The following is a 57,671-nucleotide window of genomic DNA, read 5'->3' as shown; positions in this document are numbered from 1 at the left end:
GAGCAGATCAGAGACCTCTATACTACAGTGCCATTAGAATCGCAAATGTATGTATCTACACAGTGCTAAACATATTCTTTTTATACTATCTACCAAAACTAAGTACTAGTTACCCTGATAGCATATTCCATACCATCTATAGACAAGACAATCAAGTAGTTTACATCTTTGTAGCGAATCTAGCTGCTAGCTTATTCACATTCTTAGCCTTCTATAAAGACTACTTCAGTATCAAATTTAAGTTTAATAAGGAGCTGAATAAACAGATGCTTACCTACAGTTTTCCTATTATGGTAGGAGGACTAGCATTTGCTATTAATGAAGGTTTTGACAAAATACTTCTTGAGCGACTACTACCAGCCGATATCGCACTATCAGAAGTAGGAAAATATGCAGCTTGTTATAAATTAGGTTTGTTTATGGTCCTATTTAGGCAAGCTTATACATTAGGTATAGAACCATTCTTTTTCAACTATGCTAAGAATCATGACGCACCTACTAAATATGCTACTATTACCAAGTACTTTACTATTTTTGGGAGTATTATTATGTTAGGCGTTATCGTATTTGCAGATGTATTGAAAGTCTTGTTTATTAGAAACGAGTCTTATTGGGATGCGATGATAGTCGTACCACTTATCATCTTAGCCAACTTATGTATGGGAATCTATACCAACCTATCTGTATGGTATAAGCTAAGAGATAAGACAGCCATAGGAGCCTATATTTCTATTATGGGAGCTGTATTCACACTGATCTTTAACTTTATCCTTATCCCTATTTGGGGATATATGGGATCAGCGATAGCTACTCTGATAGCCTATGCATCCATGATGTTAGTCTCTTATGTAATGGGACAGAAACAGTATCCAATCCCTTATGACAAAAAGGCTATAGGAGGATATCTAGGAATATCTATACTCCTAAGCTTTACATACTTCTACTGTTTTAGAGAAAACTACTTCGTAGGAATAGCCTTTATACTCGTATTCTTAGGTGTTATATACAAATTTGAAAATACTGTTATCAAAAAGATAATTAAACGATAAATCAGAATTCATTACTAATTAAGTGATGGATTTTTTTTCACATGTATTTAATTGTCTTATATTTAATACTCTATAAAACACGTTATGGCTAACTACACCTACTTAAGTATTAAGAAAGATGAGGAGAATACATTTTTATTTGAAGGAAAGAACACTCTCCCTTTCTTCTGGATTTGCCTACTAGACATAACAATACTAAAAGAAAAACATCCAATCTGGGAACAACTTATTATTAGCGAAGAGGAGGACGATAACGATGAATACGAAGAATCTGAATATACTATATCTCCTTCTGACATCATCTTAACTAAAGAAACGTTTAACACTAATGCTAAGAATAGACGTATATTTATCGTTAATCAGATTCCTGAAGCTCTAACTCTGTACGACGATTTTATCTCATGTATAGATAATCAACTATACAATAACGCTGTAGTCTGTATAGAGTTACTCGAATACATCTGCTTCTATGATGATGTTCAGTACTTTATTACTTCTATTACAAAAGAATTACAAGCTTTAGACACACTCGATATAAAAGCTATCTCTTATTTAGATACCCATGATTTAATTAACAATGGAACAGGATTTACTTCTATTGACAATGGTGATTTCTCTGAGTTAGCAAGCTATAAACAAGCGGAGATTATAAGAAACACCCCTAAACCTGATAACACGCCATACAAAAAAGGTGACATCATGAGTTCAATATACCCCTTACTAATCTGCATCGCTTTTTCAGGGATTACTTATTGGATGTACATAGAAGACAGCCCTTTATTTGCCGTTATCTTTATTGGTTCATTAAACTTATTTTTCTATTACGTATCATTCAGGATCTTACTAGAAAATATAAAGAAAAGAAATGCTAAAACAACTCAGCTGTAATGAGTACAAGACCCCATAATAAGATAACCATACAGATGAGAGTACTAGCACTATGCCAAATAGCCCTAGTAGGCTTATTTATCTATCACATTAGTCTAAGGAATACGTATAGCATCCTTATATTCGTAGATGCACTTATATTTATCTTACTAAGTGCTTATATAAAGTATTTACTCACTGTTAAGCATCCCAATCAAAAGAAAAAGAGGAAAAAAAAGAAAAGATAAAGGTAACCTTATGTTAATGTCTTCTTTTAACAACTCTCAAATTCCATACAGGGTTAACTCCTCTGTCGGCTAGTACTTAATTCTCAGTACCTAATCCATACTACTATTTACTCATGTAGCACTACAGTTAGTATAGCTCTAATCAAACATTACCCCATCCATCTATTTACTACAATAGCATAGAACCTCTGTCCATCCACTCTCCATCCTTCCTTCTTGGACAGTAGGTAATCAATCTCTGAAGCATTCTTCGACTAATATTTCTCTAGCCCACTATTTACGGCGTATTCTCCACCCATTGTCGAGCAACTTCACATCATCATAGACAGATACTAAGATTGAGAAGGGTATAGCAACTACATAAAAAGAACACAAATAACACAATCAACTAAACAACAGCAATTTACAACAAGTACTTGTTTAAAAAAATATATCCTTTTTTTGAATTATTGATTTAACATCCGTATATTAGTATCTTAAAATCAGTAGTATGGAAATTTTTAAGGGTCAAAACATTCTTAACTTAGTAAAAGAACTACCAGATGACGAATCTTGTAAAGCTTATCTAAGTAAAATAAAGTGGTCAAACGGTTTTACTTGTGTAAAATGTGGACACAAAAAAGGTTGCTTAAAATCTAATCATTCATACTATTGCTATAACTGTGAGCATGTTGAAAGCTCAACAGCTAATACCTTATTTCACAAAGTCAAATTTGGTTTACATAAAGCATTTATGATTGTGTTTGAAATGACAACTTCTACCAAAAGCATATCTAGTATTCAAATGGGTAAACGCTATGGTATAAGCCAGCCAACAGCGTGGGGCTTTATGCATAAAGTTCGTTTAGCTATGCAAAGTAGCGAGCAATCTCCTATGACTGAGACAGTCCATGTTGATGAGTTTGTTGTAGGGGGATACGAACAAGGAAAACCAGGAAGAAGTTATGATACCAAAAAAGCTAAAGCAGTGATAGCTGTAGAGTTAAATACTGAAAGAAAAGTAAAAAGAGCCTATGTTAAGTGTATTGACGATTACTCTGCTAAGTCATTAACTACTATATTCGAACAACACATTTCAGAAGATGCTAATGTAGTTACAGATAAATGGAGGGGATACAATCCCTTGAAAAAAAAGTATAACATCACTCAAAAAGAAAGTGATAAAGGTGCTAATTTTAAAGAATTACACGTGATAATTCACCAACTTAAATCCTGGATTAGAACTGTACCTTCACATATCAATAAGAAATACATCCAAGCTTACTTTAATGAGTTCGTATATAGATTAAATAGATCCTTATTTAAGGAAACTATTTTTCATAACACAATTGTAAAGATGGTTAAAGCGAAACCAACTACTTTAAATATGATTAGCGGAAACTAAACAGATAACTCAATCCTTTTTTTTAGAATAGAGCTTCATTAGTACCCATAACCAACGTTTTTCTAAAAAAAGAGAGAGAATAACTCTAAAATACACCTGATTAATATACCTAAAACAGCATTTTTTTAAAAAAGAGAAGTGTGTTTTTTAAAAAAATACGAAAAGACTATTATAAGTATTCTAACAGAATATGATTAGACACTTATACATAGAAACAAAAAAGAGCCACTTCTGTATAGAAGTAGCTCTTCATATTGATATTTAGACGACTATTTCTTAGCGTCTTTTTTAATTTTATCTTCGATGCGTTTAGCGCGTTTCTCACTATCTGGGTGAGTAGAAGACATCTTACTTACTAATGATTTATCAGCTCCATACTCTTTCTCCATATCAGCAAATTTTTTAAATCCATCTGCTAGTGCCTGAGGATTCTTGCTATTAGCAACTAAGAATTTATACGAATAATCATCAGAATCTGATTCTTGATCTCTAGAGAATGCTGCTCCGATAAACTTCTCTGCCATACCTCCAACATCACCTTTCATTAAGTCACCTACAGTACCTGGTGTAGTACCTGCATACTGTACTGCAGCTTCTGCCATTAGTACTTTTCTATACCCGTTTAAAGAGTGCTTTAACTTAACGTGTCCGATTTCATGTCCGATAATACCTAATAACTCATCATCACTCATAATATCCATCAATGAAGAGAATACACGTACACTTCCATCAGGACAAGCAAAAGCATTTACATCAGTTACATAATAGACTTTGTAGTTTAGATTAAGACCATCATAGTTTTTGTATGGACCGAATACACGCTCTAGACGTTCAGCATACGCTTTTTTCTTAGGGTCTTTATCCTTCACTGTACATACAGGATTATTCTCATCCATCCACTTAACAGATGCTGCTGCAGACTGAGCTACTTCTTCATCACTTACTGTAAATGCTTTAGCTGCTTTTAGACCAGCTTCAATTTTCTTTGGATTTAATTTACCAAACTGTGCATTAGCTGTTCCTATTGCGAAACATACTAAACATGCAGATAATAAAACTTTTTTCATATTAAATATTTTTTTACACTAACAAATGTAATGCTTTATTTTAAATTCTCGTAATGAACACAAACAACTCGAAATCAATCAAAAAACCAAAAAAAAATATCGCTAAATGAGCCAAAAAAGAACTTCCTTAAGCAAAAAAATCCTCCCATAAACCTTTACTTACACAACTAAAAATGGTACAATAAAAAAGAGAGCCTATCTTGGCTCTCCCTCTCAATATGAAATACAACAACAACTTTTATATTAAAATACTCTTCTTTGTTTGCATAGTGTAACTAGAAGAATAAATCGTATCGACAAACCTCCACTCTGCCTTAGCTCCTACAGAAGTATAATCCACATATAGATAACCTCTATCAGATAGATTAACATACTCTAATTCATCTATTAGCATAGGCATTACTTGCTCTAATTGTCTTGCTTGAGACATATCATTAGACAACCCTAAATAAGTTTCCATACCAGGAGAACTGATAGAGCTAGTTGCTAACTCATATCCTACTACCTCACCACTTTGCGTTTTCATTTGGCTATACCACGCATTATGAGTATCGCCCGCAAGTGTCATAACTTTTTTACCTTTACACAAACTATATAACTTCTCTCGTTCTACTGCATACCCATCCCATGCATCTAGATTATATGGCAATACTGTTGTGATTCTAGCCTTCTCTACCGCTGTCAACGTAGGATCCCCTTTAAGCATACGGGTCTTTAAGACTACTAACTCACCAAGTGTTTTTTGTAAAGCATCTAATGATGATGCAGATGCACTACCTGCCTTCTCTATCTCCGCCATAATCTGATTAACAAGCATCAGAAACTCCGTAGGTACAAGCATCTTAGCCATCAATACTTGTTGTCCTAATACTTGCCAAGTAGCTTTACTATTACTCATTTGCCCCACTAACCATCCTAATTGCTCTTGTCCCATTAGTTGGCGACTAGGATTCATATACGCCTGCATAAATTTGTTTTGATCAAAACCTTCACTTGAGAAATAGTCATCATAATTTAACTGTTTATCTCTCGCTATCACTCGGGTATCTAACATGTGAAGTGATAAGATATTACCAAATTCGAATGATCTATATATACGCGTGTCCTTACCTGTCTTTAATGGAATAAATTCACTATACGCTTGTAAAGCAGCACGTTTTCTTACCTCAAAACTCCCCTCAGTATCTGGTTGATGATTCTCCGCCCCATCTTTATAAGTATCATTTGCTATCTCATGATCATCCCACACACAAATAAAAGGTTTCTTCTGATGAGCCAACTGCAAGTTCACATCACTTCTATATTGTTTATATCTTTCTCTATAATCTTCTAGAGAAACAATTTCTTTATTTGGTTTGTGCGCTCTATTTAGTGAAGCTGTATTCACATTAGTTCCGTATTGTCCAGGTGCATACTCATAGATATAATCTCCTAAGTGAATAATCACATCAACGTCAGACTTAGCCATATCAGCATATATATTAAATAATCCTGCTGGATAATTAGAACATGAAGCCACAGCGAGCTTAACATTAGATACATTATCTGTATAAGCAGGTAATGTGATTGTCTCTCCTATAACCGATGTGTCTTTAGTAGATTTATTATAGAATCTGTAATAGAACTTACTATTAGAAGGCAGCCCTTGTACTTCTATAGCAAGTGTATGATCAGTTGAAGATGAGATTAAAGCAACGCCCTGGCGTACCACATCCTTAAACGAAATATCGCGTGCCATCTGCCAGTTAACTTCTAAATCCGCCTTAGCATAACGTGTCCAAATAATAACACTTGTACTGGTAGGGTCAAAACTAGCCACTCCGTAATCAAAGTTTCTAATGGTTAAATCTCCTTCCTGTTCTTCAGTAGAGGTATTATTATCATCGTTAGAACAGCTAACAATAATCGGTGCTAAGAATATACTGCCTGAGGCTAATAAAGAAGAACGTAAGAAATTCCTTCTATTTAATTGTGGTTGTTTCATAATTCAAAAACTTTTTACAAAACAATACTTATAGTATTACTAAATAATTAATCTCAAGTTAACTATCAGTAATATTAACCGTTATCATGTTAATAAATAGCTTTTAAGTTATTTATCTCTTCTTTTGTGAAATGTCTCTCTATAATGCCCATTATTATCTTTAGCGATAATACTTATACTTCCATTAATCTCTAAAGTGGCTAATTTAACTTGTTTAAAGTACTCTACACCATGTTCATGCATAGCCTCTGTTAGTTCATCAGAAGTAATACCTAACTGAGTAGCTTTTGCAAAGTCTACTACACCGTGTTGAATAATGACTTCAGGTTTTTGTTGTAATAATCGGTTCACAAAAGCATTGCGTGCGATAAGTCTTTTCATTCCATAGTTAACTGAAAAGAGAATAAACGCAGCTACTATTCCTCCTTCTAAACTAGTATTAGGTCCTACCATAGCATTCTGTACCGAATTGCTAATTAGTAGCATCAACACCACGTCAAAAGTATTTAATTGAGACAATTGTTTCTTTCCGAATACACGCATTGCTATAATCATAAACAGATACACTGCAATACTCCTCACGACAATATCTAAATACTCCATATATTCTACCTTTTACATCAAATTTAAGTAAAAAGGCGAAGTACAATGTACTTCGCCTTCTTTAATATCTATCTAAAAGAATTTATTTACTTATATCTTTAGCTTAAAGATTAAGTGTTTGATTCTTATCTGATCTCACTTGATAACCAAAACGAAGTGTTTTACTCTCATTTGCTTTAAGTTTAAGATCCCATTTCACTAACCCTTTCTCTGTATTCACAGTTCCTGATGAAGTATCAGTTAACTCTATCTCAATATCTTTATTAGAACTAATAGGATACTGATCCTCTACCTGTATCGTTACTTGCTCTGCCTTATTATTGCGAAGAGCGATGTCATACACAAAGTTTTGAGACTTCTTAGAAGACAGTATTTTAGTACCAGACTTGTCTTTCATTAAAACACGAGAAACAGACACTTTAGGGTCTTTACCCATATTCAATCTCATTTCATCTTCCGTATTTGCAGGGTTAAGACTTGTCTTACCTACATATACACCATCAAAGATTACATTAGCTTCACCTGCTAATAGATTATAGTTACCATAATCTTTAATCGTTGCTACTAGATAAGCATTCTGATCTAACTTCGGTGCCACATAGTATTTATATTCTGCGGGAATAGAGAAGTCATTTAACGTCACACTGTGAGATTTGTTGTTAGACATCACTGTATATGGGATACTAATATCAAATGACACATTTAATTGAGACTCATTGACTTGGGTAAAGCTACTCATCGTACTTTCTTCATATACTATAGATTTTTCAGCTTTAGCATCAGCTAAATAAGATGTTGACACACTCTTTAACTCATCAGAAGAAACTCTTTTATTAGCACTATTTACCCCATACACTCTGACACTTAGCGCATTAGAAACAGAATTATTATAATCAAGGAACCAAGTTCTCCAAGTAGGAATAACATTACTCTGATTAGCTACTCCACTAGTCAAACTCAGGTTCACACCTCTCCAGTCAATACCAGAAGACTGCTTTACATCCGCTTTATAAACCACTTTCACAGGAGAGTTAATCTTATCCACTCTCAAGTCATAAAACGGTTTCCAAGCGGCAGCTTGAGTTAAGTATTTAATCTGAAAAGGTACTTCACCCTCTTTATCATTCATCACCTGTATGATGAGTTTTCCCTTACTTGATTTCTCACTTTTACCTTCATTAAACGCAAGTTTATCCTTTAGATTAACAAGTCTAACATTCAAGTTGTCTTTCTTCTCATTTAGCTTATCTAGCTCAGTACTCAGCTGCAATCTTTTGGTTTTATAATAATCTACCATTTTCATTACTTCAGCTGTGGTTGTGCCATTATCACCACCTACTTTCTGATTCATATCTAACAGAGACATTGTTCTACTCTCTGCGTCGATAGCGTTATTTACCTTTTTTAGCTCTGTCTCCACAAGCTTGATACTATCTCTAACAGGTTTAAGCAATGGCGAATCCACAGCGCTATCATATTCCTCTACATACCGATTACTGTACTGTATTGCCATTACTGTTACATCTGATATAGAACCGACCTGTATAGTCGCTTCATTTAGATAATCCGCCACATTAGTAAACACCACTTCTGATGTTCCTTTAGGCAGTTTTACTTTTGCCTTATGTGTTAGTTCCGCACTATTAAAATACACACGGGCACTCTCTAGTTTAGCAGGTGTAAACACAGGCTTCTGCGCCCAAGTCACAATACTGCATAAAGCCAGTACAACAATAGTTAAACTCTTTTTCATAGTATTACAATTTAATTTATCCGAAGAGGTATTCTACTACATCTTCGATCTTAGTTACGAGTACAACTTTAATACCTCTACTCGAGTGACTAATCTTGTTATATTTTGAGACAAAAATAGTTGAGAACCCTAATTTCTCAGCTTCTTGTATACGTTGATCTACTCTATTTACAGGTCTTATCTCTCCAGATAAACCAACTTCACCCGCGAAGGTAAAGTCTTTGCCTATTGACAGGTCTTGATCTGAAGACAAGATAGCAGCTACAACTCCTAAGTCGATCGCTGGGTCATCTACAGTGATCCCTCCTGTGATATTAAGGAAGACGTCTTTCTGTCCTAATCTAAATCCTGCTCTCTTTTCTAATACAGCCAAAATCATATTTAAACGCTTCAGATTATATCCTGTCGCACTACGCTGTGGCGTACCATAAACAGCAGAACTAACTAACGCCTGCACCTCTACCATCAGAGGGCGCATACCTTCTAATGTAGCTGCGATAGCAGTTCCTGATAATTCTTCTTCCTTATGTGATATAAGTATTTCAGAAGGATTAGATACCTCTCTCAAGCCACTACCTTGCATCTCGTAAATACCAAGCTCAGCTGTAGAACCAAAACGGTTCTTATTCGCTCTAAGTATGCGATAAACGTGATTTCTATCTCCTTCAAATTGTAGCACTGTATCTACCATATGTTCAAGCATTTTAGGCCCTGCAATACTTCCATCTTTCGTAATATGTCCAATGATCAGTACTGGTGTCCCAGTTTCTTTAGCAAACTTGGTAAGTTCAGCTGTGCACTCTTTAATCTGAGAAACAGTTCCTGCAGAAGATTCAATATATTCTGTATGTAGAGTTTGGATAGAATCGATAATAAGCACATCAGGTTGTATCTCTTCTATCTGACGAAAGATGTTCTGTGTATTTGTCTCTGTTAGGATATAACAGTTATCATTCACTGGATTAATGCGCTCAGCACGCATCTTAATTTGCTTTTGACTTTCCTCTCCAGATACATACAATGTCTTAAAAGGCAGTCTCAGTGAAATCTGTAATAATAAAGTACTCTTACCAATACCAGGTTCTCCACCCAATAGCACCATAGACCCAGGAACTAGTCCTCCACCTAATACTCTATTAAGTTCACCATCCATCGTATTCATACGAAGTTCTTCTGTACTATCAATATCTCGAACCTTAAGAGGTTTCGCTACTTTTTTTACACTATTAGGAGAGCTACTAACAGCTTTCCACGCTGTCTTTTCTTCTTTTTGAACTACCTCTTCTACAAGTGTATTCCACTCTTTACATGCATTACATTGTCCTTGCCATTTAGCGTATTGTGTACCACAACTTTGACAGAAAAAAGCCGTCTTAACCTTTGCCATTACTCTTATAGTTTATTATCAAATGTTTCAAATTTACAATATATACCTTTATTTCATACGTTATATTAAAATTATCGAATTGCACATTAACGTATACCTTACTTGTTATATTATAAAAAAAATATTAATTTTAACAAAAAAATATGAAAAAACTATTCACTATTGGATTAACCCTATTGCTAACAGGGTTTACATTTGCCCAAGATATTAGAACCAAAAAAAATAAAATCTTATTTGACAAAAAAGAAATAGCTCAAATAACCAGTAAAAAAGGCATCTATACGCTTAGTGACCTTGAAGGTAAAACAGTCCTTGTCATAGAGCCTGTCAAAATAGAGATCACAGCTAGAAAGGTAATGACTTACTATTTAATAGAGTTACCTGATGGTTCAAAAAAGACAAGAATAAATAACCCTGGTAGTCAAAATGCCTTCTTCCCAGAAAAAAAATTGTTAACTGACTATACCTTCGGACCATTTAAACTATTGACTGCTGATGGACTTGACTTAAGTGTTATAGACCAAATGTTTGAAAGCGATCAAACTGAATTAGAAAAAATGCTGGAATATAGATTAGAAAGTAGAAAAAACGCTACTGAGCATAAAAAAATATTTTCAGACTCAAGAATATCTTTTAATTCAGAAAACCCTACTTCTTATGGTTATATCGTAAACTTTAATGACTATATCGTACTTGGGTATATCACACGAAGTACAGAAGAGCTTCAAAAGAGATATACTGTAAAGGATAAAAACAACAATGTCCTAGCAATATGGAATGCACGTGAAGATAATATGTTACGAATCACAGGAGTTGATGAAACATACTATATACATCACAGTAATGCTACTAAAGACACGACCCCTTTAATGTTTGATGATTTAGCACAAATTATGCTAGGCCATTTAGTAGAAAAAGGCCTTATAGTGGTTCCTACAAACAAGTAATCCCATGAGAAATATCTGCTTATATCTACTATTATTACTAGGATGGACTAAAGTAGCATTCGCTCAAGAGTTCATTGCTAAGTATAATAAAAAAGCAACTGTAACTGCTTATGGAAGTCAATACTTAATAGTGTATAACAACAAAAAAAACATTGAGATACTAGATGCTTCGGGCAAATCTATTCTAAAAAAAGGCATTGTCAACGACAAAGTGATTATAGATCGAACTAATGGTACGCTCCTTTATGGAGGAGCACCACTAACCTTTAGGAATGGATGGATCAATGATATCTTTACAACTGAGAAAGTACTTTATGATATAGCGACTACTACTGAGAAAAGCACGACTTACACTATAGGAACATTTAATTCTAAGGAAAACACTACTAGTACTACTGTACTAGATCTAACGACTAAGAAAGTTGGTATCATCTCTGCAAATGCTCAAATAATAATACCTCCTATCTATGATGGTATTTGGTTATATGACAAATCATCTAACTACTATCTAGTTATGGAGGAGAATAAATACTATCTAATAGACGAGAATAACCACAATATATTAGGTCAAAAATTTGTTCAACCTTCTTCAATTTATAAAGATAAAAAAACTCCTAAAGCGTATCACATACCTAATCTAAATACAACCATATTAGCTTCATTAGATGGAGTTAAAGTTGGATTATATGATTATATAGCCAAAACATATAAAGTACCTTTAAAACATAACTCTATAGCTTTAGTAGGAGAAGACTTACTATTAGCTCAAACTGATAAGTATCTCGAGTTCTATAATACAGATGGCAAACTGTTATATGATAGTACTTTTAAGATAGACGCGATACTAAAACATCACTATTGGGGAGCTAATAGACTTATCGTAGTTAAACAAGAAGGCAATCCTGAGAAAGTTAATTTAATACATAAAGACTTGCTTTGGTTCGAGTCAGACTATACCCCTGAGAATATCTCATTTTTACCTACTCAAACTAGTAATCCTCTTCTAGGTGGTACTTATGATTCTAAGTATCAATACATCTATGACCTAGATAAAAACATGGAAGTAGCTAGATTTAATCATACTGGTTTAACAATAGAATCCGCTAATTACCTAGAAGATAATACTCAATATTTAGCAATTAAGTTTAAACACACGAATAGTGATTCAGAAATAGGTTACTATAATACCAAAACGGCTTGTTTATTAATGACCCCCAAAGATGCAACGGTAGAAATAGTATCAGTGGATATCACTAGACAAAGAGCCTTTTATGTTATAACTTATAAAGAAGGTATAGACATAGTCACTAAAGTACTGATCGATTGTAATAAGGTAATATTACCTCCTCAAAAAGCAAGTACAGTGAACTTTGATGTAGATAATAGAACTTTTTTAATACACCTCAAGACATCAACACCTCAAATGATGAATGGGGTTAAATATGCCGACAATGTAATCACTGTAGAAACTAAAGCGTACGACTCTAAAGGACAATTAATATCAAAATAAAATTATAATGAAAAAAATATTACTACTTACTCTTGGGTTAATGAGTACAGTTGGATTTGCTCAGAAACTAGTTGCCAAAAAAGATGGTATCTATATCGACAAAGAGAAAACACCTATCGTAGCTTATGAACTCAATAAAAAGGAACTTACATTCATAGATAAAGATAAAAAACCAGTCTTTATGATTACGAATGCTCAACATACTACTAAGAATGATGATGTCTATCGCTGGGTGACCTTAAAAAACTTAAGTACAAATGAATCGAACGACATTCCCTTAGAAAGTAAAGATTTCTTTGGTAACATTGAAAAACAAGCACTTAACTACACTACAGAACGTGAACCTATCATTATCTCTAAAGACGGTATAAATATCGACAATCTAAAACTTCATATCGCTTCTACTAAAAGAGACATGAGAGATTTAATGAAAAAGAAAGATGATTCAATCGCTCAGATTACTATTCGTGGTTATGAAATCTTGAAAGAAAGAAACATCAGAATAGAAAAAGACAATACCATTACTGAAGATGGTAAAGACATCGGGATCTTCGTCATTGAACATGCAATGCTAAGAACTGAGAATACTTATGCCTATTACTTATATACTGGTACAGGGGATAACAAGGCTTTATATGCAGCATGGATAGGGGGTACCGCATTTCCTAGTAAGAACTTTACTCCTTATACATCTATAGGAACAACATACTTCAGCTTAAGAGCTTTTGATGGTACTAGCTACAATGTTGGTGATGTCTACTCAAACAAACAGAATACTCAAGATCTAACTAAAAACCCACTTGCCCGTGAGATCTTAGCTACATTATATGGCTACAACAAGAACTTAGCAAATGGAAAAGTAGAAATAGCTGATTTTATAGTTTTAAAAGAAAAACAAAAACAAGAAGCTATTGAGAGAGAAAAGGAAGCAAGAAAAGGAAGTGAAGGTTACATTACAACTCCTACTGGTGAGAGAATAAATGGTTTAATAACTGTCGGGGATACTAGAAACGTTTCTTTAGTTAATCCAGAGGAAATAGGAAATCTAGCAAGAGTAACTTATAATGACGATGCTGGCCAAGAACAACAACTAACAATAAATGCAAATGAGCCAGGTTATACATTTACAACCACGTTGAATGGTGCGATGAAGACTTTTAAAGGTTTAGATGTATCCTTCGGTAATACTCTCTCTTTTGCATCTGTAACAAGTAGTATAACTCTAAGTGGAAAAACATTCTATGAGCTTTTATATGAAAATGAGACCGGAGAAATCTATTCTTACCTACAAAACAAAAAACAATTTGTAGTTAAACTACATAATCAAGAAAAAGGCTTGTACCTAAAAGATGCCAAAAACAAGAAAAAATCACACAAAACTATCCGCACTTACTTAAACTGTCAAAATATAAATCTTGATGGTCTAGAAGAAGGTACATTAGATGGATTAAAAGAACTCTTAAAGAGATATGAAGAAACTTGTAAGTAACTTCAAAATCATAAGTTAGCCAACACTAATTAATAAAAAGAAACTACTAAAGGGTTTATAGAATCGAGATGTTCTATAAACCCTTTTTTATAAATCAAATTTACAACATATCTCATCAATTCAGACTTTCTATAAATATTAGTAAATAAAAATATTTTGAAAAAGATAAAAAACAAATTACTTTTAACATAAAAATGAAAAAAAATAATCATTTTAACTCTAGTAATTTTACTTAATGGATTATCTTTTGGACAAAAGATAAAAAGAAAAAATATTGTTTAACAATAACAAAATTGCTCAAATTACAAGCAAAAAAAGAATCTATACTATAAGCGATCTAGAAGGAATTCCTCTCCTCAATGTACAAGCTATAAACATCGAACTAACAGCGACAACTACAACCTTATACTACAACATATCTCTACCTGATGGTTCCAAATCTAAAAACATAAGGAACATATACGATAAAAATGCATTTACACCAGAAAAAAAACTTCTGCTAGACTTTGCTTATGGGTCCTACAAATTATTAACTCCCACAGGGTTAAACCAAAGTGCAATTACTTCAATGTTTGAAAGTGACCAATCAGAACTAGATGAGTTACTAGAATATAGATTACAATACAGGAAAAACGTTGAAACACATATCAAAATATTCCAAGATTCTAAGTTAATTTTTGATGACTCCACAACAAATACATTTGGATATAAAAAGGGATTTGATGAGTATATAATTCTAGGCTATATACAACGCAAGATAGATAATGCTCAAAAGAAATATACAATAAAGGACAAAAAGAGCAATGTCATAGCTACTTGGAATGCCAAAGAAGATAATATGTTGAGAATAGAAGGATCAAGTGATCTTGAATATATACATCATTCTAATACCACTACTGACGACAAAGAACTAGATGATGACAACCTTGTAAAAGCTATGTTAGGTTATCTTATAGAAAAAAGTAAAGTAAGAATTCCTAAACATATATAACAAAAAAAGACCTACTCGCTGAGTAGGTCTTTCTATATCTATTATTAGCTATTAGTTAGCTAATATAATAATCTTATTATCGCTTAATTCGATAGTTCCAAGATTGATTGCTAAGTGATAAGTATCTTTAGCTACATTCTCAAATTTTGAGCTAAACTCTGGTTCAATAGAGATGTTTTGCCCTGTGAACTTTACACTTCCTTTTGTTAGGATAGAAACAATAGGAGCGTGATTATTTAACATCTGAAACTCTCCGTTTGCTCCTGGAACTGATACTGAAGTAACCTCTCCAGAAAATAAAGTAGCCTCAGGTGATACAATTTCTAATCTCATGTTGATCTCTTTAAAAATTAATTAGATTATATTTCAGCAAGCATTTTCTCTCCAGCTGCAATCGCTTCTTCGATTGAACCTTTTAAGTTGAAAGCCGCTTCTGGTAGGTGATCTAATTCACCATCCATAATCATATTAAATCCTTTGATAGTCTCTTTAATATCAACTAACACACCTGGGATACCAGTAAACTGCTCAGCTACGTGGAAAGGTTGAGATAAGAAACGTTGAACACGACGAGCTCTGTATACAGCTTGTTTATCTTCTTCAGATAACTCTTCCATACCTAAGATCGCGATGATATCTTGTAATTGTTTGTATTTCTGTAAAATCTCTTTTACTCTTTGAGCACAAGCATAGTGGTCTTTTCCTAAGATCTCTGGAGTCAAAATACGAGAAGAAGACTCTAATGGATCTACTGCAGGATAAATACCTAACTCAGCAATCTTACGAGATAATACTGTAGTTGCATCTAAGTGAGCAAACGTAGTTGCTGGTGCAGGGTCAGTTAAGTCATCCGCAGGAACGTAAACCGCCTGTACAGATGTAATAGATCCTTTTTTAGTTGAAGTAATACGCTCTTGCATAGCTCCCATTTCAGTAGCTAATGTAGGTTGGTAACCTACTGCAGATGGCATACGTCCTAATAATGCAGAAACCTCAGAACCCGCTTGCGTAAAACGGAAGATGTTATCAACGAAGAATAATACATCTTTACCTTGATCATCACCAGCACCATCACGGAAGAATTCAGCGATAGTTAATCCAGCTAATGCAACACGTGCACGTGCTCCTGGTGGCTCATTCATCTGACCGAATACGAAAGTAGCTTTCGAATCTCTCATTCCTGAACGATCTACTTTAGATAAATCCCATCCTCCATTTTCCATAGAGTGCATGAAATCATCACCATATTTGATAATACCTGATTCTAACATCTCACGTAATAAGTCATTCCCTTCACGAGTACGCTCACCAACTCCAGCAAATACTGAAAGTCCACCGTGTCCTTTAGCGATATTATTAATTAATTCTTGAATCAATACTGTTTTTCCTACTCCAGCACCACCAAATAAACCAATTTTACCACCTTTTGCATAAGGCTCGATCAAATCGATTACTTTGATTCCTGTGAATAATACTTCAGTTGAAGTAGATAAGTCTTCAAATCTTGGAGCTGGACGGTGAATTGGTAAACCACTTTCACCTTCTTTAGGTAAGTTTCCAAGACCGTCAATAGCGTCTCCTACAACATTAAATAATCTACCGAATACATCTTTCCCAATTGGAACTTGTATTGGTGAACCTGTAGAAACCACTTCATATCCTCTACTTAAACCGTCTGTAGAGTCCATTGAAATTGTTCTTACTGTATCTTCTCCAATATGAGATTGTACCTCTAGGATTAATTTAGTACCATTTGGTTTTGTGATTTCTAATGAATCATAAATCTTTGGAAGTTCGGCATTTGCAGTGTTGAATACTACGTCAACTACTGGCCCGATAACTTGCGCAACTTTTCCTGTAACTTTAGACATTGCTTATGTATTTATTTAACAGCTATTTACGTTTATTGAAAAATTCTACTTTTTCAGAGTGCAAAGATAGTTTTTTTCTCTGAATATTAAAAAGTTTGAAATTTTATTTTATATAAAAAAAAGCGAGCCCGAAAAAGGCTCACTTTTTTAGTATTATTCAACCGTCACAGACTTTGCTAAGTTTCTAGGTTGGTCAACATTACACTCTCTTAACACAGCAATGTGGTAAGATAAAAGTTGTAATGGAATTGTCGTCAATATTGGAGTTAATGCCTCTGAAATACCAGGTACTTCGATAACATGATCAGCAAGTTCTCTCACTTGTCTATCTCCTTTAGTTACTACAGCAATGATTTTACCGTTTCTTGCTTTAATCTCCTGAATATTACTCACTACTTTATCATAGTGGTCTTGACTAGGAGCGATAACGATTACTGGCATATGCTCATCGATTAAAGCAATAGGCCCGTGCTTCATCTCTGCTGCAGGATATCCTTCTGCGTGAATATAAGAGATTTCTTTTAACTTAAGAGCTCCCTCTAACGCTACTGGATAATTATACCCTCTACCTAAGTATAAACAGTTAGTAGAGTCTTTGTAAACCTTCGCAATATCAAGAATCTCTGGATTCTGTGTCAATGCTTCTTCTACACGTTCTGGAACTAATTCTAATTCGTGTAAATATTTTAAATACTCTGAATTTGCTAAAGTCCCTTTTGCCTTAGCTAACCTCAAAGCAATTAATGTCAATACCGTAATCTGAGTAGTAAACGCTTTTGTAGAGGCTACCCCGATCTCTGGACCTGCATGCGTATATGCACCAGCATGTGTCTCTCTTGCAATAGAAGATCCTACTACGTTACAAACTCCGAATACGAATGCTCCTTTTTCTTTCGCTAATTTAATAGCTGCTAATGTATCAGCTGTTTCTCCTGACTGAGAGATAGCAATTAATACATCACTTGAATCTATGATAGGATTTCTATATCTAAATTCAGAAGCATATTCTACCTCTACTGGGATTCTTGCAAACTCCTCGATTACATATTCTGCTACTAAAGCAGCATGCCATGAAGTACCACAAGCAGCGATAATAATACGCTTAGCATTTAAGAACTTATCAATATTATCCTCTATCCCAGCCATTTTGATTAGCCCTTGATCAGCTAACAAACGACCTCTAAATGTATCCTTAATAACTTCTGGTTGCTCATAAATCTCTTTAAGCATAAAGTGGTCATAACCATTCTTCTCTATTTGCTCTAAGTTTAACTGCAACTCTTGAACGTAATGCGTAACTAAAGAGTCATCTTTAATCTTGCGAATACGCAATGGTTTGTGTAATCTAATAATAGCCATCTCTTCATCTTCTAAGTAAATAGCATTATTAGTATACTCTATGAAAGGAGAAGCATCAGATGTAATAAAATACTCATTCTCACCAATACCGATAGCTAATGGACTTCCCAATCTAGCTGCGATAATTTCATCTGGCTTCTTGATATCCATTACTGCGATAGCATAAGCACCTATCACTTGATTTAATGCTATCTGTACAGCTTTTCCTAATTTTACACCTTGAGTCTTTTGAACATCCTCAATTAAGTTAATTAAAACCTCTGTATCTGTTTCTGACTTAAATGTATATCCTCTCTTAATCAATTCTTGTTTAAGAGTATCATAATTCTCTATAATTCCATTATGAATAAGAACCAGCTCTCCAGAGTTAGAGAAGTGAGGGTGCGAATTCACATCATTTGGAACACCGTGAGTAGCCCATCTTGTGTGCCCTATACCTACTGTTCCTTTTTTTACTTTATCAGTACTTTTTTCTTCTAGATCAACTACTTTTCCTTTCGTTTTACAAAGATTTATCGTCTCTCCATCAAATATTGCTAGACCTGCAGAGTCATATCCTCTGTATTCTAATCTTGTTAAACCTTTAATAATAACCGGAAACGCATCGCGATGCCCTATATATCCAACAATTCCACACATAGCTGTTACTTTTTATTTTTAGCTTTAGTATAATAAATTTCTAACTTCATTCTTTTGCTCTCATCAACTGCATTTGCTCCATGAAGTACAACTCCTACTGGACAACTTACAGAAAGTGATGGGATAACATTTATATTAGTTGGGGTGTTATTTATTACATTTCGTGTTTTTTGATTTGTATATCCTGCTACAGCATAATTATTTGCTACTATTAAACCTAGCTTAGGACTAACATTATTTTTACTTTTTAAAAGTCCTCTAATGTGATCCGTAACTCTAAATCTATAATAATATCCTTCTTTGTTATTCTCTTTATCTTCCTTCACAAAGATACCTCCATAACCATATTTTAGATATTGTGCTGTACTTACAGCATCGTTTCCAAAATCTGTCAGAACCATACTATTATCAAAATCATACAAGAATAGGCGTTCTGGGATAGGTAATCCTGACATGCGTTCTTTATCCACAAAAACAGTTAAATACGCATCGTTTAATAGTCCACCATCCTCTTTTATAGCTTTTAATTCCTTAAAATCATCTGCTCTAAAAACTTCCAAAACGGCCATACTACCTTGTCCTCCTCTAAGATAAATACTTTGATCTCCTTGTTCTTTATTAGCATTACTTACACCTGATTGATATCCTCCGTCGTTTAACGTATTAAACACATTAACACTAAACTTCTTAGATCCTATAACATTCGTTCCTATACTAATTGAAAGCTCTTTTCGTTCACGTGTAATTGTCTCTTTTCCATCCGCATCAGTCGTTTTTTTATCATCGTGAAGAATAACTACCATCTTAGCTCCCGTAAGATTTAATAACCCTACTACACCTTTACTTCCATTAGTTGCTTGATTAGTTTTAAGATAAAACCCTTTAAACAATTCATTAAAGCCATTGACATCAGATAGCTTAGATTTGTTCTCCGTTATGAATTTTTCAAAATAACTTTCATTTAAATCCAACCACATACCAGGGTTCAATCTCTCTTTTATCAGATGATCACCTGTTTTTTCATCTTTAATTGGGTTACCATCCTTATCTTTTTTATAAATAACGATTTCACTATTGTCAAAAGAAAAATTTGTTTTCTTATTCAGAACTTCACCTACTTTATTGCTATCAAATGAACTTCCCATATCAGTATAAAACTTAGATATTGATCCATCAGACAAATCAACATCCATTAAGTGATACTTGTTTTGATAAACTTTTAAGTCAATAGACCCCTCTCCATATACATTTTTCAGTTTATATTTATTTACTTTTTCTTCTACTTTATCAAACTGAGAAAAATATGGTATATAAACATATACTGAATCCACTTTTACATTATCACCCACTCCAGACACAACAGTACTTGACTCATTTAGCTGCAACACTAGATCACTACTTGTAGCTCCAAATACTCCATTATCTAAATATCCAAAAGGAACTTCTATTAATCTACTACCATCTACCGGACCATAAGTTTGATTATATGCTTTAAAATCATTAACTCTATACGATACAATATCGAAGTCTCCACCTCCTACTAAGTCATTACCTGTTGATGTATAATCACTTTCACAAGCTTGTAAGGCAAATAAGCCTAAAACAAGAGATATTCCTTTTACAATTTTTTTTTGGTTCATCTAGTCAATCCAATATATTTGGGTTATTACAATTTTATATTGATGCAGTTCTTAAAAAAACTTCTGATAAAATTCAGTATAGGCTTGTGCAAACTCATCTTTAGCTACGAAAGGTAAAAAAGGTTTTTCAGAAGACTCTATAAATTTTGTTAAAGTTGAACTCACTTCTTCTGAAGCCACTATTACACCATCTGAATTTTTAATAGCATTCTTCATGATGTTTTCATACGTAGGATTAGTAAAATCATTAACAATATCCTCCGAGAAACCATCGAATGCAATTTTCTCCTTCATTGTTGCATCTAATACTCCTTCGAATCCTTCACTAAATATAGAAGTAACTACTTTAGTATCTGAAAAAATAGCTTCATCTTTATAATAATGCTTTAAATAAGTTGGTAACAATGACGCCATCCAACCTTGTACATGTATCACATCGGGTACCCAGTTAAGTTTCTTAACTGTTTCTATTACACCTTTTGTAAAGAAAATAGCTCTCTCATCGTTATCGGGATATAATGTCCCATCTTCATCTGAGAATGTTGATTTTCTTTTAAAATATTCGTCATTATCTATAAAGTAAACCTGAATTCGCTCTTTCGGTATAGAAGCTACTTTAATAATCAATGGCATATCCATGTCATTAACGACTAGATTCATACCAGACAGTCTAATAACTTCGTGTAATTGATGTCTTCTCTCATTTATACTACCATATCTAGGCATAAAAATTCTTATCTGTCCGCCTTGATCGTTAATCATTTTTGGAGCATCATAAGACATTAATGAAACTTCGTTTTCAGCTAAATAAGGTACCACTTCAGATGATACGTATAATATCCTCTTTTCTTTCATCTTCAATTATAATTTCTGTGTTTGAAATAAATAAACATTGCAAATTTACAAAAATTTATGCAGTTATTTTCTAAATAACTAATTTTGCCATTATTTTAAACACGAAGCTAATGTTTCTTTTTAGTACTAAAGCCGAATTACAAGCGTATCTAAAACCGTTTAGACATGCTAATAAGGCAATTGGTCTTGTACCAACAATGGGGGCTATTCACAATGGGCACCTTTCATTAATGGAACAATCTTTAAATGAAAATGAATGTACCGTAGTAAGTATTTTCGTTAATCCGACGCAATTTAATAATGCTGATGATTTAATAAAATACCCTCGTACTTTAGAAAGAGATAAGGAGATTATTAAGTCTCTTTCTGAACAAATTGTAATATTTGCACCATCAGTTGACGAAATTTATGGTGGAAATACTGTAGCCCAATCATTTGATTTTGATGGACTAGAAAACGAAATGGAAGGTGCTTCACGCCCAGGCCATTTTGATGGAGTTGGAACCATTGTAAGTAAATTATTTGAGTTGGTATCACCAACCAAAGCTTACTTTGGAGAGAAAGACTTTCAACAATTACAAATTATTAAAAAGATGGTTGATAAACTCCATATTGCAGTACAAGTAATCGGTGTTCCCATTTTTAGAGGTCTTGATGGCTTAGCCATGAGCTCGCGTAATGAGAGAGTTTCTATTGATGGATTAAAAAAATCCACTTTCTTATATCAAGTGTTACTAAAAGCCAAGGAAGTATTTAAAAGTGAAAGTATTTCTAAAGTTAACGATTTTGTAGAGAGTGAATTTAAAAATAATCCTAACTTTGAACTCGAATACTTCACTATTGCAGAAGAGGCAACTCTAAAAACAGCTACTGCAAAAGATCCTAATCACAAATATAGAGGATTCTTAGTGGCTCATATTGAAGGCGTTCGATTAATTGACAATATATCTTTTAACTAAAACTCACGCGAAATGCAAGTTGAAGTAGTAAAATCAAAAATTCACCGTGTAACTGTAACTGGAGCAGATCTACACTACATCGGAAGTATTACGATTGACGAAGTTTTAATGGAAGCTTCTAACATCATAGAAGGCGAGAAAGTTTCGATTGTTAACATTAACAATGGAGAACGTTTTGAAACTTACGCTATTCCTGGCCCAAAGAATAGTGGAGAAATCTGTCTTAACGGTCCAGCAGCACGTAAGGTACACAAAGGTGATATCATCATCATTATTACTTATGGCATTATGGACTTCGAAGAAGCGAAGACATTTAAGCCTTCTATCGTATTCCCAAATGAAGAGACCAACACTTTAACTTAGCCTCTTTTTGAAGAAGAATATCAGTAAATTGACTAATATATTACTCCCACTCTTGTTGGGAGTTTTTTTGGTATATTATGCTTATAATCAGTTTACTGACCAACAAATAGAGGAGATGAAATCTCAATTTAGTGGTGCTAATTACAACTATATTCTCATCTCCTCTTTCTTTTCATTATTAAGCCTTTGGGCACGTGCCTATAGGTGGAAGTACGCACTTAGCTACATGGGACACCACGTCTCTACCTCCACTAATTTTATGGCTATTTCTATCGGCTATCTTTTAAATCTTACTGTCCCACGATCAGGTGAAGTCTCACGTGCTATCATTCTACAGAAGTATGAAAAAGTACCTTTTGACAAGGGCTTTGGTTCTATCGTATCAGAGCGCGTAATAGATCTTATCTGTTTACTACTATGTGTATTAGCTGCTTTATTACTACAGTATAGCGTTCTTAAAGACTTCCTATTATTAAAAGTTCCTGTTGAAAAACTAGCCATTCTAGGCACTATAGCTCTTTTAGGTCTATTAGGTACCATAGCAATATTTTATTATAGCAAATGGAAAGTTGTAACTTTTATCAAACAGAAAATTAAAGGGTTAACGGAAGGTATCAGTAGCATCTTTAAGATGCCTCATAAAGCAGCATTCCTATTCCATACTTTTCTAATTTGGTTTGGGTATATCGCCACGTTTTACTTTGGTACACACGCCTTAGAAGCTACTAGCACACTAAGCATTCCTATCGTCATGTCCGCATTTGTAGCGGGTAGTTTTGCTGTATCTTTTACCAATGGAGGCTTCGGAGCATTTCCTCTAGTTATCGCAGAGTTACTATCTCTTTATGGTATATCTTTTGTCTCGGGAACAGCATTTGGATGGATATTATGGACTACACAGACAGGTATAGTAGTCATACTCGGAGCATTATCATTCTTAGTCTTACCACTGTACTATAATCAAAAGAAAAACTAATCTCACAACCCCTCATCATAAAAAAAGTACCTATCTAGAAAACTAGACAGGCACTCTTCAATAGTACAAACCAGTAAATTGGTATAATGACGGTATAAACAGCGCTATCAGTTATAAATCATTATTTCCTTATAGGTTACTTCTTCGTGGGGATTTTTTATTATTTTAATATTGTGCAATTAAATAATTGATCATATCTGTAGTTGTAACTATTCCTTGTAATACATTGTCTTTATCTACCACTGGAAGTGAGTGAAACTGTTGTTTTGAAAAGATCTCTGCTACATCTTTAATACTAGTATCATCCATTACTACAATCGGATTCTTTGTCATCACATCTTCTAATTTATAAGCATCATAAATAGCATCTAATGCATTCTGGTCTAAATCATTGGCACCATATCCTATTTTTAAGATATCATTGCTACTGATAATTCCCACTACATTCTCTGCTTCGATAACAGGAATATGTCTAATATTATATTCTACTAATAATTGGTTTACTTCACTTAACTTTTTATTAGTTGGCACAGCTATAAGTGCTTTAGACATAATTTGAGATACAGGTACTCTTTGTTTCATAGTGCTATAGTGTTTTATTGTTCTACTACAAAGATTGCACATACAAATATCATAATACATGATAAAAAGCAGTTTTTAATAAGTAATATTGTCGTAATTTTTATAGCATAGTCCTCCTCTTAGCATAGGATATTCACTAAAAGTGAATATCCTATGCTCCCCACACTATCCAATTCCCTATCAATGCTAGAAAAATCAAAATTGTTATAATTTTTCGCAATCTCCCTATAAAAACGAACCCATATTTTATCTAAATTGCCTCATATTTAACAACTTATAAATGTAATTTATGGCAACAACAAACACCTATCTAACATTCGACGGAAATTGTGAAGAGGCATTTAATTTCTACAAATCTGTATTCGGAGGAGAGTTTATGTACTTGGCTAAATTTGATAGCATACCTGATAGTCCAGAATTCACTGTCCCAGCAGAGGATAAAAACAAAATAATGCACGTCTCTTTACCTATTGGTAAATCTATCCTTATGGGAAGTGATAATACATGTAGTAGTCCAGCTCCATTAGTACAAGGAAACAACTTCTCTGTATCCATATCAACAGATAGTCAACAGGAAGCAGATGATTTATTCTCTAAGATCGCTGTAGGTGGCACTGTTATTATGCCAATCGCAGATATGTTCTGGGGAGATTACTTCGGAATGATACTAGATAAGTTTGGTATTCAATGGATGGTGAACTTCAGTAGAGACGGACAGTACTAATATTATCTTTAGTCTTAACTACCTTATCCAAATAGTAGCTGGTACATAGGGATTATTAATAACTCAAAAGAATGAGGTATATATCAAATAAAAAAGCCAGTCATAAGACTGGCTTTCATGCTGCTCCCTCTCTTGGGCTCGAACCAAGGACCCTCTGATTAACAGTCAGATGCTCTAACCAACTGAGCTAAGAAGGAAGGTTATAAATTACCTTTATTGCATTGCAAATATAGGTAATTTTAAATAATTAAAAAACACTTTTTCGAGGTTTTTAGCGACTTTAACGCTATTCAGTCCTCGTAAAACTCAAAACACGCTCAAAATCAGGTATAAGTAATTTAAACTTTTTTAAATATATTTTTTATTAAGTGCTCAAATTAACTCCTAGGCAATCAAACAACACCCAAAAAATCTTCGCACTACCACTAAAAACAACGTGAAAAACTTAAAAATTATAGTCCTAAAAAAGAAAAGGATAATACTATAAGACACCATAAACGGATCCACAGCCAGCTATATAAAATAAAAAAGCCAGTCTTACGACTGGCTTTCATGCTGCTCCCTCTCTTGGGCTCGAACCAAGGACCCTCTGATTAACAGTCAGATGCTCTAACCAACTGAGCTAAGAAGGAAGGTTATAAATTACCTTTATTGCGGTGCAAATATATAACGTTTTTTAGTTTCTCCAAATAATTTAAATAAAAATTATAGACTTTTTTATTCCTCGCTCTTCAAGGTCGGAAGACCCAATTTATAACGGGTTGCTATTAAACGAATTACAAAAACAGATACAGCGCAAAAAAGTTGTGTAAAAATTATACCTACATTGAAAAAATCTAACACATAGTAAATCATCACTCCAAAAATACAAGTCAACGCATACCATTCTTGTTTAAAAATAGCTGGAATCTCATTAATCATAATATCCCTAATAATTCCTCCTACAACTCCTGTAATAGTTGCCATAATTACAACCACCCAAAACGGATACCCTAATGACATCGTCTTCTCAGTACCTACAACTACAAATAGTCCCAAACCAATACCATCAAACCATAAAAATGTATTATTTAAATGCACTAATTGTCGCCTAAAGACAATCACAAATAACAGAGCTACAATAGTACACCATATATAAACACTGTTTAACATCCAAAAAGGAGTAACTCCTAATAACAAATCTCTTAGAGTTCCTCCACCAGTCGCAGTAACAAATCCTACGACAACTGCTCCAAACCAGTCAAGGCTTTTTGCAGATGCCATACGTATACCTGATATCGCAAAAGCACATGTCCCGAAGAACTCAATAATATCTACAAAATGTATTGTAGTCCAAAATTCAATAAATTTATCAAGCATACTACGACAATATAAAAACCGTACTATTTAATTACAACTGATTTCTTATTCACAAATGACAATAATCCTTCTTTTGCCATCTCCCTACCTATTCCAGAAAACTTATTACCTCCGAAAGGCACTCTTGGATCAGAGATTACCATTTCGTTTATAAAAACGGCTCCCTCGTCAAATTCGTGTATCTTAGATTTCAAAAACATAACATCTTTACTAAACATTGCTACTCCCAGCCCAAATCTAGAATCATTACTCATCGCTATAGCTTGGTCAAATGTATCATAACCTACTATAACAGCTAGTGGGCCGAAAGTTTCTAACTGAAAAGCTGGCATCTGATCTGTAACATCTGTAATCACTGTAGGTTCAAACTTCGCTCCATCGCGCTTACCACCAGTTAATATCTTCGCTCCCATCTGTACTGACTCCAACATAATAGTCTCTAACTCTACAGCGAGATCCTCTCTAGCCATTAAACCTATCCCAGTGTTATAATCCATTAAGTCGCCAAACTTGATCTCTTTAACAGCTTCTACGAACTTCTCTGTAAACTCTTGTTTAATACTATTTTGTATCAAAAATCTCTTCCCTGCTATACAGCTCTGCCCCGTGTTTTGAAACCTTGCATTTATAGCTATTGGAATAATCGAATCTATATCCACATCCTCTCTTATAATAAAGGCATTACTTCCTCCTAATTCTAAGACAGTAGGTTTAATCAACTCCCCTGCTTTCTTCCCTACAGAACTACCTGCAGCCTCACTTCCAGTCAACGATACCCCCTTAATAATTGGTGATTCGATAATACTATCCACCTCTTTACCTGATACTGTAATATTAAAATACACTTGGTCAAATCCATCTACATTAAAACACTCTTCCAATGCTTTAGCACTTAATGGTACATTACTTGCATGCTTAACCACTACGGTGTTCCCTGCTAGCAAAGTTGGTATAGCAAATCTAAATACTTGCCAAAAAGGAAAGTTCCAAGGCATAACACCTAAAATCACACCTAGTGGTTCATTTACAGTATATGTTTCTGTCCAATCTGTTTTGATGGTACGCCCCTTTAATAACTCAGCTCCATTCTCAATATAGTAATCAATCAGACGAGCACTTTTCTCAGTCTCCGCTACGGCTTGTTTAATAGGTTTATGCATATCTAATGTCATACACTTTGCATAATCCTCTAAATTCTTTAACAACTTGGCTTTGACTTTCTCAAGATATATCACTCTCTCCTCTACACTGACTTTCTTCCAACCTAGATAAGCTTCATTTACCTTATATAGAGTATCTGTAATTGTTGTGTTCATGTATTGAATATTTACTTTTCTCTAAAATTAATAATTGTTTTGATTATCCATAGTGTTCTAATCAATAAAATTTGATAACTCAACTAAATTAGGTAAATTAGTATCACATTAAAACGAAATGACTATGAAAAGAAATCAGTTACTCTTTTTACTTGGCATCGCACTATTTGCCTTGTCATTTACACTTTTCTACCTAAATATAATCGGTGCTCAATTTGCCTATTTTATTATATTAGTTTCATTTGTAATGATAGTAAGCCCTTTAGTTATCTATTTGTTCAATAAATTAAACTAAAGCCTTATTTTTGCAATAAAACAGCAAGCATGGATAAAAATGTAAAGTTATTACTTTTAGGAGCCTTCCTATTTATAATCACGATTATACTACGTACTATAGATTCTATTCCAAGTAGTGCAGTAATAGCATTAGCCGCTATTGCGCTAATCATAGTAGTAGTACCCTTATACAAACTTGTCTTTAAAAGACTTCGCAAATAAAGAAAGTGAATCTATGTCAAAAGTTGAAGACTAGAGAGGTTATTTGAAACAAGAGCTCATCAAGAGTGAGTCAAGAATTCTTCAGTAAAAAGAACTTATTGTGGAACAATGTTGTGATAATGTTGAAGAAGTGTTGAAGGGGTTGTATAATGGTCACATAACCTCAGTAATACCACTAGTTTTACAAGTATTCATATTCTCTCTATTCCTTCTTACTACACACAAGATATAAAAAAAGCCAGCTATATGCTGGCTTCTTTCTATAATAGAACTACTATTTCTTTAATTCTCTAGTAAGATTTTCTAACATTACTTCAGTCATAGAAGTTAAGTCATACTTATGCTTCCATCCCCAGTCTTGTTGAGCAGAAGTATCATCAATACTTGCTGGCCAGCTATCAGCAATAGCTTGTCTAAAATCTGGATTGTATTCAATAGTAAAATCAGGAATATGCTTAGTGATCTCAGCTGCGATCTCTTTCGGAGTAAAAGAAATACCTCCTAAATTATAAGAAGAACGAATCTTAACATCCTCTTTCTTCGCTTGCATAATACCAACTGTAGCATTTAAAGCATCATCCATATACATCATCGGAAGACCAGACTCTTCAGATAAGAAACAGTCATAATGTTTATCTTCGATTGCCTTATAGAAGATATCTACTGCATAATCTGTGGTACCACCACCTGGAGGTGTAGTCCAAGAAATTAAACCAGGGTAACGAATACTTCTTACATCTACACCAAATTTATTATGGTAATACTCACACCAGCGCTCTCCTGTTTGTTTAGAAATACCATATACTGTACTTGGCTCCATCACTGTATATTGTGGTGTATTATGTCTAGGTGTAGTAGGTCCAAAAACAGCTATAGATGATGGCCAAAATACCTTTTTAATTTTACCTTCTTTGGCAAGATTCAATACATGGAACAATGAATTCATATTAAGATCCCAAGCAAATGCAGGGTTTTTCTCAGCAGTTGCAGATAATAACGCAGCCATTAAATAAACCTCCTCTACCTGATGTTTTTCGATTACTGAAGCAACAGCATCGAATTCCATAGCGTTTACTGTCTCGAAAGGACCTGAACTCATAAGAGCCTCATTACCTTCTCTAATATCAGAAGCGATCACATTTTCACTTCCATAAACTTCTCTTAATTTAAGCGTTAGCTCTGAACCTATCTGTCCGCAAGCTCCGATTATAAGAATTTTGGTTCCCATTGTTTGTGTATTTAAAAAGTACACAAATATAGTTTAAGTCCTATTACAAATCAATTTTCAGCACAAACATTCCATTAACTTTATAACTTATATAACAATCTGACAATGCAAGTAATATAAAATAGCGGATAACTTTGTATTTTTGACATTTAAAAAACTATAGTACGATGAAAAGCAATTCATATATATTATTACTATTCTTAGCTTCAATCTTTATGTATTCATGTAAAGACAATGATCAATTTTCGAAAGATCAAGAATTAAAGATAGCACAACACAATGATAGTGTCTATAACTACCTAACAAAAAACTGGAGTCTTCGAATACCATCTGTTACTCCAGAACTAGATGTGATACTTAAAGAGTGGAAACCTTGGCAAGAATTAATTCAAGAAACAAAACTAAAACCTGTCTCAACAATAGGTGCATTTCAGAAAAAAGCAAATAGGATATCTGAATTATTAACATCTCTTACTTATCAACAATATCCAGAGCAATTAAACCTACCTGATATTAAAGCTAGAGTAGCACTTTTACAGACTGCGTTAAACAACCTAAGCATGTTTCTAGAAGTAGAACCTATAGATATAAAAAAGTTAGACCACGATATCAAATATGTCAATAGAGCATTTAGGCTATTAACCGCACAAATGGAAGAGAATGTTAGAAAAGCTCAATTACCAAAAGAAGAAGGAGAAACAGAAATGCTAGAAGCAGTCGATACAGAAAGAAGAGCTAACCCAACAACTGAAAATGAAACAGAATAATGGAAATTAAAAAGCGCTTTCAAGAATCTTCGAAGACCAAACAACTCCTTCAAGAATTACAATCTAAGGGAAATAAAATATATTTAAAAGGGCTAATTGGCTCGGCTATCTCATTTCAAATAGAAAGCCTGTTTAGTCAGGCAGATGCTCCCTTCCTATTAATTTTTAATGATAAGGAAGAAGCAGCATATTACCTAAATGATTTAGAAACATTAATTAATAAAACAGATGTATTATTCTATCCTGGTTCTTATAAAAGACCATATCAAATAGAAGAGACAGACAATGCTAATGTACTACTCCGCGCAGAAGTACTAAATAGAATCAGCTCTCGTAAAAAGCCTGCTATCATTGTATCCTATACCGAAGCAATATTTGAAAAAGTAGTCACCAAGAAAGTATTAGAAAAGAATACACTAAAAGTACATCAAGGAGATAAACTATCTATAGATTATGTCAATGAAGTACTATTCGAATACAACTTTAAACGAGTAGATTTCGTTGCTGAGCCAGGAGAATTTTCGGTACGTGGTGGTATTATTGACGTCTTCTCTTTCTCTAATGATCATCCTTATCGCCTAGAATTTTTTGGTGATGAGATAGATAGTATTCGTACTTTTGATGTAGAGACTCAGTTATCTGTAGAAAAACAAAAAAAGATAACAATCATTCCTAATGTAGAAGATAAGTTTACAACAGAGAACAGAGAGAGTTTCTTAGATTATATCTCTGATAAAACTGTAGTACTAACTCAGAATACAACGTTGATCATAGATCAGTTAAACAGACATTTTGAGAGAGCAGCCGCTACATTTGAGAAACTAAATAAAGACTTAAAATACAAGGAGCCAAAGGATATGTTCTTAGACGGACAGTCTTTCTTACATAAATTAGAGTTATTCACTCTGCTAGAATTAAATGATACGAAACTACTAAATATCAACAACACAGTAGAGTTCTACATAAAACCACAACCCTCATTTAACAAACAATTCGATTTACTAGCGCGTAACTTAAATGAAAACACAGATAATGGGTTCTATAATTACTTATTCTGTTCTAATGAAAATCAAGCTAAGCGTTTTAGAGACATTTTCGAGTCATTAAAAGAAGACGACAATCACAAGGTAGTTCAGTCCTTTAAAACTATCGTAATGCCTATATTCGAAGGTTTTATTGATGAGGAAAAGCAACTAGTTTGTTATACAGATCATCAAATATTCGAACGCTACCACAAGTTCAGTATTAAGAATGGCTATACTAAAAAGCAAACAATAACCTTAAAAGAACTTAATTCACTGTCTGTAGGGGATTATGTCACGCATATAGACCACGGTATAGGAAAGTTTGGAGGATTGCAAAAAATACAAGTAGAAGGAAAGACACAAGAAGCGATTAAGTTAGTATATGCCGACAATGATATCGTCTATGTGAGTATACACTCTCTACATAAAATATCAAAATATACAGGTAAAGATGGTGCTGTACCTAAGATCCATAAATTGGGTTCTGCGGCTTGGAAGACCTTAAAGAATAAGACTAAAGCTCGTGTAAAACACATTGCCTTTAACCTGATACAGCTATATGCTAAACGCAGATTACAAAAAGGATTTCAGTGTTCACAAGACAGTTATTTACAACACGAATTAGAGAGTTCGTTTATCTATGAGGATACTCCTGATCAACTAAAAGCGACACAAGAAGTTAAAGCAGATATGGAGCTAGAGAGACCAATGGATCGTCTAGTCTGTGGTGATGTAGGTTTTGGGAAAACAGAGGTGGCTATTAGAGCTGCTTTTAAGATGGTGGATAATGGTAAACAAGTAGCTGTATTAGTACCTACTACTATCTTAGCTTTCCAACATTATCAAACTTTTAGTGAACGCCTTAAGGACATGCCTGTACGTGTATCTTACATCAACAGATTTAGAACTGCAAAGCAAAAAACAGAAATATTACAAGACCTAGAAGCGGGTAAAATAGACATTCTCATTGGGACACATCAGTTAGTCAATAAAGGGATAGTGTTTAAAGATTTAGGATTACTAATAATAGATGAAGAACAAAAGTTCGGAGTAGCAGTAAAAGATAAATTAAAAACAATATCAGAGAATGTAGATACATTAACGTTGACAGCTACCCCTATCCCTCGTACATTACAATTCTCATTAATGGCGGCGCGTGACTTATCTGTGATAAATACTCCACCGCCAAATAGATATCCGATAGAAACAAATGTAGTAGGATTCAATGAAGAGGTGATTAGAGATGCTGTGTCTTACGAGATAGAACGCGGTGGTCAAGTTTACTTTATTAATAATCGCATAGAGAATATTAGAGAGGTAGCCGGTATGATACAACGTCTAGTGCCTGATGCTAAAATAGGTATCGGACATGGTCAACTAGAAGGTAAGAAACTAGAGGAGTTAATGCTTGCATTTATGAATGGAGAGTTTGATGTCTTAGTAGCGACCACCATTATTGAAAGTGGGCTGGACGTGCCTAATGCTAATACAATACTAATAAATAATGCTAATAACTTCGGATTGTCTGACTTACACCAAATGAGAGGTCGCGTTGGTCGAAGTAATAAAAAAGCGTTTTGTTATTTTATATGTCCTCCCTATTCTGTTATGACAGAAGAAGCTCGTAAGAGAATACAGGCATTAGAACAATTTAGCGATCTTGGCAGCGGATTAAACATCGCTATGAAAGATTTAGAAATAAGAGGTGCTGGAGATATCCTAGGTGGTGAGCAGAGTGGTTTTATCAATGAGATTGGTTTTGAAACTTATCAAAAGATTATGCAAGAAGCCATCGAAGAACTTAAAACAAATGAATTTAAGGATTTATACGAGGAAGAAAACAAAGAAGAGAACAAAGTCTTTGTCAAGGATACACAGATAGATACAGATTTTGAGATTTTATTCCCTGATGAGTATGTTAATAATATTACGGAACGACTGAACTTGTATAATGAATTAAGTTTGATTGCAACTGAAGAAATATTACAAGAGTATGAACAGCGCTTAATAGACCGATTCGGGGCGTTACCTCGTCAGGCTATTGCACTATTAAATAGTCTGCGCATTAAATGGCATGCTGCTAATATGGGAATAGAAAAAGTAGTAATGAAACAAGGCAAAATGATCTGTTACTTCTTGGGAGACCAACAATCAGACTACTATCAATCTGCTAAATTTAGAAAAGCACTTCTCTTCATACAACAGAGGTCTAATCTATGTGAAATGAAAGAAAAACAAACTAAGAATGGTTTAAGATTACTTCTTACATTTAAAAATGTAAAATCAATCAAGCAAGGACTAGAATTAATCGAATTACTTGATTCGTAGCATCTACATAAATTAAAAAAGGCTTTACACGATGTGTAAAGCCTTTTTGTTTTATTAATATTTAACCTTAGTATCCAAATAAATCTTCTAAGCTAAGCTCTTTTACTTTCCCCATCTTCTTAACTGCTTCCCAATCTAAATTTTCTTTTTTACCCAATAAACCAACATTAAAAGTTTTTCCTTTTACATATTTATCAAAATAATTAACTAAATCAGACATTTGCATTTTCTCAACTTGATTATAAATATCTTTATTAATATCATAATCAATTCCCTTTTGTTTTAAGCTCAACCAATAATTAAATATCTGTGCTTTTGTATAACGTTGAGTAGCGATACTCTTAAGTACTGTACTTTTCGCGTTCTGGAATTGACTTTCTCCTTGAGGCATGTCATTCATTAACTCCATCATTGCCTCTACAGCTTGTGGAAGTTTATTTGCTTGAGTTCCTACATAAGCCATAACATAATTATACTTATCCGCTTTAGTTGCATTCATATAATATGCATAAGCAGAATAAGCTAATGATTTAGATTCACGAATCTCTTGGAATACCACAGAAGCCATACCTCCTCCAAAATAATTATTAAACACAGAACTAGTTGCTAATAAATCTTTATTAAACTTACCTTCTCTAGCTCTATAAGTAATCTCTGCTTGAACCATGTCATAAGGAGCAAAGTAAAGTGTACCATCAGTAGCTGGTTCAGGATAAACCTTAGCAACAGGAACTTTTTTACCTTTTCCTAAATTATGATTCTCAACAATAGCTTTCTTAGCAATTTCTTTCTCACTTCCATAATAGAACACATCATTATTATAATCAAAGAAGTTGTGAACTAACCCTACTAGTTCGTTAGGTTTTATTGACTTAAGATCCTTCTCAGTTAGAATATCCTTAAATCTACTTAACTCACCATTAGAAACGATATAGCTATTTAAAGCACGTTGGATTCCTCCCTTACTAGATTTAGCATCTAGGCGCCCTTTTAAAATTTGCTCAACCATATTCGCATAAGCTGTATCATCTGCTTTTGCATCAGTAACTAAGTGTTCCAATAGCTTAATACCAGCTGGTATATTCTCCTTCAATCCACTAATAGAAATAAATGTCTTATCTGTACCAGCATTGATGCTATAATCAACTCCTAGTTTATAAAATTCTTTTTTAATATCAGCTGCTGAATACTTACTAGTACCTAAATAATCTAAATAACTAATCGCTAATGATAACTTATTGTCATTATCAGAACCTACCTCAGTAATATAAGTAACCGTAGCTAAATCATTTGTAGTATTTTTAATTGAATACAACTGACTACTTCCTTTACCTATTTTTTCTTTTTGAATTGAAGCATCGAAATCAACAAAAGCTGGAGCAATCTCCTTTACTTTCATTGCACTAAGCTCTTTGTAGAATATAGATTCACTATCTCTATTGATATCAATTGGTGTGATTCCTGGATTTTCTACTCTTACTAAATCCTTATTCTCCCCTTGGCGTTTATAAACGATAACATAGTTATCTTTATAATTAGCATTAACGAAGTCAACGATTTCTTGCTTAGTGATTTTAGACATTTTATCGATATCAGATACTGATTCTTCCCAAGTACGCCCTTGAATGAAAGCCTGGTACATTTCAGAAGCCATTGCATCATTACTTTCTAAAACTTTCATTGAATTCTTGCGCAACTCATTTACTACTGCTTCAAGTAACCAATCATCAAACTCTCCTTTTCTAATCTTATCGATTTGAGCAAGTAATAAATCTTTTACCTCTTCAACAGTCTGTCCTTCATTAGGCATACCGATAAGCTGATGTACTGAATAGTCTTTCATAATCATAGGAGAACTTCCTGCATACAAAGCTTTTTGCTTTTGATTAACATCTAAATCAATAACTCCAGCCTGTCCATTGCTTAACAGCATATCTATCAAACTTAAATAGATAGCATCTTTGGTCTTTATTCCTCCTAAGCGGAAACCTATTTGAACTCTTTCACTCTGAGGACTAAAAATATCCTTAACCTGAATACCTGTCAATGGAGCTTCTTTAGCAATATACTCTGTAGGTTGAACTGCTTTTTTCATTGTACCAAAATAAGCATCTACGAGTTTAATCGTTGGCTCGAACTCTAAATCTCCCACTAATACTACAGCCATATTATTCGGCACATAATATTGATTAAAGTAGTTATTTATAGCCACCATAGAAGGATTCTTCAAATGATCAGATGTTCCTATAGTAGTTTGCGTTCCATAATGAGATTTAGGAAACAACATTTTCATCATTGCTTCACTTGTAGACCATCTATCATCATCTTGACCTCTGTTAAACTCCTCATATACCGCTTCTAGTTCAGTATGAAACAAACGAAGTACTAACTCCGAAAAGCGCTCTTTTTCAATAAACAAAAACTTCTCTAATTCGTTTGAAGGTATCGTATTTTGATAAACTGTTTCATCATACCATGTGTGAGCATTTGTTCCTGATGCTCCGATAGAGGCTACTGACTTATCGTATTCATTAGCAACGGCATATTGAGATGCTACTTTAGATATCTCATCTATTTTTTTATAGATAGCTTTCTTTTTCTCAGCGTCTTTCTCTATTTTATGTTGCTCATATAAATCGGAAATCTGTTTAATCAACTCTTTCTCCTCTTTCCAATTAACTGTTCCTAACTTAGAAGTTCCCTTAAACAGCATGTGTTCAAGATAATGGGCTAAACCTGTACTATCTTCAGGATCGTTATTAGACCCTGTACGAACAGGTATATAAGTCTGAATTCGTGGTTCATCACTATTCTGTGCTAAATAAACTTTCAAGCCATTATTTAACGTATAAACCCTTGTCTTAGAAGGGTCGTTCTCTACATATTCATAAGTAAAGCCTTTAGCATCTTTTTTAGTAATCGTTTTATACTGCGCATGCATCGAAGCACTTACAGAAAAAATAAAACCAAAAAGTAAATACCTTTTTTTCATGTTTTAGTGTTTTTGTGTCTATTTTTCAAATCTATAAAATAAATCCCACACTATTTTATTAAAATTCAATCTAAATTACAGTTTAAAAAAAAAGTCACTCACAATTATATGTGAATGACTTCATTTCTATCAAGATTATAAATTTATTTTACATTTATAGCTTCATGAATAGGTGTTCCGATATTTCCATTAGGAACCTCTATTTTTAGTATTTCAGCTATTGTTGGAGCAATATCTGTCATATGTGTTTCACGTGTAGTTTTACCTTGTTTAACACCCCATCCCATAAATACAGCTGGAATATGTGCATCATAAGACCCCCAAGTACCATGCGTTGTTCCTTTACCATCTTTTTTTCCACTAAACCATTGTGGTTCTAAAATATATTGAATAACTCCGCTTCTCTTAATATTATATCCATTAATGATACGCTCGCGTATTTTCTGAGGAATGGCTGCTGTAGCCGCTTCATCCATATCAGTCACAAAAGCAATTCCTTCTAATTTCTTCATCTCTTTCACGATATACTCTCTGATATCTTCTTCATCCAATTCTTTCTCCTCTACCAAAGCATTATTCAGATGTACTTGATAGTTAGTTAAACTCTTTATGATATCTTTTTGAGCAAATTTCTTCTCAAGTTTTTCATTTAGAATTTTTCTAGCCTCGCTTGTATTAAAATATCCTGCATTACCTTTGATATCTTGGAAGTACTTAGGATTATGAGCAGCTCCGTGATCTGCTGTTAAGAAGAAAGTATAATTACCTTTACCTACCTTCTTATCTAAGTAAGTTAAAAACTCTGCTAAATCAGCATCTAATCTTAAATAAGTATCCTCTATCTCAATAGAATTAATAGCAAACTGGTGTCCCACATAATCTGTAGAAGATAGACTAACTGCTAAGAAGTCTGTTACTCCTGCAGGGTTAGCTCCTAAGTCTTCACTGTCTATAGCTGCTTTAGCGAAATCAAGTGTCAAAGAGTTACCAAATGGAGTAGCTTTAATTAAATCATATCCGTTATCCTTTTTTAATTTTACCAAGTTACGTGGAAACACAGGTTTATCTTCCCCTTTAAAAGGTTCTTCATATACATTATCATCACTTGTACTTAATACATACGACTTGATAGGGTACAATGTACTCCAACCTTGTTTAAAGTATTTATCAGCTAATTTCTCCTTGTTAAAAGATTTTACCCACTTAGGAAGGTCGTTCATATAATATGTACTTGTAATCCAATCACCTGTAGTACCATCCAACCAATAAGCAGCATTAGCAAAGTGTCCTGCAGGCAGAATCCCACCTCTATCTTTAATAGCAATACCTACTACTTTTGATTGGAAGTTAGTCGCTAATCTCAATTGATCAGTTACAGTCGAAACTAATAAATTCTTTGGAGATTGTTTTCCAATCTTACCAGCTCCTCCACCAACACCTTCTACGTTATCATCTTGTGTACAGTACATGTTTTCACCCGTCGCCTGCATAATAAAATCATTTCCGGCAATACCGTGTATTGCTGGCACACTACCTGTATAGATAGTACTATGACCTATAGCTGTATATGTTGGAACATAGTCAATATATGTATTCTCACTAGAAAACCCTTCATTTAATAAACGCTTGAAACCATTATCTGAATAACGATCATAGTATTTATATAAGTAATCCCATCTCATCTGGTCAACTACTACTCCTACTACTAGTTTTGGTTTCGGTAATGTTCCACTTGCCATCGCTGACAATGATAACATACAGCCTACTGCTGCAAATAAGGTTGTTTTGATTTTCATCTTTTTAATTAAGGTTAGTATATGTCTCTAATAAAGTCTTCGTTTACAAAACTATTAAACTCAACTACTTTACAAACATTTATTACATAAAAATATTCAACATTAACATTTCGTACAATAGAGCCCAAAAATATATAATCTAATCAACTCGAAGATTAAGCGTATGTTATCTCTTAATTAGAATGCCATAAACAAAAAGACCGTTCATTTTTATGAACGGTCTTACTTGCTAACTAATTTCTTTTACTAATTGAATTATCCCAAATTATATATTTGGGTTATAATCTGATTCTTGTCTAGGGATTACATAAGTCCAATTATTATTTTCTGTTGGTAAAATTGTAACACCTAAAGCAGTACTATAATTTCCTCCTTTATCAGCCTCTTTTCTAACAATAGGTAGATTCCAACGTTTAAGGTCAAACCAGTCAAAACCTTCTCCCCATAACTCTATTCCTCTATATTTAACTATTTCATCAAACAAAGGTTTACCTGATTTTGAACAAGTATAACTTGCATCTCTACCTGATACTTTTGTCAACTCTTCTAGTAATTTTGCAGCTTCAGAATCACGCCCTAAGAAATGTAATGCTTCGGCTTCTATAAAATACATTTCAGATGAACGGAAATGATTTAAATGACCTACTCCTTGCATCTCATTTGCTTTTACTTTAAACTGCATATAAGCAGCAACAGATGCATTTGATTTAATATCAGGAAAACGTGTTCTAGCATCTTGATCCAAAGGAGACTTAGCTTTTGCAATTCCACTCACAGCAGTATATGTACTAGGATCATAGCCAGTTGGATCTAAAAACAAGCCTTTGCGAATATCAGTTGCAGGAATAGTTTCATAAAATTCTTTACTAATGCGTCCTGGCATAGTTCTAACAACAGTAGTACTCGCATTATACGCTAAATATGCTTGATAAGAATAGAAATATAAAGTTTCTTCTAGAGCTCCATAACTACTCCATATCCATTCTGATGTAGGATTTGCGAACCCAGCATTATAAGCATTGACATTCATTAGATTATATCCCTTTCTCGCTAAACTAGCTTCTCTTAAAGCAACAGCATAATCCTGTTTTATTAATGCAGCCCTTGCATAAACTGCATGAGAAACATTAGAATCAACTAAATAATTTAAACTTGCAGATCTTTTATACTTGCTTTCATCAAACAAGCGTATTGCATCATCTAAATCTTTATATATCTGTGCATACACATCATTCTGAGTAGCTAAAGGCATAGCTTTAGGATCATCAGGATGTAGTCGAAGAATAATACTTTTTTTAGTTCCTTTCTCAGCATCTTGCCAACGATGTCCGTAGATCTGATTTAACATCGTAAATGCATAAGCACGATAAGTAAGAGCTTGAGCTTTCAAATATTTTCTTTCATTTTCAGGTCCACTAGCAGCATCAACATTTGCAATAATTGCATTTGCATTAGTCACTAACATGTAATAATAATGCCAAGGATAATTATTATAACTAATATCATTATTAGACATGTTTAAACCATTAACTTGATTCATCAATCTATTGTCATCTCTTCTAAAATTACTCCCAGAATATTCTCCATAAAACAATTTGATTGTCCCCTCACCATTAAAACCTTGACTAGTGTGTTGAGCTGTCATCAGTTTTGCTAAACCATTAACAGCCATTGTTACACTTTCAGTTGTCTTAAATGCAGTTTCTGGAGAAGTAGCATTAGTAGGAAATGTATCCAAATAATCTTTACTACATGAACCTAAGGTTAACACTGTAGATAATAATACGTACTTTATATATTTAATTTTCATCTCTTTAAATATTTAATTCTTTATACTTTCTAATACTAGAACCCAACATTAACTCCAAATATAAATGTTCTAGGAGGTACCCATGAATTCATTACTTGACCTGCAAAACTCATTTGTGAATTCATTCCTTTTAGTTTAGTAAATGTTGCTAAGTTTTCAACAGATGCTGTTAAAGATAAATTACTTACACCAAATTTCTTAACTACATCTTTTGGGATATCGTATGCTAAAGAAACATTTTTAATAACTAAATAATCTCCATTCTGCATAAAACGCGTTGAACGAGCACTACTTAATGTACTTCTAGTAAAATCAAGAACTGGTAATCCGTTTGGATCAATTCGATCAGGAGATGTTGTTGTCATACCTTCTGGTACTCCATCCCAAGAACCTAATATATCTTTATGCATAGCTCCTGGAGAAGTAGGTGCTGACATTAAACCTGCGTAAGAATAGTCATAAACTTTCGCTCCTAAACTATATGTAAATAAAGCAGAAAAAGAAAAATTCTTATAGCTCAACGATGTATTAAAACTTCCTTCCATTTTTGGAATTGCACTTCCTGCAAATCTCTTCTTAGCATAAGTAGCATTTTTAGTATACACCACTCCGTTAATTTCTGACAAATCTTTAGCTACATCCTTATCTGGTGCTGATCCATTTACGTTATACTTCACGTCATCAACAACATATAATGCATCTCCTGTCATTTGATCCACACCTACAAAATCATTTAAATAGAATTCATAAATACTTTTCCCTTCAACTCTTAAAAAATCACCACTGATAATTCCATTTTTACGATTTTCCTCAGGTAACTCAGTAATTTTATTTGTCAACCAAGTAGCATTAGCACCAAAGTTCCATTTGAAATCAGGTGTCTTAATAAGATCTACATCAAAAGACAATTCAATACCTCTATTTGCAATACTTCCAATATTACTCTTAATAGTTGAAGCAGCAGTTCCTGGTGATATTGAACCATTAGATAATGGCATCGTTAAATCAAATAACAAGTTCTGAGATTTTTTATCAAAATATTCAACAGTAAAATTAGCGCGATTAAATAATCTTGCGTCAAGTCCTATATTGAATGAAGATGATGTTTCCCATTGTAAATTTGGGTTCCCATTTTGAGATTTATATAACGCAGGTTTTCCTCCATTTTTAACTAAGGCATATAAAGCATGATAAGCATATGTACCAGCTCCACCATCAGCTCCAACCTCACCATAAGAAGCTCTAAGCTTTAAATAATCTATCTGTTTAACTTTGAAGAAATCTTCAGCTGACACAATCCAGCTACCTCCTAAAGACCAGAAGTTACCCCATCTGTTATCTTTATGGAACTTAGAAGAACCATCTCTACGGAATGACGCTTCAGCAAAATACTTATTAGCATAGTTATACTTTGCTCTAGAGAAAAAACCTTCCGTTCTATATTTTACAGTATAATCATATATATTACCTGCTTCTGTAAAGTTTATCCACTCATCCATTCCTACGAATGTTTGATTAGTTTTCATTCCATACATATAACTGTAATCATTATTGAAATTCTCATGACCTACTAATACATCAACGTTATGATCCCCAAAACTTCTATTCCAATTTAATAATTGTTGTGCGCTATATGTTTTTTCTCTATAAATATCTCTTCTAGAGCGTCCGTTTGGAGCACCATCTCCAATTAATGCATTATCATATTTTCTTGCCTCACTATTTCTAACACTTAAATCTCCTCTAACAGTAAAAGTAAAGTCTTCTAAAAACTTAAAGTCTGCAAAAACTTGAGAGTTCATAGTGTTTCTAACACTCGATTGTTTATTCAACTCTGTCTCCAAAACAATATGTCTTCCTGGTAATTGTTTACGTGTAGTTTCACCATTATCATAAATCTTATTTCCATGCTCATCATACAGAAAATCACCACTTAGAGGATTATGTGCATATACAGGGTAAATAGGTGCGATATTACGTGCGAAATAAAATGGATTTGCAATAGTACTATTATCATCCATAGAAGCTGATAATCCACTTGATTCTTGATGTGAACTTGCAACGTTAGCTCCAACTTTTATAGCCTTATTTACCTGGTAATCTGCATTAACTCTAAAATTAAAACGCTTAAAATCACTATGTTTCAAATAACTTTCATTATTTAAAAAACCTCCTGAGAAATACGCTCCTCCTTTTTCATTAGCAACTCGTCCATTCATATTAATATCTTGGTACATCCCTGTTCTTTCAATAGGTTTAAACCAATCTAGATCCCCTGCATAACCTGGTAAAATTTGAGCATTAGGAACTATCTTTCCATTATCATCAAATAATTGCTCGCCTGGCAGATTATAAATATTAGTTAACAAATAATCTGGTATTAGTGTTGCTGATGCTTTTCTATTTGCGTCTGCTAAACTATTATTTGCTAATAGTGAATTCCTATTAGCTTTCCACATAGTCTCCATAAACTCATTAGGACCAAGTTTATCGTATTCTGCAGCCCCTCTAGTAAAAAGCCCTTGTTTTAAACTTACTCCAAAGAAACCTTTACCTTTAGAGGCTTTTTTTGTAGTAATAATAACAACTCCATTAGATGCTCTATTACCATATAATGTTGAAGCAGAAGCATCTTTTAAAACAGACATACTTTCTATGTCATTAGAGTTTAAATCTGAAATATTTCCTTCAAATGCAATACCATCTACAACTAATAATGGACTATTTGAAGTTAAAGATGAAAATCCACGAATACGAATAGTTGGATCTGAACCTGGTTGACCAGAAGTATTGTTTACACGGATACCTGGAGCAGCTCCTTCTAATGCTCCTAAAGCACTTGAGCCTGGTCTTTTGGTGATTTCGTTACTATCTACCACTGCTATAGCACCAGTTACAGACTCTTTAGTTGCAGTACCATAAGCTACCACTACTACGTCATCTAGTATTTGACTATCTTCTTTTAATTTTACATCATAATGTGACTTTGATGTTATTCTAATTTTTTGTGTCTCATAAAACACATAAGAAACGACAAGAACATCTCCCTCTCCAGCATTAATAGTAAAAATACCGTTATCATCGGCACTAGTACCAAAATCTGTACCTTCAAGAACAATTGTCGCTCCTATTAAAGGCAAACCATCTGTGTCCTTCACACTTCCTGTAATTGCCTTTTTTGCTTGCGCAAAAACTACACTTGTTAAAACAAGCATAGAAAACGTTAAGTAAAGTTTTAATTTCATAAACATCCTTTTAAGATTATTTTAGCATTGCCAAAAATATAAAAAAAATAATATAAACAAACACATATCATATAATTACAATAAAAAATAATAAAATATATTAAATAAACAAACATAATAAAGAATATATAATAAATAAATTAACATAAAAATCAATATTTAGAAGGTATATTATTCACATATTATGTATAAATGCAAAGACTATTTAAAGATTTATTAATTTTAATTTAATAAGTACTTAACATATAAAAAACACAATTTATATACAACTTTATTACAATAGCATAGATATCAAAAGGGATAAAACGTATATTTACGACACATATCTTAAAATAATATGACTTATGAAACCCTTTAAAGTAGTTGCTTTTGATGCAGATGATACCCTATGGGTAAATGAACCTTACTTTAATGATGCAGAGAAACAATTCTGTGTCTTAATGGAGGATTACCTAACACACCAAAGTATCTCACAGATATTATTCAAAACTCAAATAGATAACCTACCTCTTTATGGGTATGGGATTAAAGGCTTTACCTTATCCATGATAGAAGCTGCAGAGATAATATCTAAAGGCACTGTAAGTCACAAAGTAATAACTAGAATTATCTCTATTGGGAAAGATCTATTAACTAAACCAGTCGAGCTTATAGATGAAGTAGAAGATGTTTTGAAAGAACTTAAAGGAAAATATAAACTAGTAGTCGCTACTAAGGGTGATCTTAAAGATCAACACAGAAAGCTTCACAAATCAGGCTTAGGCTCTTACTTCCATCACATCGAAGTAATGACCGACAAAGAAGAACTAGATTATCAGAAGCTCCTAGGACGCCTTGATATCAAACCTGAAGAGTTTATCATGATAGGTAACTCACTAAGATCGGATGTTCTTCCTGTACTAGAATTAGGGGGGCACGCAGTACACGTCCCTTTTCACACAACTTGGCTGCACGAGCATATAGATCACGAGATTGTGCATCCTAACTTCACGGCTATCACTAAACTGTCTGAAATAAGAGGTATACTATTATAACCTTAAATCTGCAACTACCATTTACTACGAATAAATTCTACTTTACATAGCTTCAATTAGCTCCAAAACCACACCACAGTACGCTTTAATCTAATATCGTTCTATTTTGTATAATTCATTCTCGTTTAAACGTTATCTCCAGATTTAAGGTATAACGAAAAGAGGCTGTCTAATCAGACAGCCTCTTTTCTCTTACACTTATAAAATAATCTATTCACTTAGAATCTATATCCCACGAAGACATTAAAGCTTTGGTTATATATCTTTAAGTCATTCCCACCTGCATTCTCTTCTAATCCAAATGTATTAGAGTTGTCAAAAATACTAGCAAACCCTCTGCTATAACTTGCTCCTACTAAGAACCCACAGTCAAACTGATACTCTGCACCAGCTACTATCCCATAGTCCATCTTTTGTAAGTACTGTCCATCTTCTTGATCATCATCAATGCTACCGAAGATACCGTGATCTTTATACTTATTGCCCTCTTCATCTACTGCTGTAAGTGAAGAATACACTAACATATTCACATACGGACCTGCATATACTTGTAATCCGCCAGTCTTAAACACTGCACTGATAGGATTAAGACGAATACTATTCATCTGAAGTTTTGCATCTAATGTTACATCATCTTCTAACTCTCTATCAAAACGACCTCCATACTGCTGGTAAAACAACTCATGTTTTAAACCGAAGTGTTTACTTAAACTATTATCTACACTTACTCCTACGAAGAAATTATTGCGTTTACTTATTTTACCATCTATCGCTAGATACTCTAGGTCATCACCTTTAAGCGTAGACTGTATCCAACCTCCTTTTACACTAAAAGTAGTATTTCCTTTTAAATCGTGATTGACATCTTGTGCTAATGCAGTACCACATACTACTATCACTGAACAAACACTTAATATTAAGTTTCTCATACTTCTATTTCTTAAAAATCAATATCCCAAATACCCACTGCATTCTCTAACTCTACTAACGATGATGCATAACCAAATAAAGTTTCTGCATATGCTAATTGTGTTTCGTTATAAGTACGTTGAGCATCTAATACTTCTAATAAACTACTAGCCCCTCTTTGGTAACTATACTTAATTCCCTCAAACACTTGTTTTGCCTCATCTAACATCCCTTTCTCAAATCGGTTGATTTGCTTTTGTTTCGTTAGATAGTTTCTATATGCTTGAGTAATCTCTTTCTCTAGTTCTAACTCTATTAGATCGTACTCTAAGTGAGCTTGACGTTCTTCATAAAGAGCCGTTTTTAATCCTGCTTCTTTTCGATTAGAGAACTTAAGAGGCACAGAGAATCCTGCTTTCACTACAGTGTTTCCAGGTGTTGGAGCAATGGCATTCTTTACAAATGAATTGTTCTCTACACCGAAATTAAGTCCTAAGTCTATAACTCGCTCTGCCTTAGCTAAAGTCACTTGCTTACTAGCTACTACTTTATTCTGTCTAGCCACTAAGAAGTCAGCTCTATTATTTTGCGCTGTAGTGATTAACTCTTCCAGATTAAATAGTCTATCGAACTTATTAAACTCTCCTTTTGGCAAATAGATAGTATCATTGCGTTGTGTACTAATGATATTTCTAATCTCTATCAAGCTATTTTCCCAAGTATCATTGGCATCCTGAAGCTCATTATACATAGACTTAGCTTCTAAGTTACTTTGTATAGCATCTACTTTACTAATCTGACCTAGATTATATCGGATACTATCAGACTTCGCTACTTGTCTCATAGACTCATAAGAATCTTTGTGTATATCATATAGCATCTTATTTTGCATTGATTCTAAAAACAAGATAGTCGACTCTGCACGTAGCGTTTGGAAGAACTCTTGAAGCTCTAATTCAGCTAATACCTTTTGATCTGCTGCTAAGTTCTTTCTAGCTTTACGCTTTCCTCCTAATTCTAGATCCCATGATAACTCCGCCTCAAAACCATATCCCATCTGCATACGCTTCTGTTGGTTATCAAACCAACCAAAACTAAGCTCCGGATCAGGGAATACTTTAGCAGCCTGTACCTCAGCTTCCGCAATATCTATATTGTATTTAGCGGCAGCATAACCTAAGTTATTCATTGACATCTTATGAAGAAATTCTTTATATGTCAACACCGTTTTACCATCAACTTCCTCTGTATGGAGCTGTGCGAACACAACCCCATTACAGAATACAGATAATAATCCTACTAGTATATATTTTTTAATAACATTCATATCCAATACTAATTTTCTTCGTCCATTTCACTCTTTACAAAATCGTTGTCATTACCCCATTTGCGTTCTACCATATAATATAAAGCAGGCAATACAAACAGTGTTAGTACAGTCGCAAATAACAGTCCATATACAATAACTGTTGCTAATGGTCTCTGAACATCAGAACCTATTCCAGTCGCTAATGATGCAGGGAATAAACCTAACACAGCTACTGTCGCAGTCATTAGTACGGGTCTAAATCGCTGTTCTGCTCCTGTAAGCACAGCATCTTTAAGTGCTGTTCCCTTTCGACGGAGATCATTGATATGGGATATCATAATCACCCCATTCTGTATCGCAACTCCAAATAAGGCAATAAAGCCTACTGCAGAAGATACGTTTAATGACATTCCTCTAATATTCAAGGCTAACATACCTCCGAATAAAGCTAATGGAACAACAATCATCAGTAATCCAGCTTGTCTAAACTGTCCGAATGCACCATACAATAACACAAACATTAAACACAATGTCAATGGAACAATAACTGCTAGACGGCTATAAGCTCTATTTTGATTCTCAAACTGTCCTCCCCATTCGATGTGAAACTTCTCGTGATCATAAGATATATCACTTTCTATCTTTTGTTGTGCTTCTTTTAATAATGACGCTAAGTCTCTATTACGCACATTTAACTTTACAGTTAGGTGACGTCTATTCATCTCACGAGTGATCGTACTCTCTCCTGTACTGGTCTTCACATCAGCTACCTGAGATAACGGAATCTTAGCACCTGTACTAGATGTCAACATTAAGTTGGCTATCTTCTCAGGAGTATTTCTACTCTCTTCTGTATATCTAGCACTAATATCATAAACCTTATTACCAATGAATATTTGTGAGATAGCCTTACCACCAATTGCTACTTCGATAAGCTCTGCTACGTCAGATACATTAAGTCCATATTGGGCAATCTTGTCTCTATTAGCGTGTATCTGTAACTGTGGTAATGGTGGCTCTTGATCGATAGCTAAATCCACTGCTCCATCTACTGTACGCAGTGTACCTAATACTTCATTAGCTATACGTCTAGTCTCGTGAAAATCTTCTCCATACACTTTAACTACTAGCTCACTATGTGCACCCGATATCTTATCCATAACCCCATCGATCATCGGCTGTGCAAATCCTACTGTAAATCCTGGTATAGATTCATATTCCGCAGCTAACTCTTCGATTAAGTCATCTTTAGTCTTACCTCTAGGCCATTCTTTATATGGCTTAATACCTACCGAGCATTCGAAATGTGATGGAGTGAATGGGTCAGTACCATCGTCATTACGACCTGACTGAACCATAATATAGGTTACCTCATCATACTTCATAGTTCTCGCACGTAACGTATCACTCATCTCTTTTGATTTCTCTAGTGATATACCAGGAGGTAGCGTCACTTGAAGCCAGATAGAACCTTCATCTAAAGGGGGTAAGAAGTCTTTACCTACCTTCATTGACAACCCTACTGTTATCGCTAAAACAACTAAAAGTGGAATGAATACTTGCTTTGGTTTATTAACTATTTTGATAATTCTGTTGTGGTATAGACTAGTTAGCTTCTCTAACCACTTGTTGTGGTATATCTTTCTAGGTTTTCTATACACCGCATACGCAAGACCTGGTATCAATATCAAGGCTACTAATAATGCACCTATCAAAGCATATCCTACTGTAAATGCCATTGGCGTAAACAGCTTCTTCTCTACACGTTCAAATGCAAATAAGGGTAAATATGCTGTAATGATAATCAAGGTTGCAAAGAAGATAGGCTTTGCCACCTCTTTCGTTCTTTGTGCAATAGACTTTTCTTTTAACTCTTCCTCAGGATTGTCCTCCCTCTTCTTTAATATGGACTCCATCATCACAATGGCTCCGTCCACGATAATACCGAAGTCTATAGCTCCTAATGAAAGTAAGTTAGCTGGTATATCTGTAAAGTGCATCATAATAAATGCAAACAATAACGAAATAGGAATAGTAATAGCAACCAACAACGCACCCCTCCAGTTACCTAAGAATACAATTAATACAATGATTACTAAGCTAATCCCTTCTATTAATGTCCACGATACAGTATGTAAAGTCGTATCTACTAAATCTGTACGATCTAGAAATGTATGTATTCTAACTCCTTCTGGTAATATTCCATTGTTTAGTTCATCAACATATTTGTGTATTTTCTCTAATACTACAGATGGATTCTCGTGTTTTAGTAACAAAACAATTCCTTCTATACTATCAGAATAATCTCTTTCTCTATCTGTAAACCCTAGAACACCTTTGCGCTCTACGTTACCATACTTTAATCGACCTAAATCATTTAAGAATACTGGTATACCATCCTCTGCTTTCACTACGATCTTACCTAGATCCTCAAGGTCTTTAATCAACCCGATACCTCTCACTACATAACCTAAGTCTCCTCTAGTAAGAACGCTACCTCCTGCATTAACGTTATTCTCTTCAATTGTTTCTGTCACATCACTAAGCGACAGTCCATATTGTTCTAATTTATGTGGATCTAACTCGATTTGAAACTGAGTAGTAATCCCTCCGAAGTTAGTCACCTCAGCTACCCCTGGCACTTGATTAAGTTTAGGAATAATCACGAAGTTCTGTAAGTCTGTCAATTCTCTTAGACTGTATCCATCCCCTTCTATGATATATCTGTACACCTCTCCGATAGGCGAAGTAAGTGGATCTAACTCTGGTGCTGCATCGTATGGTAACTCTACATCATTTAATCGCTCTTGGATACGTTGACGAGCGAAGTAGTCATCTACTCCATCAGCAAACACGATAGTGATCATAGACAGTCCGAACGTACTGTTACTACGCATTACGTGCATCCCTGGCATTCCATTTAAGGCGCGTTCTATCGGTATGGTAATCTGTAATTCTATTTCTTCTGCTGCCAGTCCTGGCACTTGAGTTACTACCTGTGAAGTAACATCTGCAATGTCTGGATATGCTTCAATTGATAATTGTTTCCAAGAATAATATCCAAATATACATAGCAAAGCGAACAACGCTGCTACAAGCCATCTTTTGTGAATAGCTGTATCTATTATACCTTTCTTCATTGTATTGTTGTTAATGATTAAAGAGCTTGTGGTAAGTAAATACCTCCCTCACTCACTACTTCATCAGTTCTATCTAATCCTGATAGGATTACAGTCTTCTCTCCAGAGACTCCACCGATAACTACACTTTTCTTTTTGTACTTATTCTCACCTGCTTTGACGAATACGAATGAAGTATCTTCTCCTTGTAACACCGCTCGCGATGGTATCAAAATTACTTGTTGTGGTTGATCAATAAAACGCACGTTCACATACATGCCTGGCTTAAGGATTCTTTTATCATTATCTACCTCGATAAGGACATCTATACTACGGGTCTCCTCATCCACAAAATCGTTAATATGATAGATTGTCCCAGTAAGTGGAGCATCTGGATATGCTGCTAACTCTACTTGTACTTTATTAAGTTTCTCTAAATGCTTAATATCTTTCTCCTTGATTTTACCAACTATCCAGATCTTACCTAGTGAAGCAATCTTAATTACTGGCTCAGCTTCATCACTGATAAACTGTCCGATAACCAAGTTATTCTCTAATATCTCTCCAGCTATAGGAGAGCGCACTGTTAGAGCCTGACCTAATACTAATGATCTAGCATCTACGCTATATATCTTAAGTGCTGCGATAGCATTATCATAAGACGCTTTGGCAATAGAATATTCTGTTTGTGACTCTTCAAACTCTTGTCTAACTCCTACGCCATTAGCTAATAAGTCTTCCTGACGCTTTAGGTTAAGAGCCGCTTGTTTAAACTCTTGTTTGGAATCAAAATATCCCTTTTGAGCCTCAAAGTAATCTGGCGATGACACATCAAATAACGGTGTATTCTCACTTACTTTCTGTCCTAATTTGATATATGATTTAACTATTCTTCCTGAGAAAGGAGATGCAATTTCTGCATAATGGTTGGGAATAGCCTTAACTATCCCTGCAGTAACTAGATCAAAAGTAAAGTCTTCTTCAGACACCTTACTCGTTTTTATTCTGTCCTTTAGATTAGAGTTTTCAGTTAAAGAGACTATATGATTCTCCACTGTGAACTGTGCACTATCTGTAGATTGTTCTTTCTTTTCAGAACAATAGCTTAATAATACGCTAACTCCTAAAATACCTGCTAGTTTTAATGTTTTAGCCATTATGTATATATTTTTATTACTAATTCTTATTACTTGTCTATTAGGTTTAACTTAAATTCCTTTAAAGTTACCTAATTTAATACATCTTATACATTTTTTTATAATGATTTAATATAACAATCATTATCCTTCTGCTGATAAATCACATCTCCAACGAAGTTTTCGCATCCTTATCTAAATAATTTATGTTAATAAATACAATAACCATGCTAGAAAAATCACATCCTAATCTAATCTCTAGCCAAACTCCTCTTATCTATTCTAGGTTAAAGAATTTAGTCGCTAAAGCGAAGTAAATCAGTAAACCAGTAATATCTACTATTGTCGTAATAGCAGGACTAGCTGCTACTGCAGGATCACCCTTAAATCGGCGAACTATAATTGGCAGTAAAGCCCCTATAACGGTAGAGGTTATAATTTGAAGAGACAAAGCCAAGGCTATAACCCCACCTATCGAAACTAAAGAATAATCTATAGGAATCTCTGTTCCATAATTTAGAAACACAACAATAGCAAAAGCTACAAGTCCTAAAAAAACAGAAAGCATTAAGGCTATTCTAGTCTCTTTCCACAACACCTTAAGCCAGGACTGTATCGTTATCTGACCAAGCGCTAGTGATCTTATCACGACTGTTGCCGACTGACTTCCTGCATTACCTCCTGTAGAAGCGACCATTGGCATATATAAAGCTAAGATCATTAATTGCATCAATGTTGCTTCATAGCTGTATATTATCATACCAGCACCTATTCCTATTACAGCTAATGTGACTAACCAAAATACTCTTTTCTTAAAATGGCCAAATATCGACGTCTGGTTATAATCTAATTCTTCATTATTGCTAATTATCCCCATGAATCGCTCCATATCTTCAGTATGCTCAGCCTGTATCACGTCTAATGCCTCATCATGAGTCACTATCCCTACGAGCTGTTTCTTATCATTAATAATCGGCAGGGCTACTAATTGATATTTGTCTATTTTCTTAGCGACAGATTCACTTGTATCACTAAGGTATCCGAATACAAACTCTGTGTGTAACTCATCTTCTACTAATACATCTGGCTCTGCTATAATCAAATCCTTCAACGTAATAAAACCAACTAATGTCTTGTCCTCATTTACAACATATACATAGTAAATTGTCTTTTTAGAAGGCGAGTCTTTACGCACTTGCTGTATTGCTTCAAAACAGGTCATACTCTTAGATACTGTAGCAAAGTCAGTAATCATAATTCCTCCTGCTGTATCTGCTGGGTAAGAACTCAATGATAGTACGTTCTCCTTGATATTCTTATTTAAATAAGGCAATAGATCAACTTGTTCTTGCTGCGTCATCAATTGAAATAGATCGGCTCTAGCATCTGATGGCATCTCTTCGAATATTCTAGCGAATAACTTCTTACTCACTCTCTGAAAGAACCCCAGCTGCTTCACTAACGGAAACTCTGCAAAAATCTCTCCTTGTTCTTCTTTTGTAAACTCATTAAACACAAGAACCAAATCATCATTAGCTACTCTGCCAAGTATTTCACTAATATCTATTACAGGCATTTTCTTTATCACAGGCATCATCATCGTTATCTTATCCATACTACTCATATCGATAGCTATCTTCTGTAGATTTTTTAAATCTCTATTTTGCATTTTCATACCTCTCAAATTTTAAAAATTAATAAGAAGTAAGCTCCCATGTTACTTCTGATACCCCATATTCCAAAGACACCTTACTAGTAATCTGCTCTAAAACATCATCTTTCTTTCCCATAGCTAGTATCTCAAATTTGAGATAAGAAAAAGCAGGATTACCATTATCTGTACTCTTTAAAGAACGCAATTGCAAATCTTTCTGAGAACGTAAATTCTCTAATACCATCACTCTGATGTGATTTTCTACTTGTTCTTTACATCCCACAATAATTTCATAATGCGCCTCCGCTGAGTCGGCTTCCGTTTCAAACGAAAGCTTATTTATGATAGCCCCTAATGGTCTTAATGATAAATGAGCTACTAAGATTAATATTGCCATTGCCATTGCTTCCATCCATAACCCTACAGCACACATAGATCCAACTGATGCAGAACACCAAATCGTAGCAGCTGTATTCAACCCACGGATACTAAATCCGTCTTTCATAATTACACCCGCACCTAAAAATCCAATTCCACTCACTACATAAGAGGCTACTCTACCTACAGCTTCATCGCCGATAGTGTATGCCATTAAGACAAATCCTGCTGCTCCGATACTTACTAAAGTATTCGTTCTTAAGCCTGCACTTTTTTGTCTTACTTGTCTTTCTGCTCCGATTAATGCACCTAATATAAAGGCAAGCACTAATCTTCCTATAAATACTGAAATTAACATAATAACTATTTTTTGCTCTTCCTGAGCTACATTGTTATTATGTACTTTCAGAAAGAAGGTTTAACATTCTCGTTCTACTAAACTGGACTCTGTCTCCATCTCTTATTATTTTTTTGACTTGGCAAAAGTAGGTATTACACGTCCTAGAGGCTATTAGAAAGCTTTTAGAAAAAAATTAGAATCCTATTAGAATATCCACACATAGTGTCCCAAAAGCAATAAAATCATCACTCTGCTTGACATTATTTCGTTTTAAGCCAGAATCAGCGATAGACATATAAATGAAAAGTAATTATACAAAATAGGTCTGAATTAGTGAGTAAAGCATAGTATGGTTTACTCACTAATGAAAGAGATATGAAGGAGAATTGCTTTGTAGAATTTGGCTAATGCGAATCTGGGTTTAAGTTCACTTGATTGCCTAATGATACAGATATGATAGGCTAGTGATGGGCTATTTTTGGTACTTATAAGCCGACCAAATGCCCATCACTAGCCGACCACATGCCGACCAACCCTATCCAAAAAGGAAAAAAAAGACATTCAACAAGATTAAAACTCCTTCTAATTTCTAATAATAATGAGAAACAACACCACAAAAAAAAGCACCCCTACTAGGAGTGCTCTCTACTATTATTTGGTTGTACTATAAGGTTATAGCAAACTCTGTACCTTTATTTATCTCTGAAGTGACTGTAATAGTACCTTTATGTAAGTCAATAACTTTCTTGGTCAATGAGAGTCCGATACCATTCCCTTCTAAGTGTTTTCCATTCTCACCTCTAAAGAATGGTTTAAAGATCCCATCCAGATCCTCAGTACTCATTCCTAATCCTTCATCTGCTATCTTAATCACTACAGCATTATTCAGATTAGAAATACTCACCTTACCATGATGATTATCGGAGTACTTACATGCATTCTCTAGTAAGTTAATAATCGCTACTTCGAGTAAATAAGGGTTTGCTCGTACCGTCACTAGTTCTTCGCTGTCTATCTCTTCATCTATCATAAAGCTGAAAGTATATCCAGCATTGCCTCTCTGTATCTTCTGACAGGCATCTAATATCACCTCATCTATTCTAGTAGGTTTGAATACAATTTCGGTAGGATCATAACTCGCCTTTGCAAAGTCTAATAAACTATTCGATAGCCGAACCAACTTCTTAGCATCGGATAGAGCATTCTCTATCGTTCTGATATAACTAGCTGTGTTCTGCTCCTTAGACAGTGATAATTCTAACTCTGCAATCACGGCTGCTAATGGAGTGCGTAGCTCATGTGAAATATTCGACACGAACTGCTTCTGCGAATCAAAAGACTGCTCTAGTCGGTCTAACATCGTATTAAATGTATTCCCTAAACGGCTTAATTCGTCTTGATTTAGATCTGTGCTTACACGCAAATCTAAATTAGTAGCCGTGATATTATTAATTTCTTCATTCATAAGTTTCAATGGGCGTAAAACACGCTCTGCAAAGAAACTACCGACAAAATAAATAACAATTAAAGATATTATACTCAACACTAAAATAGTCAAAAATAAATTATGCAATTTTGTATAACCATATTGATCAAGAGCAATAGCTGTAATTACATAATCTTTATCACCACTATTATACACAATACCTATCACTTGCCAATCGTCTTGAAATAGATGAACACGTCCCTGGGAAGCAATTTGATCAATCATTTCTTTGGTTTCTTTCACACTATCAACTTCTTCGGCATCATGATATAATAAATTAAAATCATAATCGTACACTGCAATCTGTACTTCATTAATCACCTCATTATTATACTTGTATATCTTGTGGAGAGTAGAAGACTTTATCTCTGTTTCCAAGTATAATTTTGCTTTAGTAATTGCTTCTTTCTCTAACTCCTCAAAAAATTCAACTTCCCTATTCTTAGACGATGACCAATACACTACTACAGCAAATACTAATAATATAGATGCCACTAGTAACGTAAACAATAAGGTAAGTCTAGTCTTAATTCTCATTACTCTTCAGTATGAATCCCATACCTGACTTGGTATGAATAACTTTGTTTAAAGGATCTGTCTCTATCTTCTTACGCAGATAGTTAATATATACATCTATAAAATTTGTTCCAGTATCGAAATGTGTATCCCATACTTTCTCCGAAATCTCTGTACGAGACAGTACACGCTCAGGATTTTCCATCATGTATTGAAGAAGGTTAAACTCTTTAGGGGTCAAGTGTATCTCTATATCACCTCGCTTAAAGACCTTTTCTTTCAGGTCTAAGGCTAAATCAGAATATTTTAATACCGTCACATCCGCCAAATTACTATTTTCAAATCGCTTTAACAAAGCTCTGATACGTACATAAAGCTCTCTAAGTTCAAAAGGTTTGACTAGATAATCATCTGCACCTGCATCGAATCCTTCCACTTTATCATCTGTAGTTCCAAGTGCAGTAAGCATAATAATAGGTGTTTGAGGAAGTGTTTCTTTAATCACTTTACATAAATCTATTCCGTTTATCTTAGGCAAGATTACATCCGTTATGATTAAATCATATTTCTTCTGTAATGCTAATTTCTTTCCTAAATATCCGTCATAAGCAAGATCTACTTCGAAATTCTGTTCTTCTAAACTACGCTGAAGCAGCTCAGCCACACGGACATCGTCTTCAATAACTAATATCTTATCCACTCTATTAATGATTTAATTACCTTGAGCCAAGGTACTGATTTTTTAAAAAAGACAACAACCTATGGCGAATAACTAACTTTATCAACTAACTACCAAAAAAAAGTCGCTCAGTATCTACAAGGATATTGAGCGACAACAGAAATAATAAAACTTTACTTACTGCCTAGAAAAACTAATTCTGAAACAGCAATTTCGGTAACATAGCGCTGATTACCTTCTTTGTCTTCAAAACTACGATTAACTAATTTACCTTCAACAGCAACCTCCTTCCCTTTATCAACAAACTTTTCAACAATATCCGCAAGTTTTCCCCAAACAGTAATATTATGCCAATCACAGGCCTCAACCCGTTCTCCAGCATCATTATAATATACATCATTAATGGCTATAGAAAAAGAGGCTCTCTTTTTTTAGAGTCATACACTTTTATAACAGGAGCTTGACCAACTCTTCCTATCAATTGTACTTTGTTTTTTAACGAACTCATAAGTCTTGTTTTTAATAGTTAATAAATTGTTACAGATAAATCTATTCCCTAAACACAACATCAAAAACAACTCCATATTTTAACATTTATTTGAATATTAAACCAAGATTTCGATTTACTTTGTTTTCTTTTATTCGTAAATTGCAAACAAAAAACTCATTATGGAAGCTACTATTAATAAAGTAGAATTAAGAAACCTATTGATTGATGACTATTTAGAGTTAAAGAAATCAATGCTCGAATCTTATCAAGAATTAGAAGATCAGTACTGGAATAAGGAAGAAATAGAACAATTATTAGAAGTGTTTCCTGAGGGGCAATTAGTAGTACTCGTAGACGGTGTAGTAGTGGGATCAGCCTTATCACTTATCATCGATGAAAAACAAGCGATGGGTGCCCATACTTATGAACAAATTACTGGTTACTCTACTTTTAGCACACATAATCCAGAAGGAAATGTACTGTATGGTATAGACGTTTTTATCCATCCTAAATATAGAGGACTGCGATTAGGAAGAAGGCTATATGATGCACGTAAAGAAATGTGTGAACAACTAAACCTAAAATCAATAGTATTCGCTGGACGTATTCCTAAGTATTCAAAATATGCTGATGAACTAACTCCTAAGCAATATCTAGACAAGGTTAGGATGAAAGAAATTCACGACCCTGTGATGTCATTCCAAATGGCAAATGACTTTCACATGGTGCGTTTAATGCGTCATTATCTAGAAGGAGATACTAGTTCTAAAGAATATGCTGTTCTTCTAGAATGGAACAACATATATTATGAAAAAGACGTACAGTTAATCAATGCTAAAAAAAGCGTTATAAGATTAGGTCTTATACAGTGGCAAATGAGACCACTTAACGATTTGCAAGAATTTTTTGACCAAGCCGAATTCTTTATTAATGCAGTATCAGACTATGAAAGTGATTTCGCTATGTTTCCCGAGTTGTTTACCGCTCCTCTGATGGCAGACTATAATCAC

42 protein-coding genes, 2 tRNA genes and 1 pseudogene (2 of these 45 cut by a window edge) are annotated in these 57,671 nt (G+C 34.1%); 16 read left to right on the top strand and 29 right to left on the bottom strand.

The window, feature by feature from the left end; all coding sequences use genetic code 11:
- From LNQ81_RS06235 to LNQ81_RS06225, 3 genes are all read left to right on the top strand, one after another.
- A protein-coding gene (locus LNQ81_RS06235; protein WP_229945289.1) for an oligosaccharide flippase family protein crosses the window boundary here: on the top strand, positions 1-1,049 show its 3' portion. It extends 409 nt beyond the left edge of the window; 1,049 of the gene's 1,458 nt are visible here — the last part of the coding sequence; the start codon falls outside the window, past its left edge; the stop codon is at positions 1,047-1,049.
- 84 nt (positions 1,050-1,133) lie between these two features.
- Positions 1,134-1,937, top strand: a complete 804-nt coding sequence (locus tag LNQ81_RS06230; protein WP_229945288.1) for a hypothetical protein — start codon at positions 1,134-1,136, stop codon at positions 1,935-1,937.
- 717 nt (positions 1,938-2,654) lie between these two features.
- A complete protein-coding gene (locus LNQ81_RS06225) occupies positions 2,655-3,548 on the top strand; it encodes an IS1595 family transposase (RefSeq protein ID WP_229945071.1) in 894 nt (297 codons plus the stop codon).
- A gap of 269 nt (positions 3,549-3,817) precedes the next feature.
- Here the strand turns inward: LNQ81_RS06225 and LNQ81_RS06220 are convergent, their stop codons facing one another.
- From LNQ81_RS06220 to radA, 5 genes are all read right to left on the bottom strand, one after another.
- Complete coding sequence (locus LNQ81_RS06220; protein ID WP_229945287.1) at positions 3,818-4,615, bottom strand: M48 family metallopeptidase; 798 nt, start codon at positions 4,613-4,615, stop codon at positions 3,818-3,820.
- Positions 4,616-4,853: 238 nt separating this feature from the next.
- Positions 4,854-6,599, bottom strand: a complete 1,746-nt coding sequence (locus LNQ81_RS06215; protein WP_229945286.1) for an alkaline phosphatase D family protein — start codon at positions 6,597-6,599, stop codon at positions 4,854-4,856.
- Between the two features lie 108 nt (positions 6,600-6,707).
- A complete protein-coding gene (locus tag LNQ81_RS06210) occupies positions 6,708-7,202 on the bottom strand; it encodes a DUF421 domain-containing protein (RefSeq protein WP_229945285.1) in 495 nt (164 codons plus the stop codon).
- 103 nt (positions 7,203-7,305) lie between these two features.
- Positions 7,306-8,955: a DUF4139 domain-containing protein gene (locus LNQ81_RS06205; RefSeq protein ID WP_229945284.1), complete on the bottom strand. Its 1,650-nt coding sequence runs from the start codon at positions 8,953-8,955 to the stop codon at positions 7,306-7,308.
- A gap of 16 nt (positions 8,956-8,971) precedes the next feature.
- Entirely contained in the window at positions 8,972-10,342 is a 1,371-nt protein-coding gene (gene radA, locus LNQ81_RS06200) for a DNA repair protein RadA (protein WP_229945283.1), read from the bottom strand.
- Between the two features lie 143 nt (positions 10,343-10,485).
- Here radA and LNQ81_RS06195 point away from each other — a divergent pair, with 143 nt between their 5' ends.
- The 4 genes from LNQ81_RS06195 to LNQ81_RS06180 all read left to right on the top strand — a co-directional run bounded on the left by LNQ81_RS06195 (position 10,486) and on the right by LNQ81_RS06180 (position 15,279).
- Complete coding sequence (locus LNQ81_RS06195; protein WP_229945282.1) at positions 10,486-11,289, top strand: hypothetical protein; 804 nt, start codon at positions 10,486-10,488, stop codon at positions 11,287-11,289.
- A gap of 4 nt (positions 11,290-11,293) precedes the next feature.
- Positions 11,294-12,799: a WG repeat-containing protein gene (locus LNQ81_RS06190; protein WP_229945281.1), complete on the top strand. Its 1,506-nt coding sequence runs from the start codon at positions 11,294-11,296 to the stop codon at positions 12,797-12,799.
- 7 nt (positions 12,800-12,806) lie between these two features.
- Positions 12,807-14,288 (top strand): hypothetical protein, encoded by a 1,482-nt coding sequence (locus LNQ81_RS06185; protein ID WP_229945280.1) that lies wholly within the window; start codon positions 12,807-12,809, stop codon positions 14,286-14,288.
- 274 nt (positions 14,289-14,562) lie between these two features.
- Complete coding sequence (locus LNQ81_RS06180; protein WP_229945279.1) at positions 14,563-15,279, top strand: hypothetical protein; 717 nt, start codon at positions 14,563-14,565, stop codon at positions 15,277-15,279.
- Positions 15,280-15,330: 51 nt separating this feature from the next.
- Here the strand turns inward: LNQ81_RS06180 and LNQ81_RS06175 are convergent, their stop codons facing one another.
- From LNQ81_RS06175 to LNQ81_RS06155, 5 genes are all read right to left on the bottom strand, one after another.
- Positions 15,331-15,612: a F0F1 ATP synthase subunit delta/epsilon gene (locus LNQ81_RS06175; protein WP_229945278.1), complete on the bottom strand. Its 282-nt coding sequence runs from the start codon at positions 15,610-15,612 to the stop codon at positions 15,331-15,333.
- Between the two features lie 26 nt (positions 15,613-15,638).
- Entirely contained in the window at positions 15,639-17,150 is a 1,512-nt protein-coding gene (gene atpD / locus LNQ81_RS06170) for a F0F1 ATP synthase subunit beta (protein WP_229945277.1), read from the bottom strand.
- Positions 17,151-17,303: 153 nt separating this feature from the next.
- Positions 17,304-19,148, bottom strand: a complete 1,845-nt coding sequence (gene glmS, locus LNQ81_RS06165) for a glutamine--fructose-6-phosphate transaminase (isomerizing) (protein ID WP_229945276.1) — start codon at positions 19,146-19,148, stop codon at positions 17,304-17,306.
- A gap of 5 nt (positions 19,149-19,153) precedes the next feature.
- Positions 19,154-20,788, bottom strand: coding sequence for a DUF4270 domain-containing protein (locus tag LNQ81_RS06160; RefSeq protein ID WP_229945275.1), 1,635 nt, complete (start codon positions 20,786-20,788; stop codon positions 19,154-19,156).
- A 51-nt stretch (positions 20,789-20,839) separates the two neighbouring features.
- Entirely contained in the window at positions 20,840-21,643 is an 804-nt protein-coding gene (locus tag LNQ81_RS06155) for a glycogen/starch synthase (protein ID WP_229945274.1), read from the bottom strand.
- A 110-nt stretch (positions 21,644-21,753) separates the two neighbouring features.
- On the opposite strand from LNQ81_RS06155, the gene panC reads away from it, so the two are divergent.
- Genes panC through LNQ81_RS06140 form a run of 3 tightly spaced genes read left to right on the top strand, consistent with a single transcriptional unit; the run spans position 21,754 to position 23,941 of the window.
- Positions 21,754-22,602, top strand: a complete 849-nt coding sequence (gene panC, locus LNQ81_RS06150; protein WP_229945273.1) for a pantoate--beta-alanine ligase — start codon at positions 21,754-21,756, stop codon at positions 22,600-22,602.
- A 12-nt stretch (positions 22,603-22,614) separates the two neighbouring features.
- A complete protein-coding gene (gene panD, locus LNQ81_RS06145; protein ID WP_121964619.1) occupies positions 22,615-22,965 on the top strand; it encodes an aspartate 1-decarboxylase in 351 nt (116 codons plus the stop codon).
- 7 nt (positions 22,966-22,972) lie between these two features.
- Entirely contained in the window at positions 22,973-23,941 is a 969-nt protein-coding gene (locus LNQ81_RS06140) for a lysylphosphatidylglycerol synthase transmembrane domain-containing protein (RefSeq protein WP_229945272.1), read from the top strand.
- A 165-nt stretch (positions 23,942-24,106) separates the two neighbouring features.
- Here the strand turns inward: LNQ81_RS06140 and LNQ81_RS06135 are convergent, their stop codons facing one another.
- Positions 24,107-24,523 (bottom strand): CBS domain-containing protein, encoded by a 417-nt coding sequence (locus LNQ81_RS06135; RefSeq protein ID WP_229945271.1) that lies wholly within the window; start codon positions 24,521-24,523, stop codon positions 24,107-24,109.
- 289 nt (positions 24,524-24,812) lie between these two features.
- Between LNQ81_RS06135 and LNQ81_RS06130 the strand changes: the two genes are divergently transcribed.
- Positions 24,813-25,247, top strand: coding sequence for a VOC family protein (locus LNQ81_RS06130; RefSeq protein WP_229945270.1), 435 nt, complete (start codon positions 24,813-24,815; stop codon positions 25,245-25,247).
- A 123-nt stretch (positions 25,248-25,370) separates the two neighbouring features.
- Here LNQ81_RS06130 and LNQ81_RS06125 read toward each other — a convergent pair.
- From LNQ81_RS06125 to LNQ81_RS06110, 4 genes are all read right to left on the bottom strand, one after another.
- A tRNA-Asn gene (locus tag LNQ81_RS06125) sits at positions 25,371-25,444 on the bottom strand.
- 361 nt (positions 25,445-25,805) lie between these two features.
- Positions 25,806-25,879 (bottom strand) — tRNA-Asn (locus LNQ81_RS06120).
- An 85-nt stretch (positions 25,880-25,964) separates the two neighbouring features.
- Entirely contained in the window at positions 25,965-26,606 is a 642-nt protein-coding gene (locus LNQ81_RS06115) for a trimeric intracellular cation channel family protein (RefSeq protein WP_229945269.1), read from the bottom strand.
- A 23-nt stretch (positions 26,607-26,629) separates the two neighbouring features.
- Entirely contained in the window at positions 26,630-27,922 is a 1,293-nt protein-coding gene (locus LNQ81_RS06110) for an aldehyde dehydrogenase family protein (RefSeq protein WP_229945268.1), read from the bottom strand.
- 324 nt (positions 27,923-28,246) lie between these two features.
- On the opposite strand from LNQ81_RS06110, the gene LNQ81_RS06105 reads away from it, so the two are divergent.
- On the top strand, positions 28,247-28,420 hold the full coding sequence (locus LNQ81_RS06105) for a hypothetical protein (RefSeq protein WP_229945267.1): 174 nt from the start codon (positions 28,247-28,249) through the stop codon (positions 28,418-28,420).
- Between the two features lie 274 nt (positions 28,421-28,694).
- Here the strand turns inward: LNQ81_RS06105 and LNQ81_RS06100 are convergent, their stop codons facing one another.
- Positions 28,695-29,648, bottom strand: coding sequence for an NAD-dependent epimerase/dehydratase family protein (locus LNQ81_RS06100; RefSeq protein WP_229945266.1), 954 nt, complete (start codon positions 29,646-29,648; stop codon positions 28,695-28,697).
- Between the two features lie 167 nt (positions 29,649-29,815).
- Here LNQ81_RS06100 and LNQ81_RS06095 point away from each other — a divergent pair, with 167 nt between their 5' ends.
- Positions 29,816-30,415: a hypothetical protein gene (locus tag LNQ81_RS06095; RefSeq protein WP_229945265.1), complete on the top strand. Its 600-nt coding sequence runs from the start codon at positions 29,816-29,818 to the stop codon at positions 30,413-30,415.
- Positions 30,415-33,768 carry a transcription-repair coupling factor gene (mfd, locus tag LNQ81_RS06090; protein ID WP_229945264.1) on the top strand — a complete coding sequence of 1,118 codons (3,354 nt, stop codon included), beginning with the start codon at positions 30,415-30,417 and terminating at the stop codon, positions 33,766-33,768. Before LNQ81_RS06095 ends, mfd begins: the two co-directional genes overlap by 1 nt.
- A 67-nt stretch (positions 33,769-33,835) precedes the next feature.
- On the opposite strand, the gene LNQ81_RS06085 is transcribed toward mfd, so the two are convergent.
- From LNQ81_RS06085 to LNQ81_RS06070, 4 genes are all read right to left on the bottom strand, one after another.
- Positions 33,836-36,760 carry a M16 family metallopeptidase gene (locus LNQ81_RS06085; RefSeq protein WP_229945263.1) on the bottom strand — a complete coding sequence of 975 codons (2,925 nt, stop codon included), beginning with the start codon at positions 36,758-36,760 and terminating at the stop codon, positions 33,836-33,838.
- Positions 36,761-36,903: 143 nt separating this feature from the next.
- The gene (gene pafA, locus LNQ81_RS06080; RefSeq protein WP_229945262.1) at positions 36,904-38,556 is read right to left on the bottom strand and encodes an alkaline phosphatase PafA; all 1,653 of its coding nucleotides are present in this window, start codon (positions 38,554-38,556) and stop codon (positions 36,904-36,906) included.
- A 265-nt stretch (positions 38,557-38,821) separates the two neighbouring features.
- Positions 38,822-40,366: a RagB/SusD family nutrient uptake outer membrane protein gene (locus tag LNQ81_RS06075; protein WP_229945261.1), complete on the bottom strand. Its 1,545-nt coding sequence runs from the start codon at positions 40,364-40,366 to the stop codon at positions 38,822-38,824.
- Positions 40,367-40,401: 35 nt separating this feature from the next.
- On the bottom strand, positions 40,402-43,611 hold the full coding sequence (locus LNQ81_RS06070; protein WP_229945260.1) for a SusC/RagA family TonB-linked outer membrane protein: 3,210 nt from the start codon (positions 43,609-43,611) through the stop codon (positions 40,402-40,404).
- A 344-nt stretch (positions 43,612-43,955) separates the two neighbouring features.
- Between LNQ81_RS06070 and LNQ81_RS06065 the strand changes: the two genes are divergently transcribed.
- On the top strand, positions 43,956-44,645 hold the full coding sequence (locus tag LNQ81_RS06065; RefSeq protein WP_229945259.1) for an HAD family hydrolase: 690 nt from the start codon (positions 43,956-43,958) through the stop codon (positions 44,643-44,645).
- A gap of 218 nt (positions 44,646-44,863) precedes the next feature.
- On the opposite strand, the gene LNQ81_RS06060 is transcribed toward LNQ81_RS06065, so the two are convergent.
- The 9 genes and pseudogenes from LNQ81_RS06060 to LNQ81_RS06020 form a co-directional block, all read right to left on the bottom strand.
- Entirely contained in the window at positions 44,864-45,574 is a 711-nt protein-coding gene (locus LNQ81_RS06060) for a porin family protein (RefSeq protein WP_229945258.1), read from the bottom strand.
- Positions 45,575-45,585: 11 nt separating this feature from the next.
- Complete coding sequence (locus LNQ81_RS06055; RefSeq protein WP_229945257.1) at positions 45,586-46,881, bottom strand: TolC family protein; 1,296 nt, start codon at positions 46,879-46,881, stop codon at positions 45,586-45,588.
- An 8-nt stretch (positions 46,882-46,889) separates the two neighbouring features.
- On the bottom strand, positions 46,890-50,003 hold the full coding sequence (locus tag LNQ81_RS06050; RefSeq protein ID WP_229945256.1) for an efflux RND transporter permease subunit: 3,114 nt from the start codon (positions 50,001-50,003) through the stop codon (positions 46,890-46,892).
- Positions 50,004-50,020: 17 nt separating this feature from the next.
- Positions 50,021-51,139 carry an efflux RND transporter periplasmic adaptor subunit gene (locus LNQ81_RS06045; protein WP_229945255.1) on the bottom strand — a complete coding sequence of 373 codons (1,119 nt, stop codon included), beginning with the start codon at positions 51,137-51,139 and terminating at the stop codon, positions 50,021-50,023.
- A 256-nt stretch (positions 51,140-51,395) separates the two neighbouring features.
- On the bottom strand, positions 51,396-52,793 hold the full coding sequence (gene mgtE, locus LNQ81_RS06040; RefSeq protein WP_229945254.1) for a magnesium transporter: 1,398 nt from the start codon (positions 52,791-52,793) through the stop codon (positions 51,396-51,398).
- A 19-nt stretch (positions 52,794-52,812) separates the two neighbouring features.
- Positions 52,813-53,508 carry an MgtC/SapB family protein gene (locus LNQ81_RS06035; protein WP_229945253.1) on the bottom strand — a complete coding sequence of 232 codons (696 nt, stop codon included), beginning with the start codon at positions 53,506-53,508 and terminating at the stop codon, positions 52,813-52,815.
- Positions 53,509-54,154: 646 nt separating this feature from the next.
- Positions 54,155-55,513, bottom strand: coding sequence for a HAMP domain-containing sensor histidine kinase (locus LNQ81_RS06030; RefSeq protein WP_229945252.1), 1,359 nt, complete (start codon positions 55,511-55,513; stop codon positions 54,155-54,157).
- Positions 55,503-56,192, bottom strand: coding sequence for a response regulator transcription factor (locus LNQ81_RS06025; protein ID WP_229945251.1), 690 nt, complete (start codon positions 56,190-56,192; stop codon positions 55,503-55,505). The genes LNQ81_RS06030 and LNQ81_RS06025 overlap by 11 nt, the downstream gene beginning before the upstream one ends.
- A gap of 152 nt (positions 56,193-56,344) precedes the next feature.
- A pseudogene (locus tag LNQ81_RS06020) lies at positions 56,345-56,679 on the bottom strand (single-stranded DNA-binding protein).
- 161 nt (positions 56,680-56,840) lie between these two features.
- Here LNQ81_RS06020 and LNQ81_RS06015 point away from each other — a divergent pair.
- Positions 56,841-57,671, top strand: the 5' portion of a protein-coding gene (locus LNQ81_RS06015) for a bifunctional GNAT family N-acetyltransferase/carbon-nitrogen hydrolase family protein (RefSeq protein WP_229945250.1). It continues 696 nt past the right edge of the window; only the first 831 of its 1,527 coding nucleotides appear in the window; the start codon lies at positions 56,841-56,843; the stop codon falls past the right edge of the window.

Origin of the sequence: Myroides oncorhynchi (assembly GCF_020905415.1) — a bacterium.
GTDB classification, from domain to species: Bacteria; Bacteroidota; Bacteroidia; order Flavobacteriales; family Flavobacteriaceae; genus Flavobacterium; species Flavobacterium oncorhynchi_A.
This window is presented reverse-complemented; position numbering and strand designations above follow the sequence as displayed.

Bases quoted from the DNA above. Each gene is read 5' to 3' on its own strand.
- LNQ81_RS06230 (WP_229945288.1), top strand. From the start codon at position 1,134: ATGGCTAACTACACCTACTTAAGTATTAAGAAAGATGAGGAGAATACA.
- LNQ81_RS06225 (WP_229945071.1), top strand. From the start codon at position 2,655: ATGGAAATTTTTAAGGGTCAAAACATTCTTAACTTAGTAAAAGAACTA.
- LNQ81_RS06220 (WP_229945287.1), bottom strand. From the start codon at position 4,615: ATGAAAAAAGTTTTATTATCTGCATGTTTAGTATGTTTCGCAATAGGA.
- LNQ81_RS06215 (WP_229945286.1), bottom strand. From the start codon at position 6,599: ATGAAACAACCACAATTAAATAGAAGGAATTTCTTACGTTCTTCTTTA.
- LNQ81_RS06210 (WP_229945285.1), bottom strand. From the start codon at position 7,202: ATGGAGTATTTAGATATTGTCGTGAGGAGTATTGCAGTGTATCTGTTT.
- LNQ81_RS06205 (WP_229945284.1), bottom strand. From the start codon at position 8,955: ATGAAAAAGAGTTTAACTATTGTTGTACTGGCTTTATGCAGTATTGTG.
- radA (WP_229945283.1), bottom strand. From the start codon at position 10,342: ATGGCAAAGGTTAAGACGGCTTTTTTCTGTCAAAGTTGTGGTACACAA.
- LNQ81_RS06195 (WP_229945282.1), top strand. From the start codon at position 10,486: ATGAAAAAACTATTCACTATTGGATTAACCCTATTGCTAACAGGGTTT.
- LNQ81_RS06190 (WP_229945281.1), top strand. From the start codon at position 11,294: ATGAGAAATATCTGCTTATATCTACTATTATTACTAGGATGGACTAAA.
- LNQ81_RS06185 (WP_229945280.1), top strand. From the start codon at position 12,807: ATGAAAAAAATATTACTACTTACTCTTGGGTTAATGAGTACAGTTGGA.
- LNQ81_RS06175 (WP_229945278.1), bottom strand. From the start codon at position 15,612: ATGAGATTAGAAATTGTATCACCTGAGGCTACTTTATTTTCTGGAGAG.
- atpD (WP_229945277.1), bottom strand. From the start codon at position 17,150: ATGTCTAAAGTTACAGGAAAAGTTGCGCAAGTTATCGGGCCAGTAGTT.
- glmS (WP_229945276.1), bottom strand. From the start codon at position 19,148: ATGTGTGGAATTGTTGGATATATAGGGCATCGCGATGCGTTTCCGGTT.
- LNQ81_RS06160 (WP_229945275.1), bottom strand. From the start codon at position 20,788: ATGAACCAAAAAAAAATTGTAAAAGGAATATCTCTTGTTTTAGGCTTA.
- LNQ81_RS06155 (WP_229945274.1), bottom strand. From the start codon at position 21,643: ATGAAAGAAAAGAGGATATTATACGTATCATCTGAAGTGGTACCTTAT.
- panC (WP_229945273.1), top strand. From the start codon at position 21,754: ATGTTTCTTTTTAGTACTAAAGCCGAATTACAAGCGTATCTAAAACCG.
- panD (WP_121964619.1), top strand. From the start codon at position 22,615: ATGCAAGTTGAAGTAGTAAAATCAAAAATTCACCGTGTAACTGTAACT.
- LNQ81_RS06135 (WP_229945271.1), bottom strand. From the start codon at position 24,523: ATGAAACAAAGAGTACCTGTATCTCAAATTATGTCTAAAGCACTTATA.
- LNQ81_RS06130 (WP_229945270.1), top strand. From the start codon at position 24,813: ATGGCAACAACAAACACCTATCTAACATTCGACGGAAATTGTGAAGAG.
- LNQ81_RS06115 (WP_229945269.1), bottom strand. From the start codon at position 26,606: ATGCTTGATAAATTTATTGAATTTTGGACTACAATACATTTTGTAGAT.
- LNQ81_RS06110 (WP_229945268.1), bottom strand. From the start codon at position 27,922: ATGAACACAACAATTACAGATACTCTATATAAGGTAAATGAAGCTTAT.
- LNQ81_RS06105 (WP_229945267.1), top strand. From the start codon at position 28,247: ATGGATAAAAATGTAAAGTTATTACTTTTAGGAGCCTTCCTATTTATA.
- LNQ81_RS06100 (WP_229945266.1), bottom strand. From the start codon at position 29,648: ATGGGAACCAAAATTCTTATAATCGGAGCTTGCGGACAGATAGGTTCA.
- LNQ81_RS06095 (WP_229945265.1), top strand. From the start codon at position 29,816: ATGAAAAGCAATTCATATATATTATTACTATTCTTAGCTTCAATCTTT.
- mfd (WP_229945264.1), top strand. From the start codon at position 30,415: ATGGAAATTAAAAAGCGCTTTCAAGAATCTTCGAAGACCAAACAACTC.
- LNQ81_RS06085 (WP_229945263.1), bottom strand. From the start codon at position 36,760: ATGAAAAAAAGGTATTTACTTTTTGGTTTTATTTTTTCTGTAAGTGCT.
- pafA (WP_229945262.1), bottom strand. From the start codon at position 38,556: ATGAAAATCAAAACAACCTTATTTGCAGCAGTAGGCTGTATGTTATCA.
- LNQ81_RS06075 (WP_229945261.1), bottom strand. From the start codon at position 40,366: ATGAAAATTAAATATATAAAGTACGTATTATTATCTACAGTGTTAACC.
- LNQ81_RS06070 (WP_229945260.1), bottom strand. From the start codon at position 43,611: ATGAAATTAAAACTTTACTTAACGTTTTCTATGCTTGTTTTAACAAGT.
- LNQ81_RS06065 (WP_229945259.1), top strand. From the start codon at position 43,956: ATGAAACCCTTTAAAGTAGTTGCTTTTGATGCAGATGATACCCTATGG.
- LNQ81_RS06060 (WP_229945258.1), bottom strand. From the start codon at position 45,574: ATGAGAAACTTAATATTAAGTGTTTGTTCAGTGATAGTAGTATGTGGT.
- LNQ81_RS06055 (WP_229945257.1), bottom strand. From the start codon at position 46,881: ATGAATGTTATTAAAAAATATATACTAGTAGGATTATTATCTGTATTC.
- LNQ81_RS06050 (WP_229945256.1), bottom strand. From the start codon at position 50,003: ATGAAGAAAGGTATAATAGATACAGCTATTCACAAAAGATGGCTTGTA.
- LNQ81_RS06045 (WP_229945255.1), bottom strand. From the start codon at position 51,139: ATGGCTAAAACATTAAAACTAGCAGGTATTTTAGGAGTTAGCGTATTA.
- mgtE (WP_229945254.1), bottom strand. From the start codon at position 52,793: ATGAAAATGCAAAATAGAGATTTAAAAAATCTACAGAAGATAGCTATC.
- LNQ81_RS06035 (WP_229945253.1), bottom strand. From the start codon at position 53,508: ATGTTAATTTCAGTATTTATAGGAAGATTAGTGCTTGCCTTTATATTA.
- LNQ81_RS06030 (WP_229945252.1), bottom strand. From the start codon at position 55,513: ATGAGAATTAAGACTAGACTTACCTTATTGTTTACGTTACTAGTGGCA.